48 protein-coding genes and 2 pseudogenes (1 of these 50 running past the window's edge) are annotated in these 57,671 nt (G+C 62.1%); 23 read left to right on the forward strand and 27 right to left on the reverse strand.

The genetic code is table 11. The features are described 5' to 3' along the window. Positions 1–557: thioredoxin domain-containing protein (locus tag NKI85_RS21090; protein WP_352777787.1), on the forward strand; the 557-nt coding region annotated here is incomplete at its 5' end. 378 nt (positions 558–935) lie between these two features. On the opposite strand, the gene NKI85_RS21095 is transcribed toward NKI85_RS21090, so the two are convergent. After that, positions 936–3,950 carry a glycosyltransferase gene (locus tag NKI85_RS21095; RefSeq protein ID WP_352777789.1) on the reverse strand — a complete coding sequence of 1,005 codons (3,015 nt, stop codon included), beginning with the start codon at positions 3,948–3,950 and terminating at the stop codon, positions 936–938. Positions 3,951–4,030: 80 nt separating this feature from the next. After that, positions 4,031–4,162 carry a glycosyltransferase family A protein gene (locus NKI85_RS21100; RefSeq protein ID WP_352526410.1) on the reverse strand — a complete coding sequence of 44 codons (132 nt, stop codon included), beginning with the start codon at positions 4,160–4,162 and terminating at the stop codon, positions 4,031–4,033. A 177-nt stretch (positions 4,163–4,339) separates the two neighbouring features. Here NKI85_RS21100 and NKI85_RS21105 point away from each other — a divergent pair, with 177 nt between their 5' ends. From NKI85_RS21105 to NKI85_RS21140, 8 genes are all read left to right on the forward strand, one after another. After that, a complete protein-coding gene (locus tag NKI85_RS21105) occupies positions 4,340–4,531 on the forward strand; it encodes a hypothetical protein (protein ID WP_352526409.1) in 192 nt (63 codons plus the stop codon). Between the two features lie 38 nt (positions 4,532–4,569). After that, complete coding sequence (locus tag NKI85_RS21110) at positions 4,570–5,235, forward strand: DUF3450 domain-containing protein (protein WP_352526408.1); 666 nt, start codon at positions 4,570–4,572, stop codon at positions 5,233–5,235. Positions 5,236–5,242: 7 nt separating this feature from the next. Then, entirely contained in the window at positions 5,243–7,900 is a 2,658-nt protein-coding gene (locus tag NKI85_RS21115) for an OmpA family protein (RefSeq protein ID WP_352777793.1), read from the forward strand. Positions 7,901–7,915: 15 nt separating this feature from the next. Further along, a complete protein-coding gene (locus NKI85_RS21120) occupies positions 7,916–8,407 on the forward strand; it encodes a Rab family GTPase (protein WP_352526405.1) in 492 nt (163 codons plus the stop codon). A 3-nt stretch (positions 8,408–8,410) separates the two neighbouring features. Then, positions 8,411–9,481 (forward strand): adenylate/guanylate cyclase domain-containing protein, encoded by a 1,071-nt coding sequence (locus NKI85_RS21125; protein WP_352526403.1) that lies wholly within the window; start codon positions 8,411–8,413, stop codon positions 9,479–9,481. Between the two features lie 439 nt (positions 9,482–9,920). Next, entirely contained in the window at positions 9,921–12,146 is a 2,226-nt protein-coding gene (locus NKI85_RS21130) for a mechanosensitive ion channel family protein (protein WP_352777799.1), read from the forward strand. Between the two features lie 893 nt (positions 12,147–13,039). Beyond that, positions 13,040–14,020: an NADP-dependent oxidoreductase gene (locus tag NKI85_RS21135; RefSeq protein WP_352777801.1), complete on the forward strand. Its 981-nt coding sequence runs from the start codon at positions 13,040–13,042 to the stop codon at positions 14,018–14,020. Positions 14,021–14,051: 31 nt separating this feature from the next. Further along, positions 14,052–15,113: an alkene reductase gene (locus NKI85_RS21140; protein ID WP_352777803.1), complete on the forward strand. Its 1,062-nt coding sequence runs from the start codon at positions 14,052–14,054 to the stop codon at positions 15,111–15,113. A gap of 37 nt (positions 15,114–15,150) precedes the next feature. On the opposite strand, the gene NKI85_RS21145 is transcribed toward NKI85_RS21140, so the two are convergent. After that, positions 15,151–16,137 carry a LysR family transcriptional regulator gene (locus NKI85_RS21145; RefSeq protein ID WP_352777806.1) on the reverse strand — a complete coding sequence of 329 codons (987 nt, stop codon included), beginning with the start codon at positions 16,135–16,137 and terminating at the stop codon, positions 15,151–15,153. Between the two features lie 707 nt (positions 16,138–16,844). Then, positions 16,845–17,741 (reverse strand): annotated as a pseudogene (locus tag NKI85_RS21150) (LysR family transcriptional regulator). Between the two features lie 279 nt (positions 17,742–18,020). Here NKI85_RS21150 and NKI85_RS21155 point away from each other — a divergent pair. After that, the gene (locus NKI85_RS21155) at positions 18,021–18,755 is read left to right on the forward strand and encodes an SDR family NAD(P)-dependent oxidoreductase (RefSeq protein ID WP_352526397.1); all 735 of its coding nucleotides are present in this window, start codon (positions 18,021–18,023) and stop codon (positions 18,753–18,755) included. A gap of 151 nt (positions 18,756–18,906) precedes the next feature. Further along, a pseudogene (locus NKI85_RS21160) lies at positions 18,907–19,505 on the forward strand (NADPH-dependent F420 reductase). 446 nt (positions 19,506–19,951) lie between these two features. Here the strand turns inward: NKI85_RS21160 and NKI85_RS21165 are convergent. From NKI85_RS21165 to NKI85_RS21190, 6 genes are all read right to left on the reverse strand, one after another. Beyond that, complete coding sequence (locus NKI85_RS21165) at positions 19,952–20,905, reverse strand: oxidoreductase (RefSeq protein WP_352777808.1); 954 nt, start codon at positions 20,903–20,905, stop codon at positions 19,952–19,954. A 49-nt stretch (positions 20,906–20,954) separates the two neighbouring features. Continuing rightward, a complete protein-coding gene (locus NKI85_RS21170) occupies positions 20,955–21,524 on the reverse strand; it encodes a TetR/AcrR family transcriptional regulator (RefSeq protein ID WP_352526396.1) in 570 nt (189 codons plus the stop codon). A 247-nt stretch (positions 21,525–21,771) separates the two neighbouring features. Beyond that, complete coding sequence (gene guaA / locus NKI85_RS21175) at positions 21,772–23,334, reverse strand: glutamine-hydrolyzing GMP synthase (RefSeq protein WP_352526394.1); 1,563 nt, start codon at positions 23,332–23,334, stop codon at positions 21,772–21,774. An 86-nt stretch (positions 23,335–23,420) separates the two neighbouring features. Further along, positions 23,421–24,071, reverse strand: coding sequence for a 5'-methylthioadenosine/S-adenosylhomocysteine nucleosidase (locus NKI85_RS21180; RefSeq protein ID WP_352526393.1), 651 nt, complete (start codon positions 24,069–24,071; stop codon positions 23,421–23,423). Positions 24,072–24,097: 26 nt separating this feature from the next. Beyond that, positions 24,098–24,556 (reverse strand): PaaI family thioesterase, encoded by a 459-nt coding sequence (locus NKI85_RS21185; protein WP_352526392.1) that lies wholly within the window; start codon positions 24,554–24,556, stop codon positions 24,098–24,100. Between the two features lie 125 nt (positions 24,557–24,681). Beyond that, complete coding sequence (locus tag NKI85_RS21190; protein WP_352526391.1) at positions 24,682–25,971, reverse strand: RsmB/NOP family class I SAM-dependent RNA methyltransferase; 1,290 nt, start codon at positions 25,969–25,971, stop codon at positions 24,682–24,684. A gap of 346 nt (positions 25,972–26,317) precedes the next feature. Here NKI85_RS21190 and NKI85_RS21195 point away from each other — a divergent pair, with 346 nt between their 5' ends. Continuing rightward, on the forward strand, positions 26,318–26,995 hold the full coding sequence (locus NKI85_RS21195; protein ID WP_352526390.1) for an MIP family channel protein: 678 nt from the start codon (positions 26,318–26,320) through the stop codon (positions 26,993–26,995). Between the two features lie 76 nt (positions 26,996–27,071). Here NKI85_RS21195 and katG read toward each other — a convergent pair whose 3' ends face one another. Beyond that, complete coding sequence (gene katG / locus NKI85_RS21200; protein ID WP_352526389.1) at positions 27,072–29,273, reverse strand: catalase/peroxidase HPI; 2,202 nt, start codon at positions 29,271–29,273, stop codon at positions 27,072–27,074. A 127-nt stretch (positions 29,274–29,400) separates the two neighbouring features. On the opposite strand from katG, the gene NKI85_RS21205 reads away from it, so the two are divergent. After that, positions 29,401–30,309: a hydrogen peroxide-inducible genes activator gene (locus NKI85_RS21205; RefSeq protein ID WP_352777812.1), complete on the forward strand. Its 909-nt coding sequence runs from the start codon at positions 29,401–29,403 to the stop codon at positions 30,307–30,309. 72 nt (positions 30,310–30,381) lie between these two features. Here the strand turns inward: NKI85_RS21205 and NKI85_RS21210 are convergent, their stop codons facing one another. After that, the gene (locus NKI85_RS21210) at positions 30,382–30,984 is read right to left on the reverse strand and encodes a cupin domain-containing protein (protein ID WP_352526387.1); all 603 of its coding nucleotides are present in this window, start codon (positions 30,982–30,984) and stop codon (positions 30,382–30,384) included. Between the two features lie 514 nt (positions 30,985–31,498). Continuing rightward, entirely contained in the window at positions 31,499–32,182 is a 684-nt protein-coding gene (locus tag NKI85_RS21215) for a glutathione S-transferase family protein (protein WP_352526421.1), read from the reverse strand. Positions 32,183–32,485: 303 nt separating this feature from the next. On the opposite strand from NKI85_RS21215, the gene NKI85_RS21220 reads away from it, so the two are divergent. Next, positions 32,486–33,427, forward strand: coding sequence for a hypothetical protein (locus NKI85_RS21220; protein ID WP_352777814.1), 942 nt, complete (start codon positions 32,486–32,488; stop codon positions 33,425–33,427). 45 nt (positions 33,428–33,472) lie between these two features. On the opposite strand, the gene NKI85_RS21225 is transcribed toward NKI85_RS21220, so the two are convergent. The 6 genes from NKI85_RS21225 to hisS form a co-directional block, all read right to left on the reverse strand. Then, positions 33,473–34,396: a LysR family transcriptional regulator gene (locus NKI85_RS21225; protein WP_352526385.1), complete on the reverse strand. Its 924-nt coding sequence runs from the start codon at positions 34,394–34,396 to the stop codon at positions 33,473–33,475. Between the two features lie 191 nt (positions 34,397–34,587). Then, entirely contained in the window at positions 34,588–35,691 is a 1,104-nt protein-coding gene (locus NKI85_RS21230) for a calcium:cation antiporter (RefSeq protein WP_352526384.1), read from the reverse strand. Positions 35,692–35,764: 73 nt separating this feature from the next. Continuing rightward, positions 35,765–37,531 carry an AMP-binding protein gene (locus NKI85_RS21235; RefSeq protein ID WP_352526382.1) on the reverse strand — a complete coding sequence of 589 codons (1,767 nt, stop codon included), beginning with the start codon at positions 37,529–37,531 and terminating at the stop codon, positions 35,765–35,767. Between the two features lie 422 nt (positions 37,532–37,953). Further along, positions 37,954–38,652, reverse strand: coding sequence for an ATP phosphoribosyltransferase (hisG, locus tag NKI85_RS21240; protein ID WP_352526379.1), 699 nt, complete (start codon positions 38,650–38,652; stop codon positions 37,954–37,956). After that, on the reverse strand, positions 38,649–39,767 hold the full coding sequence (locus NKI85_RS21245; protein ID WP_352777817.1) for an ATP phosphoribosyltransferase regulatory subunit: 1,119 nt from the start codon (positions 39,765–39,767) through the stop codon (positions 38,649–38,651). The genes hisG and NKI85_RS21245 overlap by 4 nt, the downstream gene beginning before the upstream one ends. Before the next feature lie 207 nt (positions 39,768–39,974). Beyond that, on the reverse strand, positions 39,975–41,534 hold the full coding sequence (hisS, locus tag NKI85_RS21250; protein WP_352777819.1) for a histidine--tRNA ligase: 1,560 nt from the start codon (positions 41,532–41,534) through the stop codon (positions 39,975–39,977). Between the two features lie 210 nt (positions 41,535–41,744). Between hisS and NKI85_RS21255 the strand changes: the two genes are divergently transcribed. After that, a complete protein-coding gene (locus tag NKI85_RS21255; protein ID WP_352526373.1) occupies positions 41,745–41,999 on the forward strand; it encodes a hypothetical protein in 255 nt (84 codons plus the stop codon). 169 nt (positions 42,000–42,168) lie between these two features. Here NKI85_RS21255 and NKI85_RS21260 read toward each other — a convergent pair whose 3' ends face one another. After that, a complete protein-coding gene (locus NKI85_RS21260) occupies positions 42,169–42,804 on the reverse strand; it encodes a DNA-3-methyladenine glycosylase I (RefSeq protein ID WP_352526371.1) in 636 nt (211 codons plus the stop codon). A gap of 228 nt (positions 42,805–43,032) precedes the next feature. Between NKI85_RS21260 and NKI85_RS21265 the strand changes: the two genes are divergently transcribed. Then, on the forward strand, positions 43,033–43,767 hold the full coding sequence (locus NKI85_RS21265) for a L,D-transpeptidase (RefSeq protein ID WP_352526369.1): 735 nt from the start codon (positions 43,033–43,035) through the stop codon (positions 43,765–43,767). Between the two features lie 276 nt (positions 43,768–44,043). Beyond that, positions 44,044–44,964, forward strand: a complete 921-nt coding sequence (locus NKI85_RS21270; RefSeq protein ID WP_352526368.1) for a bifunctional 5,10-methylenetetrahydrofolate dehydrogenase/5,10-methenyltetrahydrofolate cyclohydrolase — start codon at positions 44,044–44,046, stop codon at positions 44,962–44,964. A gap of 13 nt (positions 44,965–44,977) precedes the next feature. On the opposite strand, the gene glcF is transcribed toward NKI85_RS21270, so the two are convergent. The 5 genes from glcF to NKI85_RS21295 all read right to left on the reverse strand — a co-directional run bounded on the left by glcF (position 44,978) and on the right by NKI85_RS21295 (position 51,413). After that, positions 44,978–46,309: a glycolate oxidase subunit GlcF gene (gene glcF, locus NKI85_RS21275; protein ID WP_352526366.1), complete on the reverse strand. Its 1,332-nt coding sequence runs from the start codon at positions 46,307–46,309 to the stop codon at positions 44,978–44,980. A gap of 69 nt (positions 46,310–46,378) precedes the next feature. Next, the gene (locus NKI85_RS21280; RefSeq protein WP_352526364.1) at positions 46,379–46,768 is read right to left on the reverse strand and encodes a DUF4870 family protein; all 390 of its coding nucleotides are present in this window, start codon (positions 46,766–46,768) and stop codon (positions 46,379–46,381) included. Continuing rightward, the gene (locus NKI85_RS21285; protein ID WP_352526362.1) at positions 46,765–48,021 is read right to left on the reverse strand and encodes an FAD-binding protein; all 1,257 of its coding nucleotides are present in this window, start codon (positions 48,019–48,021) and stop codon (positions 46,765–46,767) included. Before NKI85_RS21285 ends, NKI85_RS21280 begins: the two co-directional genes overlap by 4 nt. A gap of 240 nt (positions 48,022–48,261) precedes the next feature. Then, complete coding sequence (locus NKI85_RS21290) at positions 48,262–49,758, reverse strand: FAD-linked oxidase C-terminal domain-containing protein (protein ID WP_352777823.1); 1,497 nt, start codon at positions 49,756–49,758, stop codon at positions 48,262–48,264. A 371-nt stretch (positions 49,759–50,129) separates the two neighbouring features. Continuing rightward, a complete protein-coding gene (locus NKI85_RS21295; protein ID WP_352526419.1) occupies positions 50,130–51,413 on the reverse strand; it encodes a DUF3422 family protein in 1,284 nt (427 codons plus the stop codon). Positions 51,414–51,679: 266 nt separating this feature from the next. Here NKI85_RS21295 and NKI85_RS21300 point away from each other — a divergent pair, with 266 nt between their 5' ends. Genes NKI85_RS21300 through NKI85_RS21310 form a run of 3 tightly spaced genes read left to right on the forward strand, consistent with a single transcriptional unit; the run spans position 51,680 to position 54,482 of the window. Beyond that, on the forward strand, positions 51,680–52,483 hold the full coding sequence (locus NKI85_RS21300; protein ID WP_352526358.1) for a FadR/GntR family transcriptional regulator: 804 nt from the start codon (positions 51,680–51,682) through the stop codon (positions 52,481–52,483). Between the two features lie 53 nt (positions 52,484–52,536). Beyond that, positions 52,537–53,673, forward strand: a complete 1,137-nt coding sequence (locus tag NKI85_RS21305; RefSeq protein ID WP_352526356.1) for an alpha-hydroxy acid oxidase — start codon at positions 52,537–52,539, stop codon at positions 53,671–53,673. 38 nt (positions 53,674–53,711) lie between these two features. Then, positions 53,712–54,482, forward strand: a complete 771-nt coding sequence (locus tag NKI85_RS21310) for a metallophosphoesterase family protein (RefSeq protein WP_352526417.1) — start codon at positions 53,712–53,714, stop codon at positions 54,480–54,482. Positions 54,483–54,692: 210 nt separating this feature from the next. On the opposite strand, the gene NKI85_RS21315 is transcribed toward NKI85_RS21310, so the two are convergent. Together NKI85_RS21315 and NKI85_RS21320 are read right to left on the reverse strand one after the other, a co-directional pair. After that, a complete protein-coding gene (locus NKI85_RS21315; protein WP_280952144.1) occupies positions 54,693–54,824 on the reverse strand; it encodes a hypothetical protein in 132 nt (43 codons plus the stop codon). 296 nt (positions 54,825–55,120) lie between these two features. Next, complete coding sequence (locus tag NKI85_RS21320) at positions 55,121–55,819, reverse strand: type 1 glutamine amidotransferase (RefSeq protein ID WP_352526355.1); 699 nt, start codon at positions 55,817–55,819, stop codon at positions 55,121–55,123. Between the two features lie 91 nt (positions 55,820–55,910). On the opposite strand from NKI85_RS21320, the gene NKI85_RS21325 reads away from it, so the two are divergent. The 3 genes from NKI85_RS21325 to NKI85_RS21335 all read left to right on the forward strand — a co-directional run. Next, entirely contained in the window at positions 55,911–56,558 is a 648-nt protein-coding gene (locus NKI85_RS21325; RefSeq protein WP_352526353.1) for a hypothetical protein, read from the forward strand. 31 nt (positions 56,559–56,589) lie between these two features. Continuing rightward, a complete protein-coding gene (locus NKI85_RS21330; protein ID WP_352526416.1) occupies positions 56,590–57,324 on the forward strand; it encodes a 16S rRNA (uracil(1498)-N(3))-methyltransferase in 735 nt (244 codons plus the stop codon). 204 nt (positions 57,325–57,528) lie between these two features. Next, positions 57,529–57,671, forward strand: the beginning of a protein-coding gene (locus tag NKI85_RS21335) for a glutamate--cysteine ligase (RefSeq protein WP_352526352.1). 1,231 nt of this gene lie beyond the right edge of the window; 143 of the gene's 1,374 nt are visible here — the first part of the coding sequence; its start codon is at positions 57,529–57,531; the stop codon falls past the right edge of the window.

Below are 57,671 nucleotides of genomic sequence, written 5' to 3' on the forward strand. Positions count from 1 at the left end.
TGGTCGGCCTGTTCCGAGGACTGCATTGTGCGTTTTGCCGGCGCCATATCGCCGCCCAGGCGCGGCTCGATCCGGAGCTGCGCGAAAAGGGCGTAGAGAGCCTTACGGTGGTCAACACGCCGATCGAACGGGCGCGTCTCTATTTCCGTTACCACCCGATGCCGAATCTGCTTGCGGCCTCCGACCCTGAACGTGCTTCGCATCGTGCTTTTGGACTGCCCAATCTCGAATTCACCGAAAACGAGACGAATTGGCCGTACAAGGTCTCGATGGCAGCGGTAAAGGATATGCGGGTCGACATACCAAGCGAGTTGCCCGGTCCTATGGATCCTCTTGCGGCCAGCGAAATCCTCGACAAGAGGGACCATTACGAACTGACCGAAGCCGACGAGCAGATGATGGCAACGGGACACGGACAACTGATAGGTCAGTTCCTGCTGGACCGGCAGGGGATCGTCCGCTGGAGCTTCACGGAGGTTCCAGAGGGTGGGCGATACATGTTTGGAGCGCCAAACCCGCAGGAGCTGATGTCAGCCGTCTCCCAAGTGGCCCAATAGACTTGCGAACGAGGTAAACGGGGCGAGAACAAAAAACCAGTTTGTTTACAAATCTAGACATTGGCCTCGACGAGCCAGAATGTACGGTTCTGGCGATGCTTTCTGCCGCCTCTGGACTAGCGAGGTCCTCTGTGGATGGCTCCTGTATCGTGGGGTCGCTGCGACAGCGCCCTTCCAACCGTCAGAATGCCGTCAACGGGAGCGGGGCCGTCCACATGGGGTAATCGCGGGAGCGACGCGCCCTGGAACCGCGGCAGTCTGGTTGCGTGAGCCATCGCAACAACAATAATCTTGAGCGCACGATAGGACTGAGCGCGCACACTGCGGAGCGTCTCGTCGATTGTATCTTGCGCATTGTGACACTGACAAGTTCACCGTTCATTCGAGCACGGCCTCGACACGGGCAACAAAGTAATCGAGCGAGCGATCCCCGCGAATCTCGATGCGCGGAAGGTCGATGGGATCGCAATCGAGGTCCGCCGGCCCGTGTCTGCCGCCGAAGCCGATTCGATAGCCGCACTCCTTGGCCAGCCTGCCAAGCCGTCGGTCGGTGACAGAGAAGGGTGCCGCGAACGCCGTGGTTGGCCGATCGGTCCACCGTTCGATGAACATACGAGAGCGCAGGAGCTCGGCGGCCAAGTCAGAGCTCGACAGACCATCGATCGCGCGATGCGTCGCCAGATGGCTTCCGAAGAACGCACCTTCGGCGGCGAGGCGTCGCACCGTCCTGGCGTCCATAAGCTGCGTTGGCGGACCGCTGTCGGCGTCCCACTGTGCACTTTCACCCACCAGGTCCGTCACCAGGAACACTTCCGCGGTCAGATCGTTCGCGCGCAAGGTCGGCCAGGCATGGTCGGCAAAGTTCTGGAAGCCGTCATCGAAGGTGATGAGCACTGGGCGGCCAACGAAAGGGTGACGGTTGGCGATGAACCCTTCCAGCTGCTCGGACCTAATCGCGTGAAAGCCATTGGCGCGCAGCCATGCCATCTGGCTGGCGAATGCGGCGGGCGTGAGCCGAAAACGGGCGAGCGCGGCCGGACCTTCATCGGAGACGCTGTGATACATGAGGACAGGGATACGCTGCCGCCGCTCGCTACGCGCGACGTCGCGTCGCAAGGCCCGCGCCCCGCCCCAGACGATATTTCGCGCGACCCCGATTTCGACGGGCGCGCGGATTGGCACATGATCAATCATCGGTTCCGTCGCCACGTCGCCTGGTGACAGGCGGCGGAAGCGGTCTATGCGATAGAGCTCGGTCTGGATCGATTGCTCCAAGACGAGGCCTTCGGTCGTTGCCAGCGTCTCTGAGATCACTTGTGCACCGAATGTGTTCCAGTCGAAGCCCGTCCTTTCAACATTGTCACCTAGCACGAATGCGTGTGCGCTGATGAAACTGCCGCCAGGCGCCAACGCCTCAATGAGTTTTTTGGCGATGCGCCGCAACTCGGTGAGATCGTCCAGGTAGTAGAGCACTTCCGAACAGACGATCAGATCCATCTCGCCCGGCAGCGTGTCCGCAGAAAAATCCAGTACGCCGAACTCAACATTCGGCTGATCGCTGCATCGCGCGCGCGCCCGTCCGACGGCTACGGCGGAGATGTCAGTTGCGGTCAAATGGCCCACGCGCGGCGCCAGCTGCCGCGTGAAGTGGCCCTCCGCGCAGGCCAGCTCAAGCGCCCGTCCGATGGGACCGGCAGGCAGAATTTCGAGCTGCCGCTCATATTTTTCCTGCTCATAGGGCGAACCGTAGTTCCAGGGATCCTCGGACTCGAAATAGCGATTCCAGTACGACGTGCGATCATTGTCGTGCCCATCCGCGGCCGGTGCACGGCGCGGCGCTGCAAGAGGCTCTGTCGCTTCGGCGCTCGACCCAACCAGCCGCCGCGCTTCCGCGGCCAATCGCGCGAGTTTGCCGAAGTGACTGTCCGGATCAGACCGGCGTCCCGCTATGGACAGCAATGCCTCGGCTGCAAACATGTTTGATTTGTCGGCACCGGCGCCCTTTTGCGGTGCATATACAGGCGATCGCCCCGCAAGCCGCGCGGCACTCTTCCAGAAGCGGGACGCCATGCGTTTATGGCCGGAGAGATTGCGTATAAGCCGCTCAGGGGGCACGAAATTCAGGATCAATTCAATCCAATGACGCTTTGTCACTTTCCCGAGTACGCCGAACTGCACGAGAGCTTCGATCTGGCCATCCATCATCAGATGGGCATAGATTTGATCGATTCCTTCCGGCACTTCGATCGAGGCCGGATTTCGCGCGTCGACACGAATTCCAAGTGTCCGCGCCAGCCTGCGCGGCGCGGCAAGATCGTCGACATCGAGCAGCATTTGCTCAAAGTGATACTGCACGCGGCGAGCCGCGTCGGGATTATTCCAGACCTTGCCGAGTTCGATGATCAACTCGGTGAGGGAGCCGCCGAACCTGTCCCACCTGGCAGCCAATTGCGCTGGCACCGATAGGCTTCCTACCATAAGGCCATCGAAGGCCACCTTGGCGATCTCACGCGCCCATTTACGTCCTGCCGGGAGCGCGCGCAGAGACTGCGGGTTGATCGAGCGCGAGCCGCAGCCGCAATCCGACGCGGCGTTCCACAACGCGAACCACGCGAGTGCTTCGGAAGCGGTGCGACCGTTCGCCTCGATCGCTCCATTGGCGTGAGCCGATGCTGGGTGTTTGACCCTGGGATCAGCAGAAAAGCCGCGGGCGATCACAATTTCCGCATCTGCCAGCATCTGCGTCGAATTGCGGGTGAGCGAGTCGGGGCTGACCCGATAGAAAGCGAGCGGCTCGTCGACCATCACCCAATGTTTGCCTAGACGTGCGAGGCGCTGCCACAGATCCCAGTCCTCGCAGGTGCGCAGCGACACATCGAAGCCGCCCAACTCGACAATTGTCTTCCGGTCGACGAGCAGCGCGTGAGTGCGGATTGCGCACCGGCGCGCGAATGTTTCGAAGGGCTGGATCGCAACCTCCGTCGCGATGCTCGACGGGGTGAGTTCGCCATCGGGCATCACGCGCCGGGAACCGCAATAGGCGGCGACCGCATCGGGCGCGGCTTCAAGTGCGGCCAGCATTTTCGCAAGGAAGCTGGCATCCACCCAATCATCCGCATCCAGAAACATGAGCCAGTGGCCGCGCGCTTTCGACATCCCGCTATTGCGCGCGCCGGCGGCGCTATACGCGCAAGAGCTCAACATCCGAAATCGGGCATCGTGCTCTACATAACCGGCGATGATCGCAGGGGTGCGGTCCGTGGAGGCGTCGTCGACGATGATCGCCTCCCAATCCACTATTTCCTGATCGAGAAGGCAATCGAGTGAGCGCGCCAGCGTTACCTCCGCGTTGTGCGCAGGAACCACGATTGAAACCAAGGGATCATGCGCCACGCCGTCTTACCCGCGCCTGGTTCGAGGTAGAACAAGATGTGTTGATCTTTCTCGGCGTAGGCCGTCACAATCGACGCCGATCAGTCCGTCGACCCATCGTCCATCACCACTATATCCAGTATCTGGTAGGTCTGCCGGCGGATGCCGGCAAGCATTGCGCCGACGGTTTGCTCGGCATTGAGCATCGGTACCACACCGCCTTGCAGTAGCATCCTGGATCATCGAGCTTTCGTTTTCTTCGGCAAGAGTTGGCAAATGTCAAAACCGGATGACGGCATCGGCTGGCAGCACTGCCCTGTCAAGATAAGGGCGAATTAGAGGCGGGCAAAAAAGACTTGAACACAGGCTGAATGGCAGCGCGCATGCCCGACGGCTTGGAGCTGAGGTCGATGCGCCAGGGCATCTCCGCTCTCGCATTTCATCTGCAAAAAGATGATCGCGGGCGAAGACGCGAGCGCAAGCTGATCCGGATCGAGCCGCATGTCGAAATCTACCCGAATGGGGACGTACGAACCGACTTAAGCCGAGAAGATTCCGGCTTGCGGGTCGACAATTTTACTGGCAAGTTTATCAGTTGCTAAATTAGCTCTGTGACAATGTTCAAAAGAAGGGGCATGGGATGGCCAAGGAATCTTCGAGTACCGCTTCTTCGGCAAATAAAGCGGACGCAAATCTGATAAGTAATGCAGACGGAAGCGGGCTGACCTTCATGGCGGGCCAGGCTCGCGAGAGCGGGACCCCCGGCGACGCTGTAGGTGTCGACAAGATACGTGATCTGCTGTTCGGCAACCAGATGCAGGACTATGACCGCCGCTTTTCCAAGCTTGAAGAACGGGTCTTGCAGCGCTTCAAGGATGTCGAATCCGAGGCCAAGCGCAATCTTGAAATGTACGAGTCAAATGCAAAGAAGCAGGTCGACTCGCTTGCGGCGCAATTGCGGAACGAAAAAGACGCGCGAGCCGACGCCGACAAGGAGATTGATCGGAATCTTCGCGAGCAAAATCAGGCGCTCGAAAAGCAGGTGCGCGCGTTGTCGGATCAGTTGAGCGAGCTTGAGCGGGAAGTTGCGGACCGGATAAATCGAAACGATCATTTGCTGCGTGAGGAAATCAAGCAAAAGAATGAAAGCATTCAGATGCTGATGGAGAAAATGTTTTCCGATCTCGGCAATGTCAAGACCGACCGAAATCTTTTGGCTGGCCTGTTTGTCGAGGTTGCAAAATGTCTAAATCAGGATCCCGCCGGCAGCAAGAGCAACTCGGAGCGTACCTGGAAAGTGAGTTGATCGGAACTTGACGTCGACCGTCGACCCAATCAGCCTTCCTCAAAGAGCAGCTTCGAACGATACAGAGATTGATCGCGAGGCTCTGGCCAGTCTATTGATCGAAATTGCCCGGAACGTTGATCCGGACTATCGAGCGCGTTTCGACGGAGTTCCAACCGTCGATCCTCGCATGGAAACGCTGCGCCAGTTGCTGGTCGGCCGCGAAATTTCGGAGCTTTCACGAATTGCGCACCTGCTCGACGAACCTGAGCAGCTTGCGGCTGCAGTTGGGGGTGTTCTCCCCAGTGCAGCCGCACGTGCGCCTCATGCGCAACTCGGAGAGGCCCTTGCGCCAGCTGTCGAGAGGGCCGTGCAACGGTCCATCCAGAAGAGCCCGCGTACGCTTACGGATATATTGTACCCGGTGTTTCTGCCGGCTATTCGCAAGTCGATCGGCGAAAAGATCGACCAAACCTTTCAATCGCTGAATGAAACTTTAAGACATATATTTACCTGGCATGGGCTAAAGTGGAGATTTGAAGCTTGGAGAACGGGGGCAAGTTTCTCGGAAGTTGTTCTTAAGCATTCTCTTGTCTATCGTGTGGAACATGTCTTTCTCATCAATCGGAATTCCGGGCTTTTGATAGCGCATGTAACTGCCGATAATGCAACTAGCGAAGATCCTCAACTCATTTCTTCTATGCTTAGTGCAATTCAGGATTTTGTGAAAGACTCATTTAACGAGAAAGAACAGAGCAGTCTGGACACTATCCGTTTTGGGGAACTTCGTCTCTGGTCAGAAGTTGGACCGTTTGCGACCTTGGTTGCGGTGATCCGGGGAAATCCGCCAGAGGAATTACATGAAATAATTCGCGATGTATTGCTTCGCATCCATGATGAATGCTCACAGGCTCTAGAGCAGTTTGACGGCGACAGTTCGCAGTTGGCCGGCGTAGAGACGCAGTTGCAGACCTGCGTTGAACTGAAGCAGGAGGAATCAAACCAGGGATTTCCGTGGCTGGTAGTGGCTGCAGTCCTGCTGGTTTTGATTCCCGCAGGCGGTTGGTTCTTTCTTTCCTGGCAATCCGGGCAGCGCTGGCAGGCGTATGTGTCGCGACTGGGGACCCAGCCGGGCATCATCGTTGCCGAACAAAAGGTGCGCGATGGCCAATTCTATATTGCCGGTCTGAGAGACCCGCTTGCCGCCGACCCGCAGTCGCTGTTGGCCGGAACGCAGGTCGATCCCGCCCGCGTTCATTCACGCTGGCAATTCTATCAGAGTCTTGATCCGGAGTTCGTGTTAAAGCGGCTAACGGCGTCGCTGGTTCCGCCGGATTCAGTACGACTTTCAATCGTCAATGATCGCATCGTTGCCGAGGGGGAGGCTCCCGACACCTGGATAGATCGGGCGCGCGCAGCGGCCCAACAACTTTCGGCAGGCGGACCGGAATTCGATATCTCCAGGGTTCGTGATGTGAGCCCCGAAACACGCGCGGTGGAGCACTGGCAGGCCTATGTGTCGCGACTGGAGGCCCAACCGGGAATCATCATCGCCCAACAAACGGCGAGGGGCGGACATTTCTATATTTCCGGCCTGAGAGACCCGCTTGCCGCCGACCCGCAGGCTCTGCTGTCCGGAACGGAGGTAGATCCCGCCCGCGTTCATTCGCAGTGGCAATTCTATCAGAGTCTTGATCCGAAGTTCGTCCTGAAGCGGCTGATGGTGTCGCTGACCCCGCCGAAATCGGTTCGGCTTTCGATCGTCAATGATCGCATCGTTGCCGAGGGTGAGGCTCCCGACACCTGGATAGATCGCGCACGCGCAGCGGCCCGACAGCTTTCGGCAGGCGGACCGGAATTCGACATCTCCAAGGTTCGTGATGTGAGCCCCGAAGCACGCGCGGCGGAGCACTGGCAGACTTATGTGTCGCGACTGGAGGCCCAAGCGGGAATCATCGTCGCCCAACAAACGGCGAGGGGCGGACATTTCTATATTTCCGGCCTGAGAGACCCGCAGGCCGCCGACCCGAAGGCTCTGCTGTCCGGAACAGGGGTCGATCCTGCTCGCGTTCATTCACAGTGGCAATTCTATCAAAGCCTTGATCCGAAGTTCGTGGTGAAGCGGCTGATGGCGTCGCTGACTCCGCCGGATTCAGTACGGCTTTCGATCATCAAGGATCGCATCGTTGCCCAGGGTGAAGCTCCTGCCGCCTGGATAGATCGGGCGCGGGTCGCCGCCCAACAGCTGTCCGCGGACGGACTCTCTCTAGAACTCTCCGAGCTGCGTGAGTTGACCCCTCCGCAACTCACTCATTTGAGGGAGGCTATTCAAGCGGTCAACATTTTCTTCGATTCTGGCAAGGCTGTACCGGGACCAGAGCAACTGCCGGTTCTCGACAAATTGGCGAATCAGTTGAAGGAATTGGCCAAGGACGCCCGCAAGGCAGGCGTAACAGCACAGTTCATGTTGACCGGCCATTCGGACGAGACGGGCCGTGAAACGGCCAAGTTGTCGATCAGCGCCGCGCGCGCGGAAACAGTTCGTGCGCTTCTCAAGAAGCGCGGCGTCGATCCGGAGTTGCTCTTGGTTCGCGGCGCGGGCACCTTTGAGCCAGCGGAGATTGAAAATAGCCGAACCGGGAACTCCGCCAACCGCAGAGTTTCGGTTACGGTAAACTTCCACTAGGCGGAGCCCAGGATATTGCAAAAGAAGATCTGCATGTTGGGCGGGTTCGCTGTCGGAAAGACGAGTCTGGTTCGCAGGTTTGTGCAAAGCATCTTTTCAGAAACCTACTTGACCACGGTGGGAGTGAAAATCGACAAGAAGAGTGTCGCATTCCCGGACAAAACCGTGGATCTGATTTTGTGGGATTTGGCCGGCGAAGACGATATCGGCTCATTCCGCGTCAGCTATGTGCGAGGTGCGAGTGGGCTCGTGCTTGTCGTCGATGGAACACGCGCTGCTACTCTTGCCGTGGCGCTCACGTTGCGCGAGCGGGCCGAGGCTGAATTCGGCGCTATGCCGTTTGTATTGCTGTTCAACAAATCCGATCTGGCCGATCGGTGGGCAATATCAGATGGTGAAATTGACGAACTGAGGCAACTTGGATGGCAAATCTATCTAACAAGTGCGCTTTCGGGTGAACATGTTGATGATGCGTTTCGTCAACTTGCTTCGATGGTCAGCAAATAAACCATGCATGTCTTGCCAAGAGAAGTTAGAAGCTGGATTTACGATTTCTTCTACAACGAGCGCTCGGTCGCATATCTGAAAATCGACGCCCAGCTTTGCATAGCTGCGAAGGGCGGTAACGTTAAACATTACGGACTCTCGTCAGTTCGCATAGGTAAGCCTGTTGCCGAGCAGCTTGAATTCATGGAAGGTTTGTTGCCCTGCCCGGAGCTTCCATATGATATGGCCATGGTCGAACTGCCCAGCGGGCGTGTCGCGGACCTCCATCTTTTTGCTGACAATGCCTGCGTGTGGCTGCTCTTTCTTGACGCCACTGCCGAACGCGACAATAGGCAGCGGCTTCAACAGAAGGCTTATGAAATGACGCTCCTGCAAGAGAGGGAGCGTCAACTCAACGAGAAATTACAATCGACAAACGAGGCGTTGAGGGCGAGCCAAGAGGGATTGTCGCGTGAATACCAGCGCGCCGAAGCCCTACTCCTCAACATTCTTCCGGCGTCGATCGCGGAGCGGCTAAAAGCGCACGAACAAATTGCAGACAACCACGCGGAGGTGAGTGTGCTTTTTGCCGACATCGTCGGTTTTACGGAAAGAGCGCGGAGCGTCGGAGCCGTGACGACGCTCGCTATTTTAAATTACTTCTTCAAGGCGGCGGATCTGCTCTCGGAGCGATACGGCTGCGAAAAGATCAAGACAATCGGCGATTGTGTGATGGTGGTCGCTGGCCTGCCCGCTGCGCGATCCGATCATGCGGAAGCCCTTGCGCACTATGCACTTGAACTGCGGAAGGCGGTTAAGCGCGAACGCTTCGCAGGAGAACCGATAAGACTCAGAATTGGAATTCACTCAGGACCAATCGTGGCGGGCGTCATAGGCAAAAGGCGGTTTGCCTATGACCTATGGGGCGACACCGTTAATCTCGCCGCACGTATCCAAACGTCCGCGGAGCCCGATGAAATCCGTATTTCGGATGCAACTCATCAACTGCTTGGACCAAATTTTGCTTGCGACCCACTCGAGGAAACGGAATTGCGTGGTACAGGTCGTGTGCGAATGTGGCGGCTCCCGGCCTGATTTGCCGCATGGCAGTGCCGACCCGGAAGCGCATTGCATCTCAAGCAACATCATGGTTTCGAATGTCCGCAGCGGTGCGCGAAGCAGTTGACCACCGAGCGACCGCCAAAGGTCTGTCCTGGTCAACTCAGGAAATCAGTTCCTGAGATTTAACGTCGATGCCCAGTTCATAGAACGGCCGGAGGCCTGGGCCGAGGTCGGAATGCCCTGCCCCCGCGGCTAAATAAACACCGCCAAGTACCCGGCGCAACGGTCTGGCTCGGAACGATGACGTCTTGCACCGCAACATCGGTTTCTTCAAGGTAGGGCAACAACGGACATAGATGTCGTTGCTCGCCGATCTGACCGGAAGGTTAACAGCACGATGCCACTCATGACTCGACGATTGGGAGCCACGAACCTGGCGCGCCCGGCACGGCGTCTCGGAGACCTGACTGCGATGTTTGCCCTGATTGCCAGGCCGCTCGTCTTTGGGATCGCCCTTTTGTTGGCTGGTCAGGCGCAGGCGCAGGCGCCAGCGACCGTCCCGCCTGAAAGGGTCAAACAGCTGTTCGAGCTTCTCGACGATCCGTCAGTGAAGGCCTGGGTGGCCGAACAGCGAAATCAGGACGCCGGGTCAACGGGAGCGCCCGCCGAGAGAGGGGTTTCGCCGACCGACGCATCGTCCGGCGCCGTGGCCGCACCAGGCCAGATGAATACGATGGCATCCTCGACGCTCGATGGGATCAGGCATCATATCGAAAGAATCGTGCGAACTTTGCCCTTGCTGCCAGGCCAGTTCGCGCGCGTTCGGGCAGAGACGATGGAGGATATGTCCAGCAAGGGGCCTGCCGGCGTATTTGTGCTGATTGCAATGTTCATCGCTGCCGGCCTGGCACTCACTTGGGCAACGTTCAAGCTCACCCGTCCATTTCGTCTTTGGATTATCGCGCAACCGAAGGATACGCCTGTTGGGCGAGCCAAGAAAATTGGTGGCCGCCTGCTTTATTCCAGCATGCTGATAGTCTCTTTCGCACTGGGCAGCGCCGGCGCGTTCATGTTGTTCGACTGGCCGATGCTTATCCGCGAGATTGTACTGACATTTCTGATGGCGGCAGTCGTTACATGGGGTGTGCGCATGTACGTCATGGCCATGCTCGTCCCTTCCTTCATGAACGTCGAGAACGCCGTCGAGGTTCGTGCTTTGCCGATCACCAACGAAGCGGCTGACCATTGGTCCTATTGGCTACCCCGGATCGTCGGCGTCTTCGCCTTCTTCGGCGCCGCGTTTATCCTCTTGCCAGGTCTCGGCATCGATCAGGACGGAATGATGGTCCTGTCACTGGGCGCCGATTTCGTGCTGCTGTTGCTCCTGCTGCTCGCCATTTGGCGTCGGCCAAGAACGCAGCGAGACGGTGCGCGCCACATCGGTCACACGGAAGCGACATGGATATTGACTGCTTATTTCGTCGTCCTGTTCCTGCAGCGTATCGCCGGCCTTTATATATACTTCTGGTTCACCTTCGCCGCATTCTTCCTGCCTTTGGCAATCGTGGTGACGCAGCGCGGGGTTAATTTCGTTCTGCGGCCAGGTTCGGAAGATGTCGGCCGGCCCACGATCCCGGCGGTGACGATCGCTGTCATCGATCGCGGAATCCGAATGATTTTCATCCTGGCGGCGGCTTACCTTCTCGCACGTGTCTGGGGTCTGGACATGCAATCCATGCGGGACAGCGATACGACGACGACGTTCATATTGCGCGGCTTGATCAATGTCGTGGTCATTGCCCTCGCCGCCGACTTCGGCTGGTCGATCATCAAAGCTTTGATCGAACGAAAGCTGGGCATCGAAACACCGCACCCTGTGATCAGCGACGAGGACGTCCCGATCCTCGATCCGCAGCAGGCGCGGCTGCACACGCTCTTGCCGATCCTCCAGAACATTCTGCTCGCATCGATCATCGTGATGGCGGTGCTTATGATGCTCGCCTCGCTGGGTATCCAGATCGGCCCATTGATCGCCGGCGCTGGCGTCGTCGGCGTCGCCGTGGGCTTTGGGGCACAAACCATCGTCAAGGACGTCATTTCAGGCGTGTTTTTTCTGCTCGATGATGCGTTCCGTGTTGGCGAATACATTTCATCGGGCAATTACAAGGGTACTGTGGAAAGCTTTTCGCTGCGCTCGGTGAAGCTGCGCCACCATCGTGGTCCGCTGTTCACGATACCTTTCGGTGAACTCGGGGCAGTCCAGAACCAGAGCCGTGACTGGGTTATCGACAAATTCAACATCACCGTTGGTTATGACACCGATATCGACTTCGCTCGCAAGCTGATCAAGCGGATCGGCCTCGAACTGGCGGAAGATCCCGAGTTCAAACACTGGGTGCTCGACCCGATCAAGATGCAGGGCGTACAGGAGTTCGGCGAATACGGCATCGTATTGAGGGTCAAGGCCACAACCAAGCCGGGAGGCGCCTTCGGTATGAAACGCAAATTCTATGTACGCCTCCGCCAGGTCTTCAAGGAGCAGGGCATCGAACTCCCATTTCCGACCGTCCAGGTCCAGGGGCTACAGAACCAACATGGGGCAGAGAATGCACCGTTGGAGATCACACCCGAGTTGAAAATGGCCGTCGCGCAGTCGCACACTATTCGGCGCAGAAAAAAAGCTAGCACAACGGAGTAGAAAAACTGTGACACCTGCCGGTCACAACGCGGTTTTCCGCAGGGCCAAAAAATGTGTGACTTAGGTAGTCGATAGTTTCAGTTGATGTTGATGATGCAGGAACGATAGTGAACGAGATGAACCGCAAATCTTTGTTTTTCTACGAAAAACTACGCGGGAGCACTCCAGACTACGCTAACCCTCGCTCCCACTCGATTGTTCGGGGGCAGGTCAACAAATTGAATTCATTCACAAAATTATTTTCCGGTCCAAATACTACCGGCGGGGGACCCGTCAGAAAATTACAATCCTGATTTCGTTGAGGAATTTTCGGCGATCTCCGCAAGCCATCTATCGACTACTATTGGCCCTCAGCGCGCCATTCCAGGTCTGACATCCGAACCGCAAACGCTGCCAAAGTACCGTCAGCACCCCATCCTCAGCACCTCGAAACCTATGCGAACGGGCAAGATCAAGCGGCATGAACGCCGACTGATCGTCCCGCTCGCCGACAGCACGATCTATGAGAAGGAGACTTCCCATAGCCAAGTGAGAGAAGAGCACTGGTGCACTGATCTGCAGTCGCCCGTGCAGCTCACCTCGACCTCACGCAGTTCGCCGAGCCAACCTTCGGTTCGGGTAAAGAGCGCCGGCCGCCGTCCGTGAGCTTAAGTGTGCGGTCACCTCGTTCGAATAGTCCCACGCCCAGGCCCGATTATGCGCCGCGACAAGGTCGCCGTAGGTCGACCGCTTTTCCGACTGGCCGAAAAGACCGGACGGACGAGGCGACAAATACGAAATTAGAGACACCCGGAAGGTCCATCAAGTGTCTCTCCAGCGAGACAGACTGTCTAATTTCGATGACTTATGGCGCGGATTTCGAACGCTTACCTTCCGCCAAGAAGGAGAACCACATGACACAATCCGCTGACCTCAACCGGGCCGATTCCAATTCCGAACCGCTTGCGCGCGGGCGAGCCTTACGTCTTCAAGCCTATGGCGGCCCCGAATCCCTGACAGTCGATAGCGTATCCGCGCCCGAGCCGGGTCCGGGCGAGGTCTTGGTGTCGGTCAAGGCCGCCGCGGTAAACGGCATCGACTGGAAAATCCGTGAAGGCTACCTCCGCGAGCGCTTCAAGCTGACCCTGCCCGCGACGCTTGGCATCGAAATGGCCGGCGTCGTGCTTCGGACCGGCCCCGGCGTCACAGGCGTGAAGCCCGGGGATCGGGTTATGGCTGCCCTCGGTGGCGTCGGAGCCTACGCCGACCATCTTGTCATCAACGCCGAGAAGCTCGTCCTGACTCCGTCAGCCCTGTCGGACGTGGAGGCGGCGGCCATTCCGGTCGCGGCGATGACAGCCTGGCATGTCATTCAGGCCGCGGATTTCGACCTCTCCGGACGGCGGGTGCTGATCCATGGCGCAGCCGGCGGCGTGGGCGGCTTTGCCGTCCAGTTCGCCAAGGCGGCCGGAGCGACCGTCTATGCCACGGCCTCGACCATGAGCCTGCCGCATGTCCTGGCCCTCGGCGCGGACGAAGTGATCGACTATCGGCAGCAGAACTTCGAGCTGCTTGCGCGCGACATCGATTTCGTCGTCGACCTCATCGGCGGTGAGGTCGTGGACCGCTCCTGGGCACTCCTGTCGCCCGATGGCCTTCTCGTAAGCATCGCCGCTACAGACCTCGCATCGCGTACGCCGCCAGGCCGCCGCGGCGTCTTTTTATCGAACAAGCCCGACACCGCGCGTCTGGCCGCGATCGTCCAGCAGGTCGCTGCGGGCACTCTGACATCGACGATCGGCGACGTGGTGGGTTTCGATGATTTGGCTTCCGCAATCGAGCGCAATCGCACCGGCCACGCGCCGGGCAAGATCGTCGCCGACCTCACCCGCTGATCACCTCGTTTCTAACTTCAAGGATTTCATCATGACGACGATTTGGAATCCGGTCGGCGTGGGCCGGATGGACCTACCCCATCGCCTGGCCCTGGCCCCGATGACCCGCAGCCGTGCCGAGTTCAACGGCGTACCGGGCGAGCACGCCGCTGAATACTACGCCCAGCGCGCCTCGCTGGGCCTGCTGATAACCGAGGGTGTGCAACCCTCGGCCGATGGCCAGGGCTATTTCGCGACGCCGGGGATCCACGCGCCCGAACATGTCGCTGGCTGGCGCAAGGTCACCGATGCGGTTCATGCAAAAGGCGCGAAGATCTTCCTGCAGCTCATGCATGTCGGCCGCATGTCGCACCCGGACAACACGCCGCATCACCGTCAGCCCGTCGCCCCGTCGGCCGTCGCGCCCGGTGAGCAGATGTTCACTGCGAGCGGCATGCAGCCCATCCCCGAGCCGCGCGCGCTGACGACCGAGGAAGTCGCCGCCACGGTGCAGGATTTCCGGCGGGCCGCGCGGCTGGCTATCGATGCCGGCGCCGACGGCGTCGAGATTCACGGCGCCAACGGCTATATCATCCATCAGTTCTTTGCGCCGAACGCCAATCACCGGACCGACGCCTATGGCGGGCCAATCGCCAACCGCATCCGGTTCGCCGTCGAAGTGGCGCAGGCTGTCGCCGATGAGATCGGCGCCAATCGCACCGCTATCCGCCTTTCGCCAGGCCTGCCTTTGGGCGGGCTTGATGAAGGTCCGGAGAGTCCTGCGCTCTATCGCGAACTGGTCGCCGCGCTGGCACCGCTGAAGCTGGCCTATCTCCACCTGATGTATGGCGGGGGCGACGAGCTCCTCGCCGACATCCGCCATGCGTGGCCCACGACCCTGATGGTGCTGCGGCTCGGGCGCACGCGCGAAGCCCTGGACCAGGACATCGTCTCGGGCCAGGCAGACATGACCTCGATCGGCCGTTGGGCTTTGGCCAATCCCGACTTCGTCGAGCGTCTGCGGTTGGGCGCGCCCTTCAACGAGTCCAATCCGGCCACCTTTTATGGCGGTGGCGCGGCCGGCTACACGGACTATCCGCGGCTTGGCGACTGATGCGTTGCTGCTGTAGTTCATCGGACTGTAGCAGCCATCATCGGGCGGTCGTCGCTTGCGTCATTGGATCAAGCTGGCCCTGCGACATGGCTGACGGCGTTGGCCGACAGTAAGGTAACTGTGGCGGCTTCAAATCCGAATGAAACGCTGCCAATTCGTCGGGAGTGCCTTTGGGAAACGCTTCCCTCAGATGGTCGAGAAAGGCGGAAACGCGGGCGTTCAACAGGCGCCGCGACGGGTAGAGCGTCCACAAGGCAGTATCTGGGGCATCCACGTCCGCCCAATGCACCAACGTGCCGGCGGTCAGATCATGACTCACGAGCGATACCGGCAACCGTGCCGCACCCGCACCCATGACGACCGCATCGCGAACCATGATGAGCGACGACAGGCTGAGCACCGGGGTGAACGCGATCGTCGTCGGCCCCGTGTCCGGTTTGATGTTCCACGACGAAAGTCCTCTGTCCGAGCGATGAACGACAGCCGGAACGGCGTCTCCGTCTTGCGGTCTCGCCACTTGCGGGCTCGCCACGATCACAAGCCGATCACGCATGAAGACCCGTCCCACCAAGCTTTCATCGGAACGCGGATTGACGCGAATGGCCAAGTCATACCCTTCTTCGACCATGTCGACTGCGCGGTCTTCGGTCGTGACTTCAAGGATAACGTCGGGATATTTGAGCGAGAAGCCTGCCGCCAGCTTACCCATCGCAAGTTGAGAGAAGAGCAATGGCGCACTGATCCGCAAATTTCCACGCGGTTCTCGGTCTCCCGACGCAATCGCTGCGGCCGTCTCCTCCACTTCCGTCAGCAAGCGACTGGTTCGCTCATGCAGGGCCTTTCCCTCCTGAGTGAGCTTCAGCGCACGCGCTCCGCGCGCGAACAAGCGTAGGCCTAGGCTATTCTCCAGTTCGGCAACGCGCCGGGAGAGCGTCGCCTTGGGGCGCCCTGTGGCGCGCGCGGCTCGCCCGAACCCACCATGACGTGCAACCAGATTGAAGTCGGCTAAGGCGAGCAGGTCCATATGTTCCACCAGTGAGACAGGATGTCTATAAATGGCAGCTACCGGTGCGTTTGTGGACTCCTAAATAGGTATTAGCGATTTGAGACAAGCTGGAGTACGTCCGGGAACTGGCGCTAGCAGACCCGCCTTTGTGCGCGCTATTCTACGCCAGAGCACTATCGCCCTTTGAAGCGACTTTACATCATCCTGAAAATGGGCGCAGATCGGACGTGCGAGGCGGAAAAGGAGAACGCCAGTTCAGTGGAGTGAGAACCAACTAGACCGACAATTGCCCGAGGGTGAAATTCGCCGCCGAGACTACGCTATTGCCGCCGTTTATCCCTCACTCCCACTCGTTCTGAAGCATCATAACGCATTGATCCATCGAGGCAAATCTTTCCGCTGACGACGAAGAACCGTATCCTGGATCCGTCAGAAATTCTCGCTCTTGAATTCAAAGGAGAACTTCGGCGATCCGCGATTTGCTCGGTTTTACAGACTATCGATATCGAGTGGTCGATTTTCCTCGGAGTCCTCCGCAAGAGCGGCGTCTCCAGCTGCCCTAAAAGACCGTCAGCGATGGTGAAGTCCGTCGCCCGCCAGTAGTGTGGCCCTCGCGCCGATTGCGATACGGCGCGCCATTCGCGGATTGAACGACACCGCTTCAAGCGATCGCAGCTCGGCTTCCGACCGGATTACGGCAAGCGTCGCCGGCGACCTGCCGCGCATCAGTCGCGCGATATGGACAGCCCCGCGAGAAGCGGCGCGTACGCGGCGAGCCTGCGGGATACGAACTCAGTGAAGAGCCGCACGCGCTTCGTCTTGCGTGTCTCCCCCTGTGTGAGGAGCCAAACCGTTCCGTACATGTGCAGGTCGGTACCCGGCACCCTCACCAGTAGGGGGTCGGCATCGCCAACGAAGCACGGCAGTGTCGTCATCCCGAGCCCTTGCCGTACGGCAACGATCTGCGCCTCAGCGTCCGTGGTCCTGAAGGGAACCCCCGTGGTACGAACCTCACCCTCGCTGGCCCATTCCGGAATTCCATGAATGCTTATGACGATCCACCGGATGGGATCAGGCGCCCCCGCACGTCACGCGGCTAGTCGATCGCAGGACATGTAGATGCCGCCGAACAGTTCCGGTCCCTTCAGGCCGTGAAGATTGAGCGGCAGGGTTTTGCGGTCGTAGACGACGCGGATCGCGACGTCGGCCTCTCGGTTGGTCAGATTTGCCAGCTCGCCGGACGACAAGATTTCCATCTCGATGTCCGGATGCAGACGCGCGAAATCGGCGAAGTCCGGCATGAGCAGGTGTGTCGCGAGGGGCGGTGCCAGCGTCACCCGCAGAAGCCCGCGCACGCTCTGGTCGCGCCCGAAGACGCGCGTCTCCAGCAGGTGCGACGACACTTCCATCTGGTCCGCGAACTCGAGGACCTCCTCGCCCGCAGCCGTCAGGCGGTAGCCCGAAGGCAGCTTTTCGAACATGTGCACGCCGAGGCGTTCCTCGAGCTGGGCGACACGTCGCAGCACGGTCGAGTGGTTCACACCGAGGCGCTCGGCGGCGGCCCGCACCGAGCCTCCGCGCGCGACGGCAAGAAAGTAGCGAACGTCATCCCAGTCGATCATGGTGCAATCCGGCACCGCGGAGTTTGCCAGCCTGGGTCCAACACCATCGAACATCCTCTCGAATGTGGGGTAGCACGGGCGGTGATCATAGCCAATGCCGACAAGCACGGCCCAATTCCGAACGGCGGACGCCGATCGTCGCGGCTGGCGTCAGTCGTCCAGCCGGATCGATTTCGCACCACCGATGTGCGCGCTTCCGCACTCAACAGCTGACGCCGGCGGACCCATTTCGAGGTTCTCGGAGGCAGATGCTGTCCCGACACCACGAAAGGAGAAGTCATGGGAAAGCTTGAGGGTAAGGTTGCAGTCATCACGGGTGGATCGAGCGGCATGGCGCTGGCGAGCGCCAAGCGGTTCGTTGAAGAAGGCGCCTATGTTTTCATCACGGGCCGGAGACAGGAGGCGCTGGACGAGGCGATCAAGCTGATCGGCCGGAACGTGACCGGCGTGCGCGGCGACGCGGCCAATCTCGACGACCTCGACCGCCTGTTCGATACAGTCAAGCGGGAAAAGGGCAAGATCGACGTCCTGTACGCGAGCGCCGGCACGGGCGAAGCCGTCCCACTGGGCGAGATTACCGAGCAGCATTTCGATGCGACCTTCGGCCTGAATACGCGCGGCACACTGTTCACGGTGCAAAAGGCGTTGCCGCTGTTCAACGATGGCGGATCGATCTTCATGACCGGGTCAGTTGCTTCGGTGAAAGGTTTTCCTGGTTACAGCGTGTATGCGGCGAGCAAGGCGGCGTTGCACGCATTCGCACGCGGGTGGCTCAACGAACTGAAGGGCAGGAATATCCGGGTGAACGTGCTGCACCCGGGGCCGATCGCCACACCGATGCAGGACCAAGTTCTCACCGAGGAGGCGAAGCAGATGTTCGAATCCCTGATCCCGCGGGGAAAGATGGGGCGTCCTGAGGAAATTGCGACGGCCGCGCTGTTTCTTGCTTCCGACGATTCGAGCTTCGTGAATGGGGTGGAGTTGTCTGTCGATGGCGGCTTCTCGGCCATCTGAAATCGCGCCGGATCGCGGGAAGCGGCTGACCGGCGGGAACTAGCGTGTCCATGGTGGAACGACCACGCAAAGGTCGCCACACAGCGGAACGAATAACCCAGCGCCGTTGAAGGCCGGGGAAATCAATACCAACACGGATCGGAGAAGCATTATGAGCTACGCAATTGTAGGATTCGGTAAGATAGGCCACGCCCTCGCCCGCGCCTTCGCCCGTAAAAACATCGACGTGGCCGTCGCGAGCCGCCGGCCGCCCGAGGCGTTGGCGCCGCAGGCTCGGGCGATTGGACCCAGGGTCGTCGCCAAGTCGCTGCGGGATGCACTCGAGGCCGACACAATCATCTTGGCAGTCCCGTTCGGAGAGCATCGCGAAGTTGCGAAGGCTCTGCCGAGCTGGGAAGGCAAGACAGTCATCGACGCGACGAACGTGTTTCCAGTGCCTGAAGAGCTGGACGGTCTCCCGTCCTCCGCCTTCGTCGCGAAGGCGTTCACCGGCGCCAAATTCGTGAAAGGTTTCAATCACCTGGTTGCGGCCACCCTGGCTGCCGATCCGATCGTCGAGGGCGGCCACCGGGTCGTCTTTCTGTCGAGCGACGACGAGGACGCGATCGCTCCCGTGGCGGCCTGGCCAAACAACTCGGGTTCGCACCCGTCAAGCTGGGAAAGCTCAACGAGGGTGGCGCGCTGGTGCACGCACGCGGCCGCACTTGGGGCCAGCTCATCTTCCAGGATTTGTTCAAGAAGGAGCAGTAATCGAATCTACGGTCGTGTGATCGACGCCGAGAACTGGTCGCGCGCTAACTTCTTCGAGCAGCGCGCGGCCGAATATTTGAAGGCCACAAAGTCGCGAAGGTTGGGGTGGGCCCGACGGGGTATGGGCGCCGCCACGGTACTCCCCCTCATTCCCACTCGATTGTTCGGACGGACCATAAGTAGCTGATTTCGCTCGAAATTTCCTCAGTTTAGATGATGATAAGCCGACATGGGGCCGTCAAAAATCTACGCTGTTGATTTTAAACAGATTTTTCACTGAATATTTTTCGCACGGTTTCGGTATCTATCGAAGTCGATTGCCTCTGAGAACCGATTTTTAGCGGCTGGGAGCCGCTCCACTACCAGCGGAAAAGTACCGTCATGTCTCTTGTAGCAAGGTTTCGTCGCCCGGGCGAGGCTCGTCCAATCCGCGCCCCAGAGCAAGCCTACACGAGGGCCTGACGCACCGTGTCGCCGTGAAGTAAGGTGGCCGGCAAGCCTGGATCGATGCCGGTCATGGCGATGGAGACGTCCCAGAGCCGCTTCGCGAGCGCGGGATCTTCGGCGTGCGGCGCGCGCTTTGCTTCGCCGGCTACACCGCGGATTCCGCCAAAGCCGGTGGGACCGTAATAGCCTCCGGGCTTCACCTTGCCGGTTGCAGCCAGAAGTGCCGGCCACGCGCCCTTGTCGGCGCTATTGAGCAACAGGCCGACGATTGGGCCTACGATCTGGATCAGCCCCATGTGACGGCCAAGACTTGTGGCGGCGACTCCAGGGTGGACGCCGATTGCTGTGACGGGCGACTTCGCCGCGCGCAGGCGACGATCCAGTTCGAAGAAGAACAGCGCGCTGGCCAGCTTGCTGGCGCCGTAGCGATCGTTCTTGATGTAGCTCTTGTCGGCGTTGAGGTCGTCCCAGTCGATCTTGGCCTTCAGATGCGCGACGCTGGAGGTCACGACCACCCGCGCTCCCGGGGTCTCCGCAAGTTTAGGCAGGAGCAGCGAGGTGAGCGCGAACACGCCGAGATGATTGACGCCGAACTGCGATTCGAACCCCTGCTTCGTGCGCGTCAGCGGCGGGTTCATGATCCCGGCATTGTTGATGAGCGCATCGATCCGTGGCTCCTTCGCGGCGATCTCGGCTGCGGTGCGAACACTGTCGAGGTCACCGAGGTCGAGCGGCAACCAGACGAGATCGGCGTTCGGCGTGATCCGCTTGATCCGCGCGATGGCATCCTGCGCCCTGGTCTGCTCGCGGCAGCCAAGCAGGACGCGCGCGCCCCTGGCGGCAAGCACCCGCGCGATTTCGAATCCTACGCCGGCGTTGGCGCCGGTGACGATGAAGCTTTTTCCCGTCTGTTTGGGGACGTTGGCTTCGGTGAAACCCTTACTATTCGACATCTTCGATCCTTATGTGTGAGTGCTTACATGCTCATTTATCGGTTAAAACTCAGGCGGCAGACCCCTTCCAGAACAGGTCGAACCCGGCCTGGCGGATGGCGTCACTTTCCTGGGGTCTGGCCGTGACCGCATTGATGCTGATGTCAGCCAAGTCGAAGAGAATGGTATCGATGTAGAAGGCGATCCTGTCAGGCGCGGCATGGCCGGCGAGACACTCTTCCACCATCGTCCGCGCATCTCGCAGCATAGCGTGGCACCGGTTCCGGCTTTCCGCCGTCACGCGATCTGACACCTTCAGCTGGCGAAGGGCCTTGCGCGCTGTGGCGTGAGCCAGTCCCCAGTCAATCAGACGGTTCCAGACCACAAATAGTCGGTCTTTGGGGGAGGCGTCCGCCGGATATGGGGCCAGCATCATCTCTACCAAGTCGGCCTCGATCTCGAGAAAGAGCTGGTTGAGCAGATCGTCCTTGGTTGGAAAGTAAGTGAACAGCGTTCCCTCAGACACGCCAGCAGCCTTTGCGATCTTGGCCGTGGACGCGCCTGTGCCCAGGTTGGCGACGAACTCGGCCGCTGCATCGAGCAGTGCCTGTCGCTTTTCTTCACTGAGGGGACGCGCCATATTTCCGTCTAACGATATTGAGTGAGTGGATGCTCAATTATATAGGGAATGGCATGAGATTGGTCAAGGGATGCAGCCCCGCATCTTTCGCGATCATGCCGACCAAGCAGGAATGTCTGCTATCTTATGGGAGTCGCTCTGAAGCTGACCGAGCACAAAGTCTCACAAGCGGACACGTATCTATCGAGATGTGTGAACCGCCTACACTACGACACAGTTTCCCGCAGTATCCGAAACTACGCTCCCGTCACTCCCACTCGATTGTACCTGGGGGTTTGCTCGTCACGTCGTAGACGACGCGGTTGATGCCGCGCACTTCGTTGATGATGCGGGTGGCGGCTGCTCCCAGGAATGCCATGTCGTAGTGGTAGAAATCCGCTGTCATGCCGTCGACCGAGGTGACGGCGCGCAGCGCGCAGACGAACTCGTAGGTACGGCCGTCGCCCATCACGCCGACGGTCTGCACCGGCAGCAGCACGGCGAAGGCCTGCCAGATGGCGTCGTAGAGGCCGGCCTTGCGGATCTCGTCGAGATAGATGGCGTCGGCCTCGCGCAGGATCTCCAGCTTTTCGCGGGTGATGCCGCCCGGGCAGCGGATGGCGAGACCGGGACCGGGGAACGGATGCCGGCCGATGAAGCTGTCGGGCAGGCCGAGCTCCTTGCCGAGCGCCCTCACCTCGTCCTTGAACAATTCGCGCAGCGGCTCGACCAGCTGCATGTTCATACGCTCGGGCAAGCCGCCGACATTATGGTGCGACTTGATCGTCACCGACGGGCCGCCGGTGAAGGAGACGCTTTCGATGACGTCGGGATAGAGCGTGCCTTGCGCCAGGAAATCGGCGCCGCCAAGCTTCTTGGCCTCTTCCTCGAACACTTCGATGAACAGCCGGCCGATGGTCTTGCGCTTCTTTTCCGGGTCCGACTCGCCCTCAAGTGCGCCGATAAAACGGTCTGAAGCGTCGACCAGGATGAGGGGCAGATTGTAGTGCTGGCGAAACATCTCCACCACGCCCGCCGCCTCGTCCTTGCGCATCAGCCCGTGGTCGACGAGGATGCAGGTGAGCTGGTCGCCGACCGCCTCGTGGATCAGCAAAGCCGCGACCGAGGAATCGACGCCTCCCGACAGCGCGCAGATGACCTTGCCCTTGCCGACCTGTTTGCGGATCGTCTCGATCGCGTGCTCGCGGTAAGCGCGCATCGTCCAGTCGCCTTCGATGCCGGCGATGTTGTGGACGAAGTTGCGGAGCAGCCTGGCGCCGTCGGGCGTATGCACCACTTCGGGGTGGAACATGATGCCGTACATTTTGCGCTCGACATTGCCGAAAATGGCGAAGGGCGAGCCCTCCGATTTTCCGAGCACCTCGAACCCCTTGGGCAAGGAGATGACGCGGTCGCCATGGCTCATCCACACCTGATGGCGCTGACCGGGCGCCCACAGGCCCTCGAACAACGGGCTGTCCTTGGCGATCTCGACGAAGGCGCGGCCGAATTCGCGGTGGTCGGAGCTTTCGGCGACGCCGCCCATCTGCACGCACATCGCCATCTGGCCGTAGCAGATGCCGAGCACCGGCACGCCGGCGTCGAAGACGATCTGCGGCGCGCGCGGACTGCCGATGTCGCTGGTCGAGGCCGGGCCGCCGGACAGGATCACCGCCTTCGGATTGATGCGCTTGAACGCCGCCGCGGCCGACTGGAAAGGCACGATCTCGGAAAAGACGCCGGCCTCGCGGATGCGCCTGGCGATCAGCTGCGTGAACTGGCTGCCGAAATCGACAATCAGGACGGTGTCGGGATGATTGGCTGTTTTCATGGCGAGCGTTTAGAGAAAGAAACGAGTCGGCGCAATGGGTTGTGAGGCGTCTCTCTCACTCCGATTCCGCATCTTCATGCAACAGGTCAAAACTGCAGCGCATCAGACGCGATCGCCCGTTCCAAAAGTTGCACCGCCCCGGCAAGCTTTTCGTCGATGACGTGCAGATATTCCGTCCAGTCGCCGACATGTCTGAGATCGGCTGCCCCGTCGGAAATGCCGCGCAGGGCGATAAGCGGCACGCCGAACAATTGGCAGGCGCGCAGGCAGGCGAAGGTCTCCATGTCGACCATATCCGCGGCGATCGCGTCGTAAGCGGCGCCGGTGACTATTCCCGCCCCGGTCGAAAGCGTCGCCTGCCCGATGCCCGGTATCCTGAACGGCAGCAGCACGCTCACCGGCAGGTCGAGAAACGGCGTGGCGCCCTTCTCGAACCCCAAGGGCGAGGCATCCATGTCGCGATAGGCGACTGAAACGGCCTGGTAGATTTCCGTCTGCTCCAGCGTGCGGCTGCCCGCCGAACCGAGCGACACGACGAGATCCGGCAGCGCCTTTTCGGCGTTCAGTCGGGACAGTTCGGCGCTGAGTCCGACGCCGGCCTCGACCGGCCCGACGCCGGTCATCAGCGGTGTGAACAGCCGCTGCAAATGCGGTCCGTATTCGGCCTCGGCAGCCATGACGAAGAGAACGGACTTGCCGGAGACCAGGGCGAGCTCACCAGATGTTTTACCGGCCATGATGGTCCATCCTCCCTGCCCGTTCCTCAGCCCTCGATGCCGTCGCGGCCGAGCACCGTCATCATCGTTCCGGTCATTGTGGCGATCAGCTTGGCCTCGCCGTCGGTGGCGAACGCATAGGCCTGGCCATCGGCGACGATGATGGTGCGGCCGGGCTTGGTCACAGAGCCGCGGAACAGGAAGCGCTCGCCCCGGCCCGGCGCCAGCAGATTGACCTTGAACTCGATCGTCAGCACGCCGGAATTTTCCGGCATCAGCGAGAATGCCGCATAGCCGCAGGCCGAGTCGAGAGCCGTCGAAATGACGCCGGCATGGAGAAAGCCGTGCTGCTGGGTCAGTGCCGCCGAATAGGGCATTTCGATCTCGATGATGCCGGGCGTCACCAACGTCAGTTCTGCGCCAATCGTCGTCATCGCATTCTGGCGCGCGAAGGACGTTCTGACGCGGTCCTCATAATCCGGAGCAGGAACGATCTTTGCTGCCATGGCCGTCGCCCTTCGTTTCTCGACAAATCTTATTGCAGCGGCATTTATCGCAGAGGGGTGGGCGGCAGGCAATCGCAAATGCTGCACTGCAGCATTTGGCTCAACCCTGTATCGATGGCAAACGTTCAGCCGGCCCGGCGCAGCGCGCAGAAGTAAAAGCCGTCGGTGCCGCTCAGCGCCGGCGACAGCGAAATGCCGCCCGCAGCGCCGATACGCACTGCCGCTTCGTGGCCCGGAAAACGACCGTCCCAGAGCTGGCGGTGATCGACCGGGACAAAGCCGGGATGGCGGTCGCGGAACGCTGAAACCTGGTCGCCATTTTCCTCGTCGAACACCGAACAGGTGATGTAGACCAGCAGGCCGCCGGGTTTGACGAAGTCCTTGGCGGCATCGAGGATCGTCTCCTGCTCGCCCTTGCGGGCGTCGAGCTGCCTTTGCGTCAGCCGCCATTTGGCATCCGGCCGGCGCCGCCACGTGCCGCTGCCGGTGCAAGGCGCATCGATCAGGACGATATCCATGTGCTTGCCGAGCGGCGCCAGCTCCGCCGGCTTGGTGACGATCTGCACATTGCGGTTTTCCGAACGGCGGATGCGGTCGAAGATCGGCACCAGCCTTGCCTTCTCGGCATCGTGGGCGAAGATCTGGCCGCGATTGTCCATCCCCGCGGACAGCGCCAGCGTCTTGCCGCCGGCGCCGGCGCAAAAGTCGAGCACCTGCATTCCAGGCTCGGCGCCGGCCAGTTCGGCGGCTATCTGCGAGCCCTCGTCCTGAACCTCGAACCAGCCTTTCTGAAAGGCCGGTTCGGCCTGCACGTTCGGGTGCCTGCCGTCGCCTTCGATCGGCGGGATGCGGATGCCATGCGGCGCGATCCGTGCAGCCTTGGCGCCGGTCTCCGCCAATTCCGCCAATACCTTTGGGCGATCGGCCTTCAGGGTATTGACCCTGAGGTCGAGCGGTGGGCGTGTCGCGAGAGCGGCACCCTCTTCCACCCAGGCTGTGCCAAACGCCCGTTCGAAAAGCGGCATGCACCAATCGGGGACGTCTGCCCGCACCGCGGGCGGCGCGTCGGCGAGTCGGCGACCGCCGAGCGTTTTCAATTCGTCGGCGTTCAGCAGCGGCGGCGCGAACTTGTCGCCCTCGAGCGCCTCGTTCAGCGACTGCGCCGTCTGGCCCCATTCGAGCAGCAGCGCGCCGAAGCCGATGGCGCGCGGCGTGTCCTCGCCGAGCAGCCAGCCGGCGGAGCGCTTGCGGCGCAGCGCGTCATAGACGATGTTGCCGATCGCGGCGCGGTCGCCGCCGCCGGCGAAGCGGTGCGACAGGCCCCAGTCCTTCAGCACATCGGCCACCGGCCGGTGACGCCGGCCAATGTCATCAAGCACTTCGATGGCTGCCGCCAGCCGCCCGCCCAGTCTCATTATCGTCTTCCATTACCCAGCAAATTAAATCCGGCCCTGCTCTTAGAGCTTTTCGTGTCCTGATTGAAACAGTTCTGTTCCCCGACGGCGAGACGATCCATGCGGAGGGTGGCGAATGTGGATTCGTGCATCGCGAGCCGCCCCGACCAAGCGGGCGTCGGCCTGGGCTAAATCAAAGAATTCGATCAGTACATATTATATACATCTAATGTACATGCCCGGCGCGCACAAGCACGCCAGCTGCGCAACTGCGCTGCTTTGCAAGTTTTCCGGTTGCGAATACTCTTTGCGCGGTGATTCGCGTCGCAGAAAAGGCGGAGCCGCGGGTCGATACGAGGAGAGGGCAATGAAGACTTATCTGGCGGAAGTTCTAGGCACGTTTCTATTGGTGTTCATCGGCACGGCTTCGGTGGTGACGGGCGGCTTCGGCGGCGCGCTGCCGCTTGGCCAGGAAGGTATCGGTCTGGCGTTCGGCATCGGCCTGATTGCGGCGGCCTATGCGATCGGCCCGATTTCGGGGGCGCATCTCAATCCGGCGGTGACGCTCGGCGTCTTTCTTGCCGGGCGGATGCCGGCCAAGGACGTCATTCCTTACTGGATCGCGCAGATCATCGGCGCCATCATCGCGTCGCTGGCACTGTGGATCATCGTCTCCGGACAGGTCGGCGGCCATACTGGCGGCTTCGGCGCCAATGGCTGGGACGTGACGAAATGGGGCGTCAGCTCGGCCTTCCTGTGGGAGCTGATCGGAACCTTCACCTTCGTCACGGTGATCCTCGGCGTCACCAACGCCAAGCACACGACGGCGTTCGCCGGGCTGGTCATCGGCCTGACGCTGGCAGCGCTGCACTTCGCCATCATTCCGGTGACCGGCACATCGCTCAACCCGGCCCGTTCGATCGGCCCGGCGCTGTTTTCGGGAACTGCGGCGATCGGCCAGCTGTGGCTGTTCATCGTCGCGCCGCTGATCGGCGGCGCCATTGCCGGCGTGGTCGCCAAGGCCGGTATCTTCGAGAAGGACTGACTTCTCGAAGGCTTCAATACAAAAAGGCGCGGGCCGAGGCCCGCGCCTATTTTTGTTAGAGCATCACTTGCCGCCCTCAGGATTGGGCAAGATCGAAGCGATCGGCGTTCATCACATTGGTCCAGGCCGCGACGAAATCCCGAACGAACTTCTGCCCGGCATCCGCCGACCCGTAGACCTCGGCAAGCGCACGCAACTGCGCGTGCGAGCCGAAGATCAGGTCGGCGCGGGTGCCGGTCCACTTGACCGCCTTGGTCTTGCGGTCGCGCGCTTCGTAGATTTCATCGGAGCCGGCGGCCGGATCCCAGACCGTGTTCATGCTGAGCAGGTTGACGAAGAAATCGTTGGTCAACGTGCCCGGCCTGTCGGTGAACACCCCGTGCTTCGACTTGCCGGCGTTGGCGCCGAGCACCCGCAACCCGCCGACGAGCACCGTCATCTCCGGCGCCGTCAAGGTCAGCAGCTGCGCCCGATCGACCAGCATCGCTTCGATCGACATCGGCTGGTTGCCCCTGACATAATTGCGGAAGCCATCGACTTTCGGCTCGAGCGCGGCGAAGGACTGGACATCCGTCTGTTCCTGCGAGGCGTCCATGCGGCCTGGCGTGAAAGGCACCTCCACGTCATGGCCGCCGTCTTTCGCTGCCTTCTCGACCGCGGCGACGCCGCCGAGAACGATCAGGTCGGCAAGCGAGACCTTCTTGTCGCCTGTCTGCCCGGCATTGAACGCGCTCTGGATGGCTTCGAGCCGCGCAAGCACCTTCGACAGTTCGGTCGGCTGATTGACGTCCCAGTCCTTCTGCGGCGCCAGGCGGATGCGGGCGCCGTTGGCGCCGCCGCGCTTGTCGGAGCCGCGGAAAGTCGAGGCCGAGGCCCAGGCGGTCGAGACCAGTTCGGAAACGGACAGGCCAGAGGCCAGGATCTTCGCCTTCAGCGAGGCGATATCCTGCTCGCTGACCAGCTCGTGATCGATGGCCGGGATGGGATCCTGCCAGATCAGCTCTTCCTTCGGAACGAGCGGGCCGAGATAGCGGACGACCGGACCCATGTCGCGGTGGGTCAGCTTGAACCAGGCGCGCGCGAAGGCGTCGGCGAAGTGATCCGGATTCTCATGGAAACGCCGCGAGATCTTCTCATAGGCCGGATCGACGCGCAAAGCGAGGTCGGTGGTCAGCATCGCCGGCGCGCGGCGGTTCGACGGATCGTGCGCGTCCGGCACGGAGCCTGCACCGGCGCCGCCCTTCGGCGTCCACTGATGGGCGCCGGCCGGGCTCTTGGTCAGCTCCCATTCGTAGTTGAACAGATTATCGAAGAAGTTGTTGCTCCACTTGGTCGGGGTCGTGGTCCAGGTCACCTCGAGGCCCGAGGTAATGGCGTCGCCGGCAATGCCGGTGGCATGCTTGCTCGACCAGCCGAGGCCCTGCGCCTCGATGCCGGCGCCTTCCGGCTCCGCTCCGACCAGCGATGCATCACCGGCGCCGTGGGTCTTGCCGAAAGTGTGACCGCCGGCGATGAGCGCCACGGTCTCCTCGTCGTTCATGGCCATGCGGGCGAAGGTTTCACGGATGTCGCGTGCCGAGGCCAATGGATCGGGCTTGCCATTCGGCCCTTCCGGGTTGACGTAGATCAGCCCCATCTGCACGGCGCCGAGATGGCCCCGAAGTTCGCGGTCGCCGGAATAGCGCTCGTCGCCGAGCCATTTGGTTTCCGATCCCCAGTCCACGTCCTGCTCTGGCTCCCAGACATCGGCGCGGCCGCCTGCGAAGCCGAAGGTCTTGAAGCCCATCGATTCCAGCGCGACGTTGCCGGTGAGGATCAACAGGTCGGCCCAGGAGATTTTCCTGCCGTATTTCTGCTTGATCGGCCACAGCAGCCGACGCGCCTTGTCGAGATTGGCGTTGTCCGGCCAGCTGTTGAGCGGCGCGAAACGCTGCTGGCCGGCGCCGGCGCCGCCACGGCCGTCGCCGATGCGATAGGTGCCGGCGCTGTGCCAGGCCATGCGGATGAAGAGCGGGCCGTAATGGCCGAAATCGGCCGGCCACCAATCCTGCGAATCGGTCATCACCTGGTGCAGGTCCTTGATCACCGCATAGAGATCGAGGCTCTTGAATTCCATGGCGTAGTCGAAGTCCTCGCCCATCGGGTCCGAGAGGCTCGACTGCTGGTGGAGAACGGCAAGGTCAAGCTGGTTTGGCCACCAGTCACGGTTGGTCCTGCCGGCCGATCCATGTGCGACCGGGCATTTGCCGGCGCTGTTGTCGTCGGTTTTCGCGTCCATCTTTGCCTCCGATTTGCTGAATTTCCGGGCGGGCCTCGAGCCGCACCACTCTGGAATGGTTCCAGACTAGGCCGCCTTGCCGATAAAAACAAATTGCCTTTCCTGTTTGTTGCGATAGGTTTTCCTTATGATTGGCCTGACCGTCCGGCAGATGCGTTATTTCGAAGCGCTGGCGCAGACGCTGCATTTCGGCCGCGCGGCGAAGCTCGCCGGCGTCAGCCAGCCGGCGCTGTCCTCGCAGATCGCCGAGATGGAGCTGCGGCTCAATTGCCAGCTGTTCGAGCGCGGCGGCAAATCGGCGCGCATGACCGACGAGGCGCAGGCCTTGCTGCCGCGCATCGAGCGCATTCTTGCCGACATCCGCGACGTCGAGGCGACGGCCCGGCGCGGCCGCCCGGCGATGGAGGGACGCTTCCGGCTCGGCATCATCCCGACGGTGGCGCCCTATCTGCTGCCGCATGTGCTGCCGGAGCTGAAACGGCATTTCCCGGCCTTGCAGCTCGAATTGCGCGAGGCGGTGACCGCGTCGTTGGTCGATGACACCAGTTCGGGAAAGCTCGACGCCTTCGTCGCGGCACTGCCGCTGAACTATCCCGGCCTGGTCACAGAGCCGCTTTTCTCCGACCGGTTCTTCCTTGCCGTGCCGGCCGGCGATCCCGCCTTCGCCTCGCCGCCAGTGCCACCGGAAAGCCCGGCGCTGGAAAGGCTGATGCTGCTGGAAGAAGGTCATTGCCTGCGCGAACAGGCGCTCGCCGTCTGCGGCAGCGTGCGGCCGGTGGCGATGGCAAGCTACGGCGCGACCAGCCTGACGACGCTGCTGCAGATGGTGGCGCACGGGCTCGGCGTCACGCTCGTCCCGGAAATGGCGGCAGGACCGGCCAGCGCCATGCGCGATTTGAAGATCGTGCCGTTCCAGGAGCCGATGCCGCAACGCACGATCTGCCTGGCGTGGCGGCGCAACAAGGTCCGCCACGACGAGTGCGTCGAACTGGCGAAGATCATTCGGGGATTGGATGAGGCAGTGCTGGCGGCTTGAGCAGGGTATGTTGGCAAAAGGCCTGGTTTTAGCCCCGAAGCGAACTCGCAAGCCCCTTCGAGTGAAACGGCTTCAATCTCTGTTCCAGGCTGCGAGCAACGGGCCTTTGCCTCCATAGACAGGATCCTTCCGCGGACGGCCAACCCTGGGTATCGTTACGACCGCCTTGGCGTGCTCCGCAGCAGTCGTACATTCGTCATAGGTGCCGGATGGAGGATAGGCGCCGACGACTAAAAAATCGTCGGACGCGGAAATGCGTTGGTGCCCGGTGCCGGCCGGAAGAACCGCGACGTCGCCGGCCTTCAGCGACAGCGTCCGTCCCTTGTTGCCGCCGAACCGGACTTTGGCCGTCCCGCGCGCAACCCCGAGCACCTCGTGGATTCGCGAGTGGTAGTGAACGTAATCGTAGATGCCATTGCGCCAGCTATCCCCCCATCCATTCGCTTCGAAAAGCGCCTCCATGACGGCCGCCGGATCGAAGTCTTCGGGCAACTTCACAGCGCCGCGATAGACGACAAGCGGCCAGAACGGATGGTTGGGCACCAGGCCATCATCCTTGAACAGAAATGCATTCGGTCTGCGCGGCCTCAGGAGATCGGGAACCTCTCGCCTGTCCGGTCTAGCGATACCGGTGACCTGCTCGACAGTTTTCTTCATGCTTTGCAGAATGCTCATGACGCAGCCTTGCATTGGTGGTCGGAAGCTTCATACCGATTTAACCGGCTGCATGGCGTGTCGGTTCCGCTGAGGGTAAAGATCTGCGATCCATGCGGCCGCCATGGCGGCGCCGCAACAAGGTCCGGCGCGATGAATGTGTCGAGCTGGCGAAGATCATCCGCGGGTTGGAGGCGGCGGTGCTGGCGGGGTGAGGTGCGCCGTACCATCCAACGGACGGTCTGGTGTTGTGAAGGGTTTCGGATGCCGGCCCTTCCGTGGGCGGTGCCGCGCGCCGGGGCCGGCGTCCGGAAGCCTTCACATAAGTGGACCTTCATGTCGCTTCTCCACAGCGGACGTTCGTGCGACGGTCGAAGTCGGTCCATCGAAGTTGATTAGCGTCGTCCAATATCGGTGGGCCGCCCAGGCTGCCGTTGCGCTGCATTACAAAGGCACCCAGCGCCGACGTCGCACTGAGCCCGGCCAGCAGGGGCGCTCGAAATCCACCGACAGCAGACCCTGCCGGTTGCATATATCAGGCGGCAACAGTCTCGTTTTGCGGGAACATGGCGCGACGTGTTTCGGTGTCGAGTTCGGCCTTGAAGGTATGTTTCGCCTTCATATCCAAGGCGCGCTGAACGGCGGGGCGCTTGGTCACTTCATCCATGAAGCGCATGACATTGGGATAGTCGCCAAGGCCTTTCTCGCCGAATACATATCCGGCCGAGGCGGCCCAGCCCCAAAGTGCCATGTCTGCGATTGTGTATTCGTCGCCTGCCAGATATCGAGCCTGCCCAAGGCGATGGTCCAGAACCGAATAGTGTCGCTCGACTTCCTTCACGTAACGATTTTTCGCATAGGCGATGTCTTCCGGAGCGTAGTGAAGGAAGTGGATCGCCTGGCCGGAAAACGGCGACAGGCCCGTTGCCACGAACTGCAGCCATGACAGCATGACGGCCTTGCTCTTCAGCTCGCTGGGAAGAAACTTTCCGTGCTTCTCGGCGAGGTAGAGGAGGATGGCATGGGAGTCGAAGATAGTCACATCCCCGTCGACCATCGCCGGAACCTTGCCGTTAGGATTGATCACCCTGAATTCGGGCTCGTGCTGTTCGCCTTTGAAGATATCGATCGGCGAGACGTCGAAGGGCAGTTCCAGTTCTTCCAGCAGGACCGCCACCTTCATCGAATTCGGCGTGGCATGAAAATACAGATTGAGCATGTTTTTCCGTCCCATCGTTGAACATCTACCCAGTCCGGCCAATTGCCACCTGCTGATGTTGAAGCGCCCGGAACATGCTGGTTTGCCCAACAGCGCGCCAATCGATCTCACGGATTGGTGGTATCGAGCCCGTTCATGGCTGGTCAGGTGGTGGGATGGTTTTCGATTTTCGCAAGTACCAAACTCATGAAGATGATTAATTGGTCCCATCGTGCAAGGCGATTTCTCAAGGCGCGCGCGGGGTTCTAGAGCGGTGACATCAACCGATCGAAAGGAACCCCAATCATGATCTCTCGCTCTCTATTGGCTGGCGTCGCCGCCATAGCTTTCTTCAGTTTTGCATCGCCATCGATGGCCGGCTCCACGGCTCAGGGTATCTCGTTCACCTCCGATGAGAGTTATCCGGAAAGCATCTCGTGGTCGGCCAAGCAGGACACCTTCATGGTCGGCTCGGTGCGTCATGGCCTAGTGGCGAAAGTCGACGAAGCTGGGAAGTACACGGGGTTCGTCAACGACGCGAAATTGGTTTCCACGGCGGGCCTGCTAGTCGACGACAAGCGCAATACGCTCTGGGTGACGAACTCCGATCCGGGCGTCGGCGATCGCACCAATGCGACGACCCAGGGCAAGCTTGCGGGGGTGGCCACATACGATGCCACGACCGGCCAGCCTCGGGCCTACTACGATCTAGGCAACCTTAGCGAAGGCACGCATTTTGCCAATGATATCGCGCTCGACGCCGATGGAAACGCTTATGTGACCGACAGCTTTGCCCCGATCATCTACCGGATCGATACGGCAGGCAAGGCGACGACCTTTGCGCAGGACCCGCGCTTCAAGGATGGCGATGGCTTCAGCCTGAATGGCATCGCCTGGCACAAGGACGGTTATCTGCTCGTTGGCAAATACAATACGGGTGAGCTGTTTCGCGTCAGTATCGCCGATCCCGGCAAGGTCGAACTGGTGAAACTGCCCGAGCCCCTGACGGGTGCCGATGGCATTCAGCTGATCGATGACCAGCACCTCGTCATCGTGCAGAACCTTGGCGTGGGTCGTACCGTCGAACTGGTTTCCACCGACGGGTGGGCCTCGGCAACAGTCGTCCGGCAGGAAGCCAGCATCATGTCGATGCCGACGGCCGCCGCGATTGTGGGCGATGACATCTACGTGCTGAACTCGCGACTCGATACACTGTTCGACCCCGCTGCCGACAAGGTCGGCGACTACCTGCTTCAAAAATTCTGATTGCACGACATGGGGTGGCCGGAACGGGTGCGCGGCGTCCGGCCACTACTCTTCGTGACTGCTGCGAGCGCTTTGCATCACCAGCTTGCGCAGCCACATGTGCGCAAGGTCACTGCGCATCCTCGGGTGCCAGAACAGGTTCATGGCGAACGGCGAAAGTACCAAGGGCGCTTCGAACAGATCAAGGACCTGAGCGAAGCGCCTCAGGAAACGCCGGGGCAGAGTGCAGATCAGATCGCTGTTCGCCAGAACGAGGGGGGCCAGGGCGTAGCTCTGGATGGAGACCGTCACGTTGCGCTCGCGGCCAATCTCCGCAAGCGCGTCATCGATCATCCCTGCAAAGTGCCCGCCGCTCGTCGAAATGAGCAGATGGTCGAGGGCACAGAACTCGTCCAAGGCAATTGGTCCCTTGCCCCGTGGATGGCCGTGCCGCTGGGCCGTGACGAATTCCTCTTCGAACAGTTTTTGCCCGATCAGACCACCCGAGCCGTCTTCCGCGGCCCCGATGAAGAGATCGACGTCGCCCTGCTCCAGGTGCTCGACGATCCTCGGCTTGTTGGGCACTGTAAAAGCGACCTTTGCGTTGGGAGCTTGGGATTTGAACCGCGGAATGAGGTCCGGAGCCAGGATCGCCGCCGGATTGTCCGTTGCGGCAATGCGATAGACACGTTTGCTTGTCGCAGGGTCGAACAGATGGGCGGTATTCACAAAATCGCTCAACCGCTCGAGCAGGCGCGTGAGTTCGGCCTCAAGCGCCAGGGCGTGAGGCGTGGGGGTCATCCCCCGTCCGGACGCCGCCGTGGTGAAGAGTGGATCGTTCAGCAACTGGCGCAGCCGGGTCAGGCGGGCCGACAAAGCGGATTGGGTGATGTTCAATCTCGACGCCGCATGGGTGACGTTCTGGTGCTTCAACAGCGCGTCTAGTGTCAGCAGCAAGCCAATGTCGAAATCCGATAATCGTTGAGTCAATGGGGCCTCGCAACAGTAGGCGACATTCAATCGATAGCGATCTCTAGCACGGCTTCTGGCTCGGTCCTGTCATTAGCTGTTTCTAACGTCTGGCGGCCTTGTTCTTCTGACGTTGTGCTACATTAATCCATGCATGACAGCGGCGTGTTCGACCGCACATTGAGCGGGCAAGCTCACCTCGCCCCACGCCCTCACGGCACAAATATCAAAAACACATAAGTAAAAAACACCACCAGATGCACCAAGCCGGTCAAGAACGTCGTTCTCTCCGTGCTAAAGCTTACATTGCATATGAAAAGCGCCAGAATCAAAAGCACCGTGTCGGTCGACGGCAGCCCCAGGGTCAGCCCTCTTCCGGTCAGCAGGCTGGCGGCGGCGATTCCCGGTATTGTCAAACCGATTGTGGCGCAAGCCGAACCCATCGCGACATTCAAGCCGCGCTGCAGCTCGTTGTTGAGTGCGGCACGAACCGCTGAAATGGCCTCCGGCATCAAGACCAGCCCGGCGATCATTGCGCCGACAATGGCGTCGGCCTGGGTCACCTGGTAGGCGATGAGCGCATCTTCGACGCTTGCGGCGACTTGCTCGGCCAGCATGACAATGCCGATCAGCCCGATCAGCAGGAGCACGGCGCTGGCGGCGAGGCTTTCGTGAGCGTCGGTTCGCGTCGAAATGCCGTGCGCTTGTCCGTCGATGAAATCGTCCCGGTGGCGGACAGTCTGCGCGAACAGAAAACCGGCATAAAGCAGCACTGAAAGGACGCTGACAAAGCCAAGTTGAGCCGCCGAGAATGTGCCAGGATCCGTGGTTCGCGTGTAGGTCGGCAGAATAAGCGTCATGACGCTGAGCGCGACCAGAACCGCCAGATAGGCGCTGGTCCCCTGGCGGACGATTGCCTGCTTGCGATGACGCCAGCCGCCAAGCGTGAGACACATGCCGACAACGCCGGTGGAGGTGATCATCACCGTCGAGAAGACGGACTCGCGTGCAAGCGTCGGGTTGTTCGCTCCATGCAGCATTATGGAAACGATGATCGACACTTCGATTGCCGTCACCGCAATGGTCAGCACCAACGTGCCGTACGGCTCGCCTACACGCCGAGCCACCGCCTCGGCGTGGTCGAGCACCACGAAAATCGTGGTGAACATGATCGCGCTCGAAAGCGCGCCGATAAATATCCTGGTGCTCAGCGACCCTTCGTCTACCGAGACCCCGCTGGCCTTGACCGCGACAGCCATCGCCAGGGCGGCCAGCGGCATTCCATAGGAAACCGCCGATCGTGCGAAACCACTCATTCAAGCCCCTTTGCAAACCCCGTTTCGCAAGCCCCTTCTGCGAACCCTGCGAAAAGCCTGAAGCGCTGCCCGCTCAAGCCGTCTTCTGCGTTACCAGCCCAAGCTCCGCCACCATGGCCTCGCGCATCAGGAATTTCTGCGGCTTGCCGGTCACCGTCATCGGCAACTCGGTGCGGAAGCGGATGTAGCGCGGGATCTTGAAATGGGCGATCTGGCCGGCGCAGAACGCCTTGATCTCCTGCTCCGTCGTGATCTGGCCCGGCTTGAGCACGATCCAGGCGCAAAGCTCCTCGCCATATTTCGAGTCGGGAATGCCGAACACCTGCACCTCCTTGACCTTGGGGTGGCGATAGAGGAACTCCTCGACCTCGCGCGGATAGACGTTCTCGCCGCCGCGGATAACCATGTCCTTCACCCGGCCGACGATGTTGCAATAGCCCTCTGTATCGATGGTGGCGAGGTCGCCGGTGTGCATCCAGCCGTCGGCGTCGATCGCCTCGCGGGTCTTCTGCTCGTCGTCCCAATAGCCCTTCATCACGGAATAGCCGCGCGTGCAGAGCTCGCCCGGCGCGCCGACCGCAACGGTGGCGCCATCGGCGTCGATGGCCTTGACCTCGACATGAGGATGGACGCGGCCGACGGTCGAGACGCGTTTTTCCAAGGGATCGTCGACGCTGCTCTGGAACGAGACCGGGCTGGTCTCAGTCATGCCATAGGCGATGGTCACCTCAGCCATGTGCATCAGCGACACCACCTTCTTCATCACCTCGATCGGGCATGGCGAGCCGGCCATGATGCCGGTGCGCAGGCTGGAGAGATCGAAGGAGGCGAAATCCGGATGGTCGAGCAGGCCGACGAACATGGTCGGCACGCCGTAAAGCGCGGTGCAGCTTTCCGTCGCTACCGCCTTCAACGTGGCGCCAGCATCGAAGCCCTCGCTGGGGAAAACCATGGTCGCGCCCTTGGTGACGCAGCCCATCGTGCCCATCGACATGCCGAAGCAGTGATAGAGCGGCACCGGGATGCACAGCAGGTCGTCAACGGTGAGCCTGATTGCCGAGGTGACGAAATTGCCGTTGTTGACGATGTTGTTGTGGGTCAGCGTCGCGCCTTTGGGCGCACCTGTTGTGCCGCTGGTGAACTGGATGTTGATGGCGTCGTCCGGTTTCAGCCCTCCGGATATCCGGTCGAGCTTGTCATGCTCGTCGCGCCCGGCCATCGCCAGCACGTCAGCGAAATTGAACATGCCCGCAGAATTCTCCTCGTCCATGCGGATGACGATCTTCAACGCCGGCAGCTTGTTGGCGTCGAGCTTGCCGGGCGCAGCCTTTGCGATCTCCGGCGCCAGCGTCTCAATCATGCCGAGATAGTCAGAACTCTTGAATGTGGCGGCGGTGACCAGCGCCTTGCAGCCGACCTTGTTCAAGGCATATTCCAGTTCGACCAGCCGGTAGGCCGGGTTGATGTTGACCAGGATCAGGCCGATGCGCGCGGTGGCAAATTGCGTCACCAGCCATTCCCAGCGGTTCGGCGACCAGATGCCGACGCGATCGCCTTTCTCGAGGCCGAGCGCCAGGAAGCCGGCGGCGAGGGCATCGACGGTCTCGGACAGTTCGTCCCAGGTAAAGCGCTTGTCCTGATCGACGAAGACGGCGGCATCCAGCGTGCCATATTTGCCGACCGTATCGGCAAACAGCGCCGGGATCGTCAGGTTGAGCAGCGGCACGCTGCGCTCGCCCGAGACATGCGCCGTGCCGTCGACCGGCGCAATGAACGAGCCGCCACTGCGCTTGCCGCGCAGGTTGGTTGCATTCTTCAACTCGTCGAGATTGATCGGCATCGCCGTGTCCTCCGCAGACAGGCCGAGCCTATCAGCCCGGCAGGACGGTGGAAATCCCGTCGATGGTACGGTTGGGAGGTTGGAACGTGAGGGATGGCGCCGAAAATAAAAAACCCGCCTCGGCGGGCGGGTCGTCGGCGCCAATTGGCACCATAGCGAGATTAGTAGCATAGCTGCCGGCACAAAGCAAGAACAACGTTGCTGCGCTTTAGAGAAAATTGCTTCAGGCGCCAGCGGCCAAGCTGCTGATCTCCCCCTTGAGGGGGAGATGGCCGGCAGGCCAGAGGGGGTCGTCTCGCGTGGAGCTCCAGCCTGTTCTGTTCGTTAGGAGAGTCGCGTCAAGACGTACCGACCCCCTCTGTCGCCTTCGGCGACATCTCCCCCTCAAGGCGGGAGATAAGCAGCTTCGCCGACGGCGAAAGCTATCTCTCCACCGATGCCATCCTGGCCGCAATATCGCGCAAAGTCACCTCGTCGGCCGCCGAACGCTGCTTTCTCGAAGCGACGAGACAAGCCTGCGACCGCAGGATAAGGCCGTCGGCCAGCACCTTGAGATGGTTGGCGCGCAGCGTCGAGCCTGACGTGGTGATGTCGACGACGATATCGGCCAATCCGGCCGCCGGCGCGCCTTCGGTGGCGCCGAGGCTCTCGACGATGCGGTAGACCTGGATGCCGTGCTTTTGCGAAAAGAACTGCTGGGTCAGGCGCCAGTATTTGGTGGCGATGCGGAGCCGCCGGCCATGGCGCTGGCGGAAATCGGCGGCGACGTCGTCGAGGTCGGCCATCGTGTCGACGTCGAGCCAGATGTCGGGCACGGCGACGACGACATCGGCATTGCCGAAACCGAGGCGGGCGATGATTTCGGCGCGCGTCTCGCAATCGGCAAGGTTTTCGCGCAACAAATCCTCGCCGGTGATGCCGAGATCGACCGAGCCCTGGCCGATTTCGCTTGATATCTCTGAGGCGGACAGGAACGCTATTTCGACGCCGTCCATGCCTTCGATGCGGGCGCGGTATTTGCGCTCGTCGCCGGGCAGGCTGACGGCGAGCCCGGCCTTGGCCAGCACTTGCAGCGCCTGCTCCTTGAGCCGGCCTTTCGACGGCAGCGCCAGCGTGATCATGGCGCCTTCTCCCGCAGTGCCTCGATGCGGTCGAGCCAGACGGAAAAGCCGACGCCGGGGATCGGTGTTTTTGCGCCGAGCAGCGTCAGCAGCCGGTCGTAGCGGCCGCCGCCGGCCAGCGGCCGGTCGCCGCCCTTCGCCGCGACCTCGAAAACCAGGCCGGTATAGTAATCGAGCGGGCGGCCGAAGGCGGCGTCGTAGCGGATTGTTTTCGCCGGCAGGCCGAGCGCTTCGATTGCCGCGGCGCGTGCCGAAAAATTCTCCAGCGCAGCCCCCAGCGAAAGGCCGGCATCGGCTGCAAAGCTTTCGAGCGCCTGGGCGGCGTTATCGAGCGGCACGTCGATCGCCAGAAAACTCTTCAGCGCCGCAAACGCCTCGTTCGACAGCCGCACGCTGCGCAGCTCGGCCTTCTCGATCAGCCGCCGCGCGATTTCGGACGGCGAACGCCCGGCCGATGCCGACAGCCCGGCCTGTTCCATGCCGCCGGCGATATGGGCCGAAAGAGCTTCCAGATCGCCGTCGAGGACAAGCGCAGCCACCGCGCCTGCCAGCTGGCTGTTGCGCGGCGGATTGGCGAGGTCGGCAAGGGCTGCTTCCAGCATCGGCGCCGAGCCGAAGGCCCGCGCCAGCCGCATGCGCCAGCCGCGCGGCAGGCCAAGCGCTGCAAGCACCGCCTCGAAAATGGTCTGGTCGCCGAGCGTGACCGCCAGTTCCTGGCCGGGCAGCACCAGCGAAAGCAGCGCATGCGCATCGGCCAGCGAACGGGCGTCAGCCTGCGGCGTGTCGCGGTCACCAAGATCCTCGATGCCGGCCTGGAAGAACTCGTTGCCGCCCTCGCGGCGCTGGCGAAACACTTCGCCGAGATAGGAATAGCGGCGCGGCGTACCGGCCTGGCTGGCGATGTGGTCGAGGCAGACCGGAATGGTGAATTCCGGCCGCAGGCAAAGCGTCTGTCCGGTCTCGCTTTCGGTGAGAAAGATGCGGCGCCGCAAATCCTCTCCGGCCATGTCGAGGAAGGGATCGGCCGGCTGCAGCACCGCGACCTCGACGGCATGGGTGTTGCGCGCGGCGAAGAGCTTGGCGATGTCGGATGCGATGGCGGGGCGGGAGGTCATGGCAGGCGCCCTTCCCTTCTCCCCTTGTGGGAGAAGGTGGATTGGCGCGCAGCGCCAAGACGGATGAGGGGTGCTGGAAGAAATGAGGCGTTGGCGTCCCCTGGAACACCCCTCATCCGACCGAGCTTCGCTCGGCCACCGCCCTGGGGCGAGCCACGTGTCTCGCCCCGTCCTTCGGACCCCACAAGGGGAGAAGGGAGCGGCGCCCTACTTGCCACGCGCCGGCTCCCCGGACTGCGCCGCCAGTATCTTCTTCACCTCGGCGACCAGCTCGCTTTCCGCCACCGTCACCTGCGCCGGCCGTGCCGCGCGCCATTCGGCGTTGTCGGCGATCTCGGCCGACATCCGCGCGCCTTCAATCAGGTCCTTGATCTGCACCTCGCGCTTGGCGCGTTCGTCGCCGCCCTGGATGATGGCGACCGGGCTGCCGCGGCGGTCGGCATATTTCAGCTGCGCCTTCATGCCGGCGCCGCCGAGATACATTTCGGAGCGGATGCCGGCGGCGCGCAACTCGGCCACCATCTTCTGGTAGCGGCCGAGGCTTTCGGTGTCCTTGTCCATGGTGAGCACGACGACCGGCGCGATCACATCCGACGTGTCGAGCTTGCCGAGGTTCTTCAGCGCCGTCATCAGGCGCGAGACGCCGATGGAAAAGCCGGTCGCCGGCACCGGCTCGCCACGGAAGCGCGAGACGAGCCCGTCATAGCGGCCGCCGCCGCCGACCGAGCCGAAGCGGACGATTTTTCCCTCTTCATTGGGGATTTCGGCCAGCAGTTCGGCCTCGTAGACCGGGCCGGTGTAATATTCGAGGCCACGGACGACGGAGGGGTCGATGCGGATGCGATCCTCACCGTAGCCGCTTTGGGCGACCATGGTTCTTATCTGCTCCAACTCCGCAAGACCCTCAACAAACGAGGCATTCGTTATGCCCAGATGTTCGAGTTTCCTTTCCTCGACAAGATTGCTGAGCCCTGGGGTGATAGATCCCAGTGTCTGGACAATTTTTTCGGGATCATGCTGCGCCATGACTGTGAAATAGCTGATGACAACGTCGATTTGCGCATTATCCAGCCCGGCGCCCTTGGTGAAATCACCGCTCTCGTCCTTGCGCCCGGCGCCCAAAAGCAGACGAACCCCCCCGACGCCCTGCTTGTCCAGCTTGTCGATCGCCCGCAGCACCTGCAGCCGGCGGCCAGCGTTCTCGTCGCCACCAAGCCCGATCGCCTCCAGCACGCCGTCGAGCACCTTGCGGTTGTTGACGCGGATGACGTAGTCGCCGCGCTTGATCCCCAGCGCCTCCATCACGTCGGCCATCATCATCGCCATCTCGGCATCGGCGGCGACGCCCGGGGTGCCGACCGTGTCGGCGTCGAACTGCATGAACTGGCGGAAGCGGCCGGGGCCGGGCTTCTCGTTGCGGAACACCCAGCCGGAGCGATAGCTGCGATACGGCTTCGGCAGGCGCTCGAAATTTTCGGCAACGAAGCGCGCCATCGGCGCGGTCAGGTCGTAGCGCAGCGACAGCCATTGGTCGTCATCGTCCTGGAACGAGAACACGCCCTCGTTCGGCCGGTCCTGGTCGGGCAGGAATTTGCCCAGCGCATCGGTGTATTCGATCAGCGGCTGATCGACCGGCTCGAAACCGTACAGCTCAAAGACCGAGCGGATCGTCGCCATCATCTTCTCGACGGCACGAATGTCGTCGGCACTGCGGTCGACAAAACCACGCGGCAGCCGCGCTTTCATCTTTTCGGATTTGTCGGCCATGGGATGGGGTACTTTGCTAAAGCAATCGATGACTTATTTCGGGTGGGCGTGTCCTACCGATGCAGCCCGGAGAAGGCAAGCGTTTGCACTTCTTCCTTCTCCCCTCGTCGCGGGAGAAGGCAAGAAGCTGAAAACAATTGCGCCATGCGCGCGGCATCGTGCCGACACAATCCGGGCCGATAAGCGCGCCGAAACAAGGGGTTCGGGGCCATGGCCACGCTACAAAAGTTCGACATCATCGATAGCGGCGCACGCGAAGTCCCGGTCCGGCTGCGGCCGGCCGATGGTCATGCGCCGAAGACGACGAAGCAAATCGCAGGACCGTTCGAGATCGCGGCGCAACAGCGCAACGGGCCGACCATGCGCGACGTTCTGATGACCGGCCTGCTGGTCATCTATCCGGTGTTCGCTGCGCTGGCAGCCATCCTCGCCGGGCTTTTCCTGGCCGGCATCGGCGGCGTCTGACAGCGCCTCTTCCTTCTCCCCCCTGTGGGAGAAGGTGGCCGAGCGAAGCTCGGTCGGATGAGGGGTGTTCCAGCGAACGCCAACGCCTCATTCCTTCCAACACCCCTCAACCGTCTCGGCGCTACGCGCCGATCCACCTTCTCCCACAAGGGGAGAAGGCAAGGGGCGCTCACTTCGGCCGCTTGAACGCTTTGCGCTCCGCCTCGACCGGCTCGCGGCAGACGCAGCCCTCGAGATGGTCGTTGACCAGCCCCATGGCCTGCATGAAGGCGTAGACGGTGGTCGGGCCGACAAAGCTCCAGCCGCGCTTCTTCAACTCCTTCGAAATGCGGACCGAGACCGCCGTCGTCGGATTGGCGCGCAGATGGGCGAGATCGACGATCTCGGGCCGCTCGCCTGGGCCGGGCTCGAACTTCCAGAACCATGCGGCCAGCGAGCCGGCCTCGTCGATGAGTTCGCGGGCGCGTTTGGCGTTGTTGATGGTCGAGACGATCTTGCCGCGATGGCGGATGATGCCGGCATTGCCGAGCAGGCGTTCGACATCCTCGTCGGTGAAGGCGGCGATCTTGTCGACATCGAAGCCGGCGAACGCCTCGCGGAAATTGTCGCGCTTGCGCAATATGGTCAGCCAGGACAGGCCCGACTGAAAGCCTTCGAGGCAGATCTTTTCGAACAGCCGGCGATCGTCGGCGACCGGCCGGCCCCATTCGTTGTCGTGGTAGTGCAGATAATCCGGCAGATTGCCGTGCCAGAAGCAGCGGGCGACCCCGTCGGGACCGGCAAGCAGACCTGTCTTTTCATCCATGGCGGAATTCCGTTCGTTGATGTGTCTTGGCGTTAACGCGTTTTGACGCTGTCTTTACCGCGGCTTTACCAGATTCCTGAACCGGGCGGTAACCACACCAAAAGGTTTACTGACAGATCGGCATTTTACGCATTCCGATTCATGTTTCGGTTGCCGCTTCGCGCCCAATGTCCTGGAAATCGGGGAGGCTTTGCGCCCCGGCATGTTCGACGATCAAGGTGCGATCCGATGAAGATATTCCTGTTCCCACTGTTCGGCGCCGCGGCCGTGCTTGCCGCCGGCGCCGCCAATGCCAACGACCGCTATGCCGAGAGGCCCCCGGTGGTGGTCAGCCCCGACCTTTCGGCGCCCTGGGTGCTGCAGCTCGGCCATGCGCCGGGCATCGTTCGGCAGAGCCGGCAAGAGGTGCAGCCGCAACGGCGCTATCAGCGGCAAGCGCAACCCGATCAATTGCGCACGGCAGCGGTGCGGGCGCCGGCCAAGCGCCTGGTCATGCGGCCGCAGATCGATCCCGTCTATTTGCCGCAGCAAGTCGCCTATGACGGCCCGCAGAAGCCGGGCACGATCGTCATCGATACGAGAGAGAATTTCCTCTATCTGGTCGAGAAGAACGGCAAGGCGCGGCGCTATGGCGTCGGCACCGGCAAGCCGGGCTTCGAATGGTCCGGCACCCACAAGATCTCCAACAAGCGGGTCTGGCCGGACTGGCGACCGCCGGCGGTGATGATCGCCCGCGAAGCGGCCAAGGGCCGCTATCTGCCGACCTATCTCGCCGGCGGCATGGAAAACCCGCTCGGCGCGCGCGCGCTCTATCTCGGCTCGACCGAATACCGCATCCATGGCACCAACCAGCCCTGGACGATCGGCGGCGCGGTGTCGTCGGGCTGCATCCGCATGCGCAACGAGGACGTGGTCGATCTTTACGAACGCGTGAATATCGGAACAACGGTGGTGGTGATATAGTTGCCGCGATGAATCATCTGGTCTAGAAAGACATTAGCTTTGGCTTTCTGAGGCCAGATGAATGGACAACGGGGGACGGGCCGTGTGGGGATGCGGCCAGTCACGAAAGGGCAGCGCGGCAAGCCGTGCTGCCCTTTTTGTTTCCGCCAGCGAGAATTGACGGGACGATTTCGCCGGCACGTCGCGCGACGGGCATGGCGGTTCGCTTTTCGCGCTGCCTTTTCGCGGTAACGTTGCTATGTGGCGGCTAAAGTCCCAGACAGAGGCCCTATCTCGATGTCCCTCTCCGATGACAGCCGCTATCTCAGAGGCGGCCCGGTTGCCCAACGCATCATCGCCGGCGTGCGCGAGGACGCGGCGATCGCCACCGCCGAAGGGTTTCCGGCCAAGCTGGTGTCGATCACCGTCGGCGACACCGCGGCGGTCGACGTCTATGTCCGCAACCAGCGCGCCAAGGCCGGGCTGGCCGGCATCGGCTTCGAGGAACGGCGCTTTGGCGCCGACATCACTGCCGGCGAACTGGAAGCGGCGATCCACGGCCTCAATGCCGACCCGCGCGTCACCGGCATCATCATCCAGCGGCCGGTGCCGGTGCACATCCCGATCAAGACGCTGCAGGCGGCTGTGCATCCGCTCAAGGACGTCGAGGGCATGCATCCGGCCTCGATCGGCAACATCGTCTACAACCAGCTCGATCTGGCGCCCTGCACGGCGGCGGCCTCGGTCGAGTTGCTCAAGGAAACCGGGCTCGACCTCAAGGGGCTCGAAGTGGTGGTGGTCGGCCATTCCGAGATCGTCGGCAAGCCGATCGCCTTCCTGCTGATGAGCGAAGGCGCGACGGTGACGGTGTGCCATCACATGACCCGCTCGGTAGCGGCACACGCCCGCCGCGCCGATGCACTGTTCGTCGCCGTCGGCAAGCCGCGGCTGATCAAGGCCGACATGGTCAAGCCGGGTGCTGCCGTCATCGACATCGGCATCAATTCGGAAATCGGGCCGGACGGCGAGGGCCGCATCGTCGGCGACGTCGATGCCGAGAGCGTCAGGCATGTCGCGTCGTGGATCACGCCGGTGCCGGGCGGCGTCGGCCCGATCACCGTGGCGATCCTGCTGCGCAACACCATGGTGGCGCTCAGCCGCCAGCGCGCCCGCTACCAGGCAACCTACGGCACCGCGGACAGGCTGGCGGCGGAGTAAACCAACCGGCGCATCACTCGGCCGCGATAACCGCCCTGTCTTCGGCGACGCCTTCCGGCTTCGACCCGCCATAAGCCCAGTCGAGCAGCTTTATCGTATGCACGACGGGCAGCTTCGCCGCCGAAGCGAGTTGGGTGATGCAGCCGATATTGCCGGTGGCGACGATTTCCGCACCGGTCGCCTCGATATTCCTGACCTTGCGGTCGCGCAGCGTCGCCGAAATCTCGGGCTGCAGGATGTTGTAGGTGCCGGCGGAACCGCAGCACAAATGCCCTTCGCGCGGCTCGCGCACGACGAAGCCGGCTCTGGCCAGAAGCTCCTTCGGCTGGCGGGTGATCTTCTGGCCGTGCTGCATCGAGCAGGCGGAGTGATAGGCGACGACCGTGCCCGGCTTGCGAACCGGCTCGGGCAGCTCGAGGCTCACGAGGTATTCGGTGATGTCCTTGGCCAGCGCCGAGACCCGCGCCGCCTTGTCGGCATAGGCCGGATCGAGGCGCAGCATGAAGCCGTAATCCTTGATGGTGGTGCCGCAGCCGGACGCGGTGATGACGATCGCGTCGAGCCCGCCTTGGTCGATGGCGCGCGTCCAGGCGTCGACGTTCTGCCTGGCCGACGCCAGGGCGGCCTCCTCGCGGCCCATGTGATGCACCAGTGCGCCGCAGCAGCCCTCGCCTTGGGGCACGACAACCTCGACGCCAAGCCGGGTCAGCAGCGAGATCGTGGTGTCGTTGATGCCGGGATCGAGCACCGATTGCGCGCAGCCGGTGAGGATGGCGACGCGGCCATTTTTATTCGTGCCCTGCCCCGCATGGATGCCCAGGGAGGCCATCGGCGATGCGACGGGGATCGACGCCGGGGCGAGCCTGAGCATCGCCGCCAGCGGCTTCAGCGCCGGGATTTTCTCGAACAGCCCGGCAAACGGCTTGCCAAGCCTGGCCAGTTTGAGGGCAGCGCGAAAACGCGAGGGATAAGGCAGCACGAAGGCCAGCATGGCGCGGGTCAGCCGATCGGCCAGCGGACGCTTGTAGGTCTCCTCGATATGGGCGCGGGCGTGGTCGACCAGATGCATGTAGTTGACGCCCGACGGGCAGGTGGTCATGCAGGCGAGACAGGACAGGCAGCGGTCGATATGGGTGACGATCTCCTTGTCTGCCGGACGGCCGTTTTCCAGCATGTCCTTGATCAGGTAGATCCGCCCGCGCGGCGAATCCAGCTCGTTACCGAGCGTCACATAGGTCGGGCAAGTGGCCGTGCAGAAGCCGCAATGCACGCATTTGCGCAGGATCTTTTCCGATTCCGCGACATGCGGATCGGCAAGCTGGGCAAGCGAGAAGGAGGTTTGCACGCCAAAGAGTCCTTACCGTTTGAGCATGATCTTCTCCGAAAACCGGTTCCCACTTTTCGGGATCATGCTCTAAAGTCCGAGGAACCAGCTTTCCGGGTTCTTGACCGGCTCGCCGCGCTGCAGCGCCTGCAAGCCGAGAATGCAGCGGGCGATGAACCAGACGGCGACGGCGAATATCAGCACGACACCGATGACCACGACCATCAGCAGCGCCGAGATCAGTGCATAGAGCAGGCCGATCCAGAACGTGCGGATCAGGAATGTGTAGTGGCTCTCGACGAACCCGCCGGCCTTGCCGCGGTTGATATAGGCGAGGACGATGCCGGCAATACCGGTGACGCCGATGACAAAACTGGCAAGGTACAAGATGTAGATGACCAGCGCGTTGGTCGGACCGGGCTGCAGCCAGCGGTCGGTCTGGCGCGGTGCATCGTTTTGACCTGGATTGATATCGCTCATTGTGCTCCTCCCTCGATTGTCGGGGCGAGAGTAGCAGAGCCTGCGCCCGGCGCCATACGGCCGGGATTGAGGATATTCTTCGGGTCGAATTCGGCCTTCAGCCGCGCCGACAGTGCTATCAGCGGCGGCGGCTGCGGTTCGAACACCGGCACGGCGGCGCGGTGCGAAGGGGCAGCGCGCACCAGCGTCGCATGGCCGCCGCCATGTTTTTGGATCAGGCCGCGCAACAGGCTGGCCTCGGGATCGTCCTGCTGCATGCGCAGCCAGATCAGCCCGCCCTGCCAATCGTAGAAGGCGTCGACCGCGGCCTGCATGCGCAGCGCCAGCACCATTTGGTGAGCCTGCGACGGCGCCATCGAGACGCGCCACACCGGCCTTTCGCTGCCGTCGGCGAACGGCGCGCAATCGCGGACATCGCGCCAGACCGAATACGAGACCGAACCCGAAATCTCTTGCAGTGGACCGGCGTTTTTCAGCAGGTCTTTCAGCGCGGCGATGCGGTAGGCGACCGACGGGCCGAACCCCTCGATGCGCAGCAGCGTCGCCGCATCGCTGCCGAGACTGCCGCCGGCGACCCTAGCTGCGACTCGTTCGGGAAGATGGGCGGCGCTCGACACTTCCGCGCTCGAGCCGAGCGCCAGTGCCATGGCGGCGGTGGCACGATCGTCGAGCAGGCCACGGATGGCGAGCGTGACTTCGGTCTCGGCTGAGGGCAGCACCTTGAAGGTGACGTCGGTAAAGACCGCCAGCGTGCCCCAGCTGTTGGCCATCAGCTTGGACAGATCATAGCCGGTGACGTTCTTGACCACACGGCCGCCGGACTTGAAGGCCTCGCCGCGCCCGGAGACGGCCGCTATGCCGAGGATATGGTCGCGCGCAGCACCGGCCTTCAACCGGCGCGGGCCGGAAAGGTTCGCGGCCAGCACGCCGCCAATCGTGCCTTTTCCCGGCTTTCCGCCGAGCAGCGGGCCATAGTCCATGGGCTCGAAAGCCAGTTGCTGGCCGCTTTCGGCAAGCAGGCTTTCGATCTCGGCCAGCGGCGTGCCGGCTTTTGCCGACAGCACCAGCTCGGCCGGCTCGTAGAGCGTGATGCCGGACAGGGTCGACAGGTCGAGCGTATGTTCGCTCTGCGGCGGACGGCCAATGCCGCGCTTCGAGCCGTGACCGAGGATTTCGAGCAGCGATTCTTCGGCGGCTGCCCAGGCGACGGTGGAGAGAGTTTCCGCGGCGGTGGAGGGGGTGAAATTGGTCATGAGGAGAAAGCGCCAGCCCCAAATGCAGATATGCCGTGATCCTTCGCGCCCCTCTCTGTCCTGCCGGGCATCTCCCCCGCAAGGGGGGAGATTGGCAGTTTCGCGGCCGGCCTTCGTTCGGCAACGTTAGCGATTGGCGAAAGCGGCGATGAGGGCCAATCTCCCCCTAAGTGGGGGAGATGTCCGGCAGGACAGAGAGGGGTGCGAAGGAATGCCGACATTGAGAAGCGAAGCATCACCTCAAAACCTCGGAATGTCCGGGAACGCCACCTGCCCGCGATGCACGTGCATTCTCCCGAGCTCGGCGCATCGCCTCAGCTGCGGAAACACCTTGCCCGGGTTGAGCAGATGGTTGGGGTCGAAAGCGCATTTGACCCGCATCTGCTGGTCGAGGTCGATCTGGTTGAACATTTCCGGCATCAGGTCGCGCTTCTCGACACCGACTCCGTGCTCGCCGGTCAGCACGCCGCCGACCTTGACGCAGAGCCGCAATATGTCGGCGCCGAAACTCTCCGCCTTGTCGAGCTCGCCCGGCACATTGGCGTCATACAGGATCAGCGGATGCAGATTGCCGTCACCGGCGTGAAAGACGTTGGCGACGCCGAGACCGTATTTCTCCGACAACTCGCGCATGCCGGCGAGCACGCGTGGCAGTTCCTTGCGCGGGATGGTGCCGTCCATGCAGTAATAGTCGGGCGAGATGCGGCCGACCGCGGGGAAGGCTGCCTTGCGGCCGGCCCAGAAGCTCAGCCGTTCCTGCTCCGATTGCGAGATGCGGCATGTGGTCGAGCCGTTCCTATAGGCGATGGCTTCGACAAGGCCGATCAGATGGTCGACCTCAACACCCGGCCCGTCGAGTTCGACGATCAGCAGCGCCTCGACATCCAAGGGATAGCCGGCCTGGACGAAATCCTCGGCGGCGTGGATGGCCGGACGGTCCATCATCTCCATGCCGCCCGGGATGATGCCGGCGCCGATGATGTCGGCGACGCATTGGCCGGCCTGCTCGCTGGTCGGGAAGCCGATCAGCAGCGCCCGCGCCGTCTCCGGCTTCTTCAAAATGCGCACGGTGACCTCGGTGACGACGCCGAGCAGCCCTTCGGAGCCCGTCATTACGCCGAGCAGGTCGTAGCCTTCCGCGTCGAGATGGCTGCCGCCGAGGCGCACCACCTCGCCATTCATCAGCACCATCTCGATGCCGAGCACATTATTGGCGGTTAGACCGTATTTCAGGCAGTGCACGCCGCCGGAATTTTCCGCGACATTGCCGCCGATCGAGCAGGCGATCTGGGAGGATGGATCGGGGGCGTAATAAAAGCCCTCCTGCTCGACGGCGGTGGTGATGCCGAGATTGGTGACGCCCGGCTGAGCGACGACGATGCGGTTCTGAAAATCGATCTCGAGGATGCGATTGAAGCGGCTGATGACCAGCAGCACCGCGTCTTCGAGCGGCAGCGCGCCGCCGGACAGCGAAGTGCCGGAACCGCGCGGCACAACGCGGATGTTGCGGTCGTTGCAGTATTTCAGCACGCGCGAGACCTGCGCCACGGTTTGCGGCAGCACCACGACCAGCGGCAATTGCCGGTAGGCGGTGAGCCCATCGCTCTCGAAGGCACGCATGGTATTGGCCGCGTCGACGACGCCCTCACCCGGCACGATGATGCGCATATCGGCGACGATCTCGTCGCGCCGGCGCAGCGTGGCGTCGTCTGGTTTCGGCATGGCAAGGCCGGACATCGACAGCCTCCTTCGATCGACTGGTAAAAATCTTTTACCAGCGACAGCTGCCCGTTGCAAATCCCGCTTTGGCCGGAACGAACGGCCTATAGCCGGACAGCCTTCCGCAGCGGCAATCTGCCGCTGCATATCTACCCTCCCCCTTGTGGGGAGGGTCGCGAACGAAGTGAGCGGGGTGGGGGATGGCGCGAGGATAGCGCTGACTTTCTCCCCCCTCGAGGGGGAGATGGCCGCGAAGCGGCCAGAGGGGGTCGTCTCACGTAAATCGCCGATATCGTGTCCCGCCGCGAAACGAGGTTGGCGCTCCATGCGGGACAACCCCCTCTGTCGCCTTCGGCGACATCTCCCCCTCAAGGGGGGAGATTACCTGCCTACTCGCCCGGCTGCTTGCCGGGTTCGGAGTGCATGCGGCGCACACGACGCACGCCCCACCAGACGAGCAGGACGGCGAGCGGCACCGAGGCGGCGGTGACCACTTCCGGCGCAAAAGCATGGCCGAAGATCGAGGCGCCCTTGGCGACGTAGCCGATGAGGCCGACGACATAATAGGAGACGGCGGCGACGGAGAGACCTTCGACCGTCTGCTGCAGGCGCAATTGCAGGCGGGCGCGATTGTTCATCGATGCCAGCAGATCGCGGTTCTGCTTCTCAACCTCGACGTCGACCCAGGTGCGCAGCAACGTGGTGGCGCGGGTGAGCTTGCGCGACAGATTGGCCTGGCGCTCCTCGACCGAACGGCAGGTGCGCATAGCCGGGGCGACGCGCCGCTGCAAAAAGCCGCCCCAGGTGTCGTAGCCGGGCACGGCTTCCTCATCGAGCGCCTCCAGCCGCTCGCCGACGATGCCGTCATAGGCGCGGCTGGCGCCGAAGCGGTAGAGGCTGGAGGCGGCGTCAGCCTCCAGTTCGGCGGCAAGTTCGGTCAGGTCAGCGAGCAAGGTCTGGCTGTCGCGGGTTTCGGCGACCTTCATTTCCAGCGTGGTCTGGGCCAGCCTGTCCTCGATGCGGCGGGCGCGTCCCGAAAGTGTCAGCGCCAGCGGCAGCCCAAGCATGGCCAGCGTGCGGTAGGTCTCGATATCGATCAGCCGTTGCGACAGAGCGCCGGTGCGCGCCGGCGTCAGGCCGCGGTCGAGCACCAGAATGCGGGTCAAGCCGTCACCATCCTGGCGGAAATCGGTGACGATTGCGGCGTTGCCGCGCTCGACCAGCGAATAGCACAGGCTGGTCGGGTCGAAGCCGGCGATCAGCCTCTCGTTGGCCGGCGTCCATTTGCGAATTTCAAGCCTGATGCCGGAAATCACCGTTCCCGGTGGCGAAAACCCGTTGCCAAAGGGTGTGTCTTCTTGCCCCCTGCCGTTTTCGGCAAGCGGTCCTTCCCAGAGATAGGTCGAGAACTCGGTGTGCCGTTCCCAGCGCAGCGAGCCCTTGCCCCATTTCATCGCGTGATGGCGGGCATGACGGTCGGGCGCGGCGATGCCGAGACGCTGTGACAGTTCGGAAAGCACGGCCAGATCGACGCCCGAGCCGCCTTCGGTCATGAAGGAAAGCTGCACCAGCACGCGCGGCTTTTCGACCAGCGGGTGCGGCCGGGCGTGAACCTCGCCGAGCGCGCCGGGCCTTCCTTCATGCGCCGGAAAGCCCATGACGCTGCCGCCCATGACGCCGGCTTTGGCGCGTAGCTGGAATTCGAGGTTGGACGGGTCGGCGTCTGGCACGGCTGGTTCCCCGGGCTTCTCTGAGCCCTTTGGCAATGATGTCCCTCTAGAGGCAATCGCCAGGGGACGCAAACGCCCAATTTAGCTGAAGATGATATGGCGCCGCGGCTTCGAAACCGACCCGATCAGGCGAATTGGATAAATAATTTGACCAGTTGGCGACGCTGGCTTTATCTTGCGCACCATCGGTTCAACCCCAGGCAGCCCGTTTGAGCGACATATTCTCCCGGATCGAGCATTCGCGCACGGCCGACGAGGTGGTGCAGCAGATCGAGAGCCTGATCCTCGAAGGCGTCCTGCGCACCGGCGACCGGCTGCCGGGCGAGCGCGAGCTGGCGCGCCAGTTCGAGGTGTCGCGGCCGATCCTGCGCGATGCCTTGAAGGCGTTGGAAGGGCGCGGGCTTTTGACGACACGGCCCGGCGGCGGCACCCATGTCGCCGACGTCATCGGCCAGCTGTTCACCAAGCCGGTGACAGACCTGATCTCGATGCATCGCAAGGCGGTGACCGACTATCTGGAGTACCGCCGCGAGATCGAGGCGGTGGCGGCCGAATATGCGGCGCGGCGCGCCACATCAGACGATCTGGCGCTGCTCGACCGCATCATGGCGCGGATGGACGAGGCGCACCGGACCGGCAATTTCGACGACGAGGCGGAAATCGACGTCGAGTTCCATCACGCGATCTGCGAATGCGCGCACAACATCATCCTGCTGCATACGCTGCGCTCCTGCTATCGGCTGCTGTCGGAAGGCGTGTTCCAGAACCGGCGGCTGGTGTTCAACGTGCCGGGCGCGCGCGAGGCGCTGCTTTCGCAGCACCGGGCCATCTACACGGCGGTCAAGGCCGGCGATCCGGCCGCGGCGCGGCAGGCGGCGATGGATCACATCTCCTATGTCGAACGGTCGATGGCCGAGGCCGAGCGCAGCGGCGACTGGCAGCGCGTGTCGCGGCTGAGGCTCAGGCAGCGCTCCGAGCCCGGTGACGGTGAGGCGGCAAGAAAACAGCCGTAGGCTCCGGCCAGAAAATTCAGCGACGAACCCGCGAAGAACCAGTGGAAAAATCCATGAGCAGCATTCTCACCATCGCCGACCTCAAGGCCCTGGCGCGCCGCCGCGTGCCAAAGATGTTCTTCGACTATGCCGATTCCGGCGCGTGGACCGAAAGCACGTACCGGGCCAACGAAGAGGATTTCCAGAAGATCAAGTTCCGCCAGCGGGTGCTTGTCGACATGGACAACCGCTCGCTGGAATCGACCATGATCGGCGAGAAGGTGGCGATGCCGGTGGCGCTGGCGCCGACCGGCATGACCGGCATGCAGCATCCGAATGGCGAGATGCTGGCTGCGCAGGCGGCGGAGGAATTCGGCGTACCGTTCACGCTGTCGACGATGAGCATCTGCTCGATCGAGGATGTCGCTTCGGTGACCAAGAAGCCGTTCTGGTTCCAGCTTTATGTGCTGCGCGACAAGGATTTCGTGTTCGATTTGATCGACCGCGCAAAAGCGGCGAAATGTTCGGCGCTGGTGCTGACGCTCGACCTGCAGATCCTCGGCCAGCGCCACAAGGATATCCGCAACGGGCTTTCGGCGCCGCCGCGAATGACGCCAAAGCACATCTGGCAGATGGCGACCAGGCCGGGCTGGTGCGTCGGCATGGCCGGCACCAAGCGCCGGACGTTCCGCAACATCGTCGGCCACGCCAAGGGCGTCGGTGACCTCGCCTCGCTGTCGTCGTGGACGAGGGAGCAGTTCGATCCGCATCTGTCGTGGAAGGACGTCGCCTGGATCAAGGAGCGCTGGGGCGGCAAGCTGATCCTGAAAGGCATTCTCGACAAGGAAGATGCGCTGATGGCGGCCAGGACCGGCGCCGACGCGATCATCGTTTCCAACCATGGCGGGCGCCAGCTCGACGGCGCCTCGTCGTCGATCATGGCGCTCGAAGAGATCGCCGACGCCGTCGGCGATACGATCGAGGTGCATATGGACGGCGGCATCCGCTCCGGCCAGGACGTGCTGAAGGCACTTTGCCTCGGCGCCAAGGGCACCTATATCGGCCGGCCTTTCCTGTACGGCCTCGGCGCACTCGGCAAGGAAGGGGTTACCAAGGCGTTAGAAATCATCCGCAAGGAGATGGACATAACGCTGGCACTGTGCGGAAAGCGTCTGGTCACCGACATGGGCAAGGATCAGCTTCGGCGCTAAAGTCCCGTGACGGCATGATCACGGAGGCGACGCAGGCATTGACGGAGCCCGGCATCAATTTTTTCGGCGCACGCGGACCGGAAGGCATGCGTCTTTACGCGATCGGCGATGTGCATGGCCGGCTCGACCTACTGGCGGCCTTGCACCACCGCATCGAGGCTGAGCTCGGTCAGAAGCCGCCGGCCGATTGGCGCGTCATTCATCTCGGCGATTACGTCGACCGCGGCCCGAACTCCAAGGGTGTCATCGACTTTCTGATCGACGCCCAAAAACGCGATCCGCGTCACCTGATGCTGGCCGGGAACCATGACATCGGCTTCCTCGATTTTCTCGATGTCCCCGACCCGGACGGACTGTTCATGCGCTATGGTGGCATCCAGACGGCGCAATCCTACGGGGTGGCCCTCGGTGGGGGCAGCGCCTGGTTTGGCCGAGCCGATGCGGCATTGCGGCAAGGTCACGCCGCGCTGGTCGAGGCCGTGCCGCAGGACCATGTCGAGTTCCTGCGGTCGCTGCCCTTTTCAGTGACATTCGGCGACTTCTTCTTCTGTCATGCCGGCATCCGGCCCGGCATTGCGCTGGAAAGCCAGAGTCCGCAGGACCTGATCTGGATTCGCGACGTCTTCCACGATCACACCGGCCTCCATCCGAAGATCGTGGTGCACGGTCATACGCCGGTGCCCAAGGCCGAGATCACCGGTAACCGCGTCAATGTCGACACGCTCGCCTGGCAGTCGGGAAACCTCACCGCGCTCGTCGTCGACGGTGCGGAAAAACGCATCCTGACGGTCACGGGTGAGAGGGCTTAGGGCATTTTTTGCACAGTGGTTTTGACAGGTCTGGGCGATCGGCAGCGACCGCCGACGGTTCCTGTCAGCCGCCAAAATCTCGGTGGTGGCGGACTGCAAATCTTCGAGATTGCCGAAGCATCCCTTCCTTCGTCATCAACTCTGAGCGATTAGGGCATCGCGAAGCCTTGCGTTGAGGGTGACGAAGGCGTGGGATTATGTGCAGAGGGTCTAACGAAGCGCGGCAGTGACGCCGTAGCCGTCGACGGCATTGTGGTTGTTGGCTGCGTCGGCGGAATAAATGCCGAGGCCGCACAACACGATAGCCGACAACATGGCAAAGGACAAAAAGGCTGCTTTCACGGACGTCATCTCTTGTTGAGCTTTCTGCATCTATGCACGAGCGGGTTACCAATGCGTTGAAACGCAAAATACGTCGCAAATCTCTGACGGTTTCGCGCTTCTAGGCATGTTCTGTATCGGCGGTGTGTCGCGCGGGTCACAGGAAAGGTTCATCGCGGTTGCACCGAAGATGCAGAGCGGGCGCCTTTTAGGATGGCGGACGGACACAGGCCAAGGATGAAACGCGTTTTCCCCGGCGGATTTGCCGCCGCGTGCCAAATATGCAACGTCGCCAAATACGTCGACTGTATGAGCCGTCAGATCGTCGCCACCCAGGCGCGGGCGATGGCGAGGCCGGCGGCATCGGCTTGCGGTCCGTTGCGGGCCATTTCATCGTCGAGCCGGCTGCTCCATTCAGGATGCCGCTCGGCGATCAGCGGTGCAAAGGCTGTGCTCCAGTCGCGAACCATCGGCCGGTCGGCCTCGAAATGGAACTGGAAGCCATAGACGGCGCGGCCGATGCGGAACGCCTGGTTCTCGGCGACGGCGTTGCCGGCCAGCCGCACGGCAGTCCCAGGCAAGACAAAGGTGTCGTCGTGCCACTCGAAGATCGGGAATTTTTCGGGCAAGGCGGCGAGCACCGGATCGGCCTGCGCCGCCGCGGTGAGCGCCACCTCGTGCCAGCCGAACTCCGAGGCGCCGCCTATCTGGTTTTCGCCGCCAAAAGCGCGCGCGACCAATTGGCTGCCAAGGCAGATGCCGAGCACCGGGCGATCCCTGTCGGCAAAATCGCGCGTCAGGTCGAGCAGGCCCGGAAAATAAGGACAGAGCTCGTCGTCCAGCGCATTCTGGGCGCCGCCGAGCACCACCATGGCGTCATGCTCGCCGCCATCTTGCGGCAGCGCGTCGCCGCGATAGGGCCGGCGCAGGTCGATATCGGCGCCCGCCTCGACAAGTGCCGCGCCGATCTGGCCAAGGCCCTCATTGTCGAAGTTCTGGACGACCAAGACCCGCATCGAAACCTGCTGACATGAAATTGATGCAGCGAGCGATATCATGACGCCAGCATTGCAGCCAAGCCAGTATTGCAGCCAGGAAGGAACGCCTATGCCGCTGCAGAACCGGGTCGATCCGTTCGGCGCCATCCATGCCGTGCCGGAGCGCGGCCTGTTCATGGGCAATCGCGGCATCATCCATGACCCCGAGACGAGAACGCTGTTGAAGAATCGCTGGGCGCTGCAAGCCTGGATCATCTGCGTCTGCGAGTTCCGCGACGTGCGGCGCGAGCCGATGGGCCGCAACCGGGCTGGCGGCAAGGCCGGCTGGACCGAGCTGTTTTTCCTCGACGAGGTGACGGCGCTGGCGGCCGGGCATCGGCCCTGCTTCTTCTGCCGGCGCGAGCGAGCCAGGGATTTTGTCCAGCGCTTCGGCGAAGCCTTCGGCATTGCCGAGCCGCGCGCGCCGCAGATCGACAAGCGCCTGCACAAGGAGCGCCTGGCCTCGGGCGGACGGCCGCCGATCATCGCGGCGCAAGACCTCATGGCCCTGGCGGAGGGTTCCATGGTTGCGGACGGCAGCGATGCCTATGCGATGCGCGGCGGCAAAGCGCTGCACTGGTCGTTCGCGGGTTATGGCGAACCGGTAGCGTTCGATAGCTTTGCCGGCCGCCCACTCCGCCTGCTCACGCCGGCGACAACTGTTTCCGTGCTGAAGCGTGGCTACAGACCTGTCTGGCACGTCAGCGCGGAGGCTTGACGCCGGGGACAGCCTCGCCCATTCCTCGGCGATGCGCGCCAATTACAAGATGCAGCGGCTGTTCGTGCCGGATGGGCTTGGACCGGACATCGAGTTCGACGTCGGCCCGCAGCTGAGCCATTATCTCTCGCATGTGCTGCGGCTCGGCGAAGGTGCCGAGGTTCTGGTGTTCAACGGCCGCGACGGCGAGTGGTCGGCGACAATCGCGGCAAAATCGAAGAAAGCTGTACGCCTGAAGGTGCTGGCATTGCAGCGGCCGCAGCCACCGCTGCCCGATCTCGTCTATTGCTTCGCGCCACTGAAGCAGGGGCGGCTCGACTACCTCGTGCAAAAGGCGGTGGAAATGGGCGCCGGCATCCTGCAGCCGGTCATCACCCAGCATACGCAAGTGGCAAGGCCCGGCATCGAGCGCCTGCGCGCCAATGTCGTCGAGGCGGCCGAGCAATGCGGCATATTGGCGGTGCCGGAGGTGCGCGAAGCGGAAAAAATCGAACGCCTGCTCAGCAACTGGGACCGAGAGCGGCGGCTGATCTTCTGCGACGAGGACGCATCGACCAACAATCCCCTGCCGGCATTGCAGGCGGTGCGGGAGAAGAAGCTCGGGCTGCTGGTCGGGCCGGAGGGCGGCTTTTCCGACGAGGAACGCAAGATGCTGAGAGCGCTGCCCTTCGTTACCGCGATTCCGCTCGGGCCGCGCATCCTGCGGGCGGATACGGCGGCGGTGGCGGCACTGGCGCTGATCCAGGCGACAATCGGCGATTGGTGATCAATTCCAGTTACCCGCTGGCTCAGGATTTTTCGCTTGATCGGCTACTGACATTTCGTCCATCTAGCGCCGGCGGTCGTCCGACCGCTCTACAGCGCCGCGCGTCCTTTCGGGCGCGCAAAGGACGCTGTAGCATTTTGATTGGGCACATGATCCTTTCCGAAAATCGAAGCCGATTTTCGGGGTCATGTGCGGAGGGCTATCATGGCGCGCGATACAACCGATTTCCGGCCGGTCGAAAGCGTCGACGAACTCGTCGAGCACCTGGCCGAAGGCAACAAGCCGCGCGACAAGTGGCGGATCGGCACCGAGCACGAGAAATTTCCGTTCTACATCGACGGCAATGC

It is taken from the genome of Mesorhizobium sp. M0571 (assembly GCF_040320985.1).
Taxonomy (GTDB): domain Bacteria; phylum Pseudomonadota; class Alphaproteobacteria; order Rhizobiales; family Rhizobiaceae; genus Mesorhizobium.

Excerpts from the sequence above, each read along its gene's own strand:
- NKI85_RS21100 (WP_352526410.1), bottom strand. The coding sequence starts at position 4,162 with ATGCTACTGCAAGGCGGTGTGGTACCGATGCTCAATGCCGAGCAAACC.
- NKI85_RS21105 (WP_352526409.1), top strand. The coding sequence starts at position 4,340 with ATGCGCCAGGGCATCTCCGCTCTCGCATTTCATCTGCAAAAAGATGAT.
- NKI85_RS21110 (WP_352526408.1), top strand. The coding sequence starts at position 4,570 with ATGGCCAAGGAATCTTCGAGTACCGCTTCTTCGGCAAATAAAGCGGAC.
- NKI85_RS21125 (WP_352526403.1), top strand. The coding sequence starts at position 8,411 with ATGCATGTCTTGCCAAGAGAAGTTAGAAGCTGGATTTACGATTTCTTC.
- NKI85_RS21130 (WP_352777799.1), top strand. The coding sequence starts at position 9,921 with ATGTTTGCCCTGATTGCCAGGCCGCTCGTCTTTGGGATCGCCCTTTTG.
- NKI85_RS21135 (WP_352777801.1), top strand. The coding sequence starts at position 13,040 with ATGACACAATCCGCTGACCTCAACCGGGCCGATTCCAATTCCGAACCG.
- NKI85_RS21140 (WP_352777803.1), top strand. The coding sequence starts at position 14,052 with ATGACGACGATTTGGAATCCGGTCGGCGTGGGCCGGATGGACCTACCC.
- NKI85_RS21145 (WP_352777806.1), bottom strand. The coding sequence starts at position 16,137 with ATGGACCTGCTCGCCTTAGCCGACTTCAATCTGGTTGCACGTCATGGT.
- NKI85_RS21155 (WP_352526397.1), top strand. The coding sequence starts at position 18,021 with ATGGGAAAGCTTGAGGGTAAGGTTGCAGTCATCACGGGTGGATCGAGC.
- NKI85_RS21165 (WP_352777808.1), bottom strand. The coding sequence starts at position 20,905 with ATGTCGAATAGTAAGGGTTTCACCGAAGCCAACGTCCCCAAACAGACG.
- NKI85_RS21170 (WP_352526396.1), bottom strand. The coding sequence starts at position 21,524 with ATGGCGCGTCCCCTCAGTGAAGAAAAGCGACAGGCACTGCTCGATGCA.
- guaA (WP_352526394.1), bottom strand. The coding sequence starts at position 23,334 with ATGAAAACAGCCAATCATCCCGACACCGTCCTGATTGTCGATTTCGGC.
- NKI85_RS21180 (WP_352526393.1), bottom strand. The coding sequence starts at position 24,071 with ATGGCCGGTAAAACATCTGGTGAGCTCGCCCTGGTCTCCGGCAAGTCC.
- NKI85_RS21185 (WP_352526392.1), bottom strand. The coding sequence starts at position 24,556 with ATGGCAGCAAAGATCGTTCCTGCTCCGGATTATGAGGACCGCGTCAGA.
- NKI85_RS21190 (WP_352526391.1), bottom strand. The coding sequence starts at position 25,971 with ATGAGACTGGGCGGGCGGCTGGCGGCAGCCATCGAAGTGCTTGATGAC.
- NKI85_RS21195 (WP_352526390.1), top strand. The coding sequence starts at position 26,318 with ATGAAGACTTATCTGGCGGAAGTTCTAGGCACGTTTCTATTGGTGTTC.
- katG (WP_352526389.1), bottom strand. The coding sequence starts at position 29,273 with ATGGACGCGAAAACCGACGACAACAGCGCCGGCAAATGCCCGGTCGCA.
- NKI85_RS21205 (WP_352777812.1), top strand. The coding sequence starts at position 29,401 with ATGATTGGCCTGACCGTCCGGCAGATGCGTTATTTCGAAGCGCTGGCG.
- NKI85_RS21210 (WP_352526387.1), bottom strand. The coding sequence starts at position 30,984 with ATGAGCATTCTGCAAAGCATGAAGAAAACTGTCGAGCAGGTCACCGGT.
- NKI85_RS21215 (WP_352526421.1), bottom strand. The coding sequence starts at position 32,182 with ATGCTCAATCTGTATTTTCATGCCACGCCGAATTCGATGAAGGTGGCG.
- NKI85_RS21230 (WP_352526384.1), bottom strand. The coding sequence starts at position 35,691 with ATGAGTGGTTTCGCACGATCGGCGGTTTCCTATGGAATGCCGCTGGCC.
- NKI85_RS21235 (WP_352526382.1), bottom strand. The coding sequence starts at position 37,531 with ATGCCGATCAATCTCGACGAGTTGAAGAATGCAACCAACCTGCGCGGC.
- hisG (WP_352526379.1), bottom strand. The coding sequence starts at position 38,652 with ATGATCACGCTGGCGCTGCCGTCGAAAGGCCGGCTCAAGGAGCAGGCG.
- NKI85_RS21245 (WP_352777817.1), bottom strand. The coding sequence starts at position 39,767 with ATGACCTCCCGCCCCGCCATCGCATCCGACATCGCCAAGCTCTTCGCC.
- hisS (WP_352777819.1), bottom strand. The coding sequence starts at position 41,534 with ATGGCCGACAAATCCGAAAAGATGAAAGCGCGGCTGCCGCGTGGTTTT.
- NKI85_RS21255 (WP_352526373.1), top strand. The coding sequence starts at position 41,745 with ATGGCCACGCTACAAAAGTTCGACATCATCGATAGCGGCGCACGCGAA.
- NKI85_RS21260 (WP_352526371.1), bottom strand. The coding sequence starts at position 42,804 with ATGGATGAAAAGACAGGTCTGCTTGCCGGTCCCGACGGGGTCGCCCGC.
- NKI85_RS21265 (WP_352526369.1), top strand. The coding sequence starts at position 43,033 with ATGAAGATATTCCTGTTCCCACTGTTCGGCGCCGCGGCCGTGCTTGCC.
- NKI85_RS21270 (WP_352526368.1), top strand. The coding sequence starts at position 44,044 with ATGTCCCTCTCCGATGACAGCCGCTATCTCAGAGGCGGCCCGGTTGCC.
- NKI85_RS21280 (WP_352526364.1), bottom strand. The coding sequence starts at position 46,768 with ATGAGCGATATCAATCCAGGTCAAAACGATGCACCGCGCCAGACCGAC.
- NKI85_RS21285 (WP_352526362.1), bottom strand. The coding sequence starts at position 48,021 with ATGACCAATTTCACCCCCTCCACCGCCGCGGAAACTCTCTCCACCGTC.
- NKI85_RS21290 (WP_352777823.1), bottom strand. The coding sequence starts at position 49,758 with ATGTCCGGCCTTGCCATGCCGAAACCAGACGACGCCACGCTGCGCCGG.
- NKI85_RS21295 (WP_352526419.1), bottom strand. The coding sequence starts at position 51,413 with ATGGGCGGCAGCGTCATGGGCTTTCCGGCGCATGAAGGAAGGCCCGGC.
- NKI85_RS21305 (WP_352526356.1), top strand. The coding sequence starts at position 52,537 with ATGAGCAGCATTCTCACCATCGCCGACCTCAAGGCCCTGGCGCGCCGC.
- NKI85_RS21320 (WP_352526355.1), bottom strand. The coding sequence starts at position 55,819 with ATGCGGGTCTTGGTCGTCCAGAACTTCGACAATGAGGGCCTTGGCCAG.
- NKI85_RS21325 (WP_352526353.1), top strand. The coding sequence starts at position 55,911 with ATGCCGCTGCAGAACCGGGTCGATCCGTTCGGCGCCATCCATGCCGTG.
- NKI85_RS21330 (WP_352526416.1), top strand. The coding sequence starts at position 56,590 with ATGCGCGCCAATTACAAGATGCAGCGGCTGTTCGTGCCGGATGGGCTT.